This is a genomic window from Microbulbifer sp. CNSA002, assembly GCF_047324085.1.
GTDB lineage: Bacteria > Pseudomonadota > Gammaproteobacteria > Pseudomonadales > Cellvibrionaceae > Microbulbifer.
Genome location: NZ_CP172449.1, coordinates 3,934,033 through 3,991,703 on the forward strand (window position 1 = coordinate 3,934,033; position 57,671 = coordinate 3,991,703).

The 57,671-nt window shown below is 49.2% G+C and carries 50 protein-coding genes (2 of these 50 only partly in view); 20 read left to right on the forward strand and 30 right to left on the reverse strand.

Going from position 1 to position 57,671, the window contains the following annotated elements; all coding sequences use genetic code 11:
* From ACG1BZ_RS17505 to ACG1BZ_RS17515, 3 genes are all read right to left on the reverse strand, one after another.
* A protein-coding gene (locus tag ACG1BZ_RS17505; RefSeq protein WP_413662944.1) for a hypothetical protein crosses the window boundary here: on the reverse strand, positions 1-231 show its 5' portion. It extends 183 nt beyond the left edge of the window; the window shows 231 of its 414 coding nt (coding positions 1-231); it begins with the start codon at positions 229-231; its stop codon lies beyond the left edge, outside the window.
* Between the two features lie 489 nt (positions 232-720).
* Entirely contained in the window at positions 721-1,134 is a 414-nt protein-coding gene (locus ACG1BZ_RS17510) for a hypothetical protein (RefSeq protein ID WP_413662945.1), read from the reverse strand.
* A 465-nt stretch (positions 1,135-1,599) separates the two neighbouring features.
* Positions 1,600-2,502 (reverse strand): hypothetical protein, encoded by a 903-nt coding sequence (locus ACG1BZ_RS17515; RefSeq protein WP_413662946.1) that lies wholly within the window; start codon positions 2,500-2,502, stop codon positions 1,600-1,602.
* A 336-nt stretch (positions 2,503-2,838) separates the two neighbouring features.
* Between ACG1BZ_RS17515 and ACG1BZ_RS17520 the strand changes: the two genes are divergently transcribed.
* Complete coding sequence (locus tag ACG1BZ_RS17520; RefSeq protein WP_413662947.1) at positions 2,839-3,918, forward strand: integron integrase; 1,080 nt, start codon at positions 2,839-2,841, stop codon at positions 3,916-3,918.
* 59 nt (positions 3,919-3,977) lie between these two features.
* On the opposite strand, the gene aroC is transcribed toward ACG1BZ_RS17520, so the two are convergent.
* Together aroC and prmB are read right to left on the reverse strand one after the other, a co-directional pair.
* Complete coding sequence (gene aroC / locus ACG1BZ_RS17525) at positions 3,978-5,054, reverse strand: chorismate synthase (protein WP_413662948.1); 1,077 nt, start codon at positions 5,052-5,054, stop codon at positions 3,978-3,980.
* A 173-nt stretch (positions 5,055-5,227) separates the two neighbouring features.
* Positions 5,228-6,151 (reverse strand): 50S ribosomal protein L3 N(5)-glutamine methyltransferase, encoded by a 924-nt coding sequence (gene prmB / locus ACG1BZ_RS17530; RefSeq protein ID WP_413662949.1) that lies wholly within the window; start codon positions 6,149-6,151, stop codon positions 5,228-5,230.
* Between the two features lie 342 nt (positions 6,152-6,493).
* Between prmB and folE the strand changes: the two genes are divergently transcribed.
* Both folE and ACG1BZ_RS17540 read left to right on the forward strand, forming a co-directional pair.
* Positions 6,494-7,036, forward strand: a complete 543-nt coding sequence (gene folE, locus ACG1BZ_RS17535; RefSeq protein ID WP_282933775.1) for a GTP cyclohydrolase I FolE — start codon at positions 6,494-6,496, stop codon at positions 7,034-7,036.
* A 54-nt stretch (positions 7,037-7,090) separates the two neighbouring features.
* Positions 7,091-7,435, forward strand: a complete 345-nt coding sequence (locus tag ACG1BZ_RS17540; protein ID WP_282933776.1) for a 5-carboxymethyl-2-hydroxymuconate Delta-isomerase — start codon at positions 7,091-7,093, stop codon at positions 7,433-7,435.
* Here the strand turns inward: ACG1BZ_RS17540 and ACG1BZ_RS17545 are convergent.
* The 7 genes from ACG1BZ_RS17545 to ACG1BZ_RS17575 all read right to left on the reverse strand — a co-directional run bounded on the left by ACG1BZ_RS17545 (position 7,432) and on the right by ACG1BZ_RS17575 (position 14,850).
* The gene (locus ACG1BZ_RS17545; RefSeq protein WP_413662950.1) at positions 7,432-8,310 is read right to left on the reverse strand and encodes an alpha/beta fold hydrolase; all 879 of its coding nucleotides are present in this window, start codon (positions 8,308-8,310) and stop codon (positions 7,432-7,434) included. The genes ACG1BZ_RS17540 and ACG1BZ_RS17545 overlap by 4 nt on opposite strands.
* A 121-nt stretch (positions 8,311-8,431) precedes the next feature.
* Positions 8,432-8,884 (reverse strand): phosphohistidine phosphatase SixA, encoded by a 453-nt coding sequence (sixA, locus tag ACG1BZ_RS17550; RefSeq protein WP_413662951.1) that lies wholly within the window; start codon positions 8,882-8,884, stop codon positions 8,432-8,434.
* A 125-nt stretch (positions 8,885-9,009) separates the two neighbouring features.
* Positions 9,010-9,492: a DUF4389 domain-containing protein gene (locus ACG1BZ_RS17555; RefSeq protein WP_413662952.1), complete on the reverse strand. Its 483-nt coding sequence runs from the start codon at positions 9,490-9,492 to the stop codon at positions 9,010-9,012.
* A 13-nt stretch (positions 9,493-9,505) separates the two neighbouring features.
* Positions 9,506-10,537 (reverse strand): NAD(P)H-dependent glycerol-3-phosphate dehydrogenase, encoded by a 1,032-nt coding sequence (locus ACG1BZ_RS17560; RefSeq protein WP_413662953.1) that lies wholly within the window; start codon positions 10,535-10,537, stop codon positions 9,506-9,508.
* Positions 10,538-10,783: 246 nt separating this feature from the next.
* Positions 10,784-12,703 carry a molecular chaperone HtpG gene (gene htpG / locus ACG1BZ_RS17565; protein ID WP_413662954.1) on the reverse strand — a complete coding sequence of 640 codons (1,920 nt, stop codon included), beginning with the start codon at positions 12,701-12,703 and terminating at the stop codon, positions 10,784-10,786.
* Positions 12,704-12,803: 100 nt separating this feature from the next.
* A complete protein-coding gene (locus tag ACG1BZ_RS17570; protein ID WP_413662955.1) occupies positions 12,804-14,006 on the reverse strand; it encodes a serine hydrolase domain-containing protein in 1,203 nt (400 codons plus the stop codon).
* 241 nt (positions 14,007-14,247) lie between these two features.
* Positions 14,248-14,850, reverse strand: coding sequence for a peroxiredoxin (locus tag ACG1BZ_RS17575; RefSeq protein ID WP_143730920.1), 603 nt, complete (start codon positions 14,848-14,850; stop codon positions 14,248-14,250).
* A gap of 314 nt (positions 14,851-15,164) precedes the next feature.
* On the opposite strand from ACG1BZ_RS17575, the gene ACG1BZ_RS17580 reads away from it, so the two are divergent.
* Both ACG1BZ_RS17580 and bfr read left to right on the forward strand, forming a co-directional pair.
* The gene (locus ACG1BZ_RS17580) at positions 15,165-15,395 is read left to right on the forward strand and encodes a bacterioferritin-associated ferredoxin (protein WP_413662956.1); all 231 of its coding nucleotides are present in this window, start codon (positions 15,165-15,167) and stop codon (positions 15,393-15,395) included.
* 1,145 nt (positions 15,396-16,540) lie between these two features.
* Positions 16,541-17,032, forward strand: coding sequence for a bacterioferritin (bfr, locus tag ACG1BZ_RS17585; protein ID WP_020412720.1), 492 nt, complete (start codon positions 16,541-16,543; stop codon positions 17,030-17,032).
* A 111-nt stretch (positions 17,033-17,143) separates the two neighbouring features.
* Here bfr and grxD read toward each other — a convergent pair whose 3' ends face one another.
* On the reverse strand, positions 17,144-17,476 hold the full coding sequence (gene grxD, locus ACG1BZ_RS17590) for a Grx4 family monothiol glutaredoxin (protein WP_282933784.1): 333 nt from the start codon (positions 17,474-17,476) through the stop codon (positions 17,144-17,146).
* 317 nt (positions 17,477-17,793) lie between these two features.
* On the opposite strand from grxD, the gene ACG1BZ_RS17595 reads away from it, so the two are divergent.
* The 5 genes from ACG1BZ_RS17595 (at position 17,794) to ACG1BZ_RS17615 (ending at position 26,016) form a co-directional block, all read left to right on the forward strand.
* Positions 17,794-18,978: an acetylornithine transaminase gene (locus tag ACG1BZ_RS17595; protein WP_413662957.1), complete on the forward strand. Its 1,185-nt coding sequence runs from the start codon at positions 17,794-17,796 to the stop codon at positions 18,976-18,978.
* A 22-nt stretch (positions 18,979-19,000) separates the two neighbouring features.
* The gene (gene argF, locus ACG1BZ_RS17600; RefSeq protein ID WP_282933786.1) at positions 19,001-19,915 is read left to right on the forward strand and encodes an ornithine carbamoyltransferase; all 915 of its coding nucleotides are present in this window, start codon (positions 19,001-19,003) and stop codon (positions 19,913-19,915) included.
* Between the two features lie 807 nt (positions 19,916-20,722).
* Positions 20,723-23,662, forward strand: coding sequence for a ribonucleoside-diphosphate reductase subunit alpha (locus tag ACG1BZ_RS17605; RefSeq protein WP_413662958.1), 2,940 nt, complete (start codon positions 20,723-20,725; stop codon positions 23,660-23,662).
* Positions 23,663-24,072: 410 nt separating this feature from the next.
* Positions 24,073-25,317: a ribonucleotide-diphosphate reductase subunit beta gene (locus ACG1BZ_RS17610; protein ID WP_108734126.1), complete on the forward strand. Its 1,245-nt coding sequence runs from the start codon at positions 24,073-24,075 to the stop codon at positions 25,315-25,317.
* A 312-nt stretch (positions 25,318-25,629) separates the two neighbouring features.
* Positions 25,630-26,016, forward strand: coding sequence for a DUF2750 domain-containing protein (locus ACG1BZ_RS17615; RefSeq protein ID WP_413662959.1), 387 nt, complete (start codon positions 25,630-25,632; stop codon positions 26,014-26,016).
* Positions 26,017-26,167: 151 nt separating this feature from the next.
* Here the strand turns inward: ACG1BZ_RS17615 and ACG1BZ_RS17620 are convergent, their stop codons facing one another.
* Positions 26,168-26,611 (reverse strand): hypothetical protein, encoded by a 444-nt coding sequence (locus ACG1BZ_RS17620; RefSeq protein ID WP_413662960.1) that lies wholly within the window; start codon positions 26,609-26,611, stop codon positions 26,168-26,170.
* 93 nt (positions 26,612-26,704) lie between these two features.
* Positions 26,705-27,235 carry a redoxin domain-containing protein gene (locus ACG1BZ_RS17625; RefSeq protein WP_413662961.1) on the reverse strand — a complete coding sequence of 177 codons (531 nt, stop codon included), beginning with the start codon at positions 27,233-27,235 and terminating at the stop codon, positions 26,705-26,707.
* Positions 27,236-27,307: 72 nt separating this feature from the next.
* Here ACG1BZ_RS17625 and ACG1BZ_RS17630 point away from each other — a divergent pair, with 72 nt between their 5' ends.
* Complete coding sequence (locus ACG1BZ_RS17630; protein ID WP_413662962.1) at positions 27,308-28,246, forward strand: alpha/beta hydrolase; 939 nt, start codon at positions 27,308-27,310, stop codon at positions 28,244-28,246.
* A gap of 86 nt (positions 28,247-28,332) precedes the next feature.
* Here ACG1BZ_RS17630 and ACG1BZ_RS17635 read toward each other — a convergent pair whose 3' ends face one another.
* On the reverse strand, positions 28,333-29,550 hold the full coding sequence (locus ACG1BZ_RS17635; protein WP_413662963.1) for a hypothetical protein: 1,218 nt from the start codon (positions 29,548-29,550) through the stop codon (positions 28,333-28,335).
* A 639-nt stretch (positions 29,551-30,189) separates the two neighbouring features.
* On the opposite strand from ACG1BZ_RS17635, the gene ACG1BZ_RS17640 reads away from it, so the two are divergent.
* Positions 30,190-30,798, forward strand: a complete 609-nt coding sequence (locus ACG1BZ_RS17640; RefSeq protein ID WP_413662964.1) for a class I SAM-dependent methyltransferase — start codon at positions 30,190-30,192, stop codon at positions 30,796-30,798.
* A 137-nt stretch (positions 30,799-30,935) separates the two neighbouring features.
* On the opposite strand, the gene ACG1BZ_RS17645 is transcribed toward ACG1BZ_RS17640, so the two are convergent.
* Positions 30,936-33,158 (reverse strand): hypothetical protein, encoded by a 2,223-nt coding sequence (locus ACG1BZ_RS17645; RefSeq protein WP_413662965.1) that lies wholly within the window; start codon positions 33,156-33,158, stop codon positions 30,936-30,938.
* Positions 33,159-33,531: 373 nt separating this feature from the next.
* On the opposite strand from ACG1BZ_RS17645, the gene ACG1BZ_RS17650 reads away from it, so the two are divergent.
* A complete protein-coding gene (locus ACG1BZ_RS17650; protein WP_413662966.1) occupies positions 33,532-34,320 on the forward strand; it encodes an SIMPL domain-containing protein in 789 nt (262 codons plus the stop codon).
* 68 nt (positions 34,321-34,388) lie between these two features.
* Here ACG1BZ_RS17650 and ACG1BZ_RS17655 read toward each other — a convergent pair whose 3' ends face one another.
* The 3 genes from ACG1BZ_RS17655 to ACG1BZ_RS17665 form a co-directional block, all read right to left on the reverse strand.
* Positions 34,389-35,057: a DNA-3-methyladenine glycosylase I gene (locus ACG1BZ_RS17655; RefSeq protein ID WP_413662967.1), complete on the reverse strand. Its 669-nt coding sequence runs from the start codon at positions 35,055-35,057 to the stop codon at positions 34,389-34,391.
* Between the two features lie 305 nt (positions 35,058-35,362).
* A complete protein-coding gene (locus tag ACG1BZ_RS17660; RefSeq protein ID WP_413662968.1) occupies positions 35,363-37,546 on the reverse strand; it encodes a S9 family peptidase in 2,184 nt (727 codons plus the stop codon).
* Positions 37,547-37,706: 160 nt separating this feature from the next.
* Positions 37,707-39,086, reverse strand: coding sequence for an SLC13 family permease (locus ACG1BZ_RS17665; RefSeq protein WP_413662969.1), 1,380 nt, complete (start codon positions 39,084-39,086; stop codon positions 37,707-37,709).
* A 431-nt stretch (positions 39,087-39,517) separates the two neighbouring features.
* Here ACG1BZ_RS17665 and ACG1BZ_RS17670 point away from each other — a divergent pair, with 431 nt between their 5' ends.
* From ACG1BZ_RS17670 to ACG1BZ_RS17680, 3 genes are all read left to right on the forward strand, one after another.
* Positions 39,518-40,195, forward strand: coding sequence for an outer membrane beta-barrel protein (locus ACG1BZ_RS17670; RefSeq protein WP_413662970.1), 678 nt, complete (start codon positions 39,518-39,520; stop codon positions 40,193-40,195).
* A gap of 192 nt (positions 40,196-40,387) precedes the next feature.
* Positions 40,388-40,984 carry an SLATT domain-containing protein gene (locus ACG1BZ_RS17675; protein WP_413662971.1) on the forward strand — a complete coding sequence of 199 codons (597 nt, stop codon included), beginning with the start codon at positions 40,388-40,390 and terminating at the stop codon, positions 40,982-40,984.
* 74 nt (positions 40,985-41,058) lie between these two features.
* On the forward strand, positions 41,059-41,559 hold the full coding sequence (locus tag ACG1BZ_RS17680; RefSeq protein ID WP_413662972.1) for a TrmH family RNA methyltransferase: 501 nt from the start codon (positions 41,059-41,061) through the stop codon (positions 41,557-41,559).
* Here ACG1BZ_RS17680 and ACG1BZ_RS17685 read toward each other — a convergent pair.
* The 3 genes from ACG1BZ_RS17685 to purL all read right to left on the reverse strand — a co-directional run bounded on the left by ACG1BZ_RS17685 (position 41,556) and on the right by purL (position 47,227).
* A complete protein-coding gene (locus ACG1BZ_RS17685) occupies positions 41,556-42,440 on the reverse strand; it encodes an aldo/keto reductase (RefSeq protein ID WP_413662973.1) in 885 nt (294 codons plus the stop codon). The genes ACG1BZ_RS17680 and ACG1BZ_RS17685 overlap by 4 nt on opposite strands.
* 203 nt (positions 42,441-42,643) lie before the next feature.
* Complete coding sequence (locus tag ACG1BZ_RS17690; RefSeq protein WP_282933807.1) at positions 42,644-42,967, reverse strand: TfoX/Sxy family protein; 324 nt, start codon at positions 42,965-42,967, stop codon at positions 42,644-42,646.
* 393 nt (positions 42,968-43,360) lie between these two features.
* A complete protein-coding gene (gene purL, locus ACG1BZ_RS17695; RefSeq protein WP_413662974.1) occupies positions 43,361-47,227 on the reverse strand; it encodes a phosphoribosylformylglycinamidine synthase in 3,867 nt (1,288 codons plus the stop codon).
* A 413-nt stretch (positions 47,228-47,640) separates the two neighbouring features.
* Here purL and mltF point away from each other — a divergent pair, with 413 nt between their 5' ends.
* Together mltF and ACG1BZ_RS17705 are read left to right on the forward strand one after the other, a co-directional pair.
* The gene (gene mltF / locus ACG1BZ_RS17700; protein WP_413662975.1) at positions 47,641-49,119 is read left to right on the forward strand and encodes a membrane-bound lytic murein transglycosylase MltF; all 1,479 of its coding nucleotides are present in this window, start codon (positions 47,641-47,643) and stop codon (positions 49,117-49,119) included.
* Between the two features lie 94 nt (positions 49,120-49,213).
* Positions 49,214-49,618, forward strand: a complete 405-nt coding sequence (locus ACG1BZ_RS17705) for a hypothetical protein (RefSeq protein ID WP_413662976.1) — start codon at positions 49,214-49,216, stop codon at positions 49,616-49,618.
* Between the two features lie 25 nt (positions 49,619-49,643).
* Here the strand turns inward: ACG1BZ_RS17705 and ACG1BZ_RS17710 are convergent, their stop codons facing one another.
* Genes ACG1BZ_RS17710 through mtnP form a run of 6 tightly spaced genes read right to left on the reverse strand, consistent with a single transcriptional unit; the run spans position 49,644 to position 55,015 of the window.
* A complete protein-coding gene (locus tag ACG1BZ_RS17710; protein ID WP_413662977.1) occupies positions 49,644-50,297 on the reverse strand; it encodes a TIGR04282 family arsenosugar biosynthesis glycosyltransferase in 654 nt (217 codons plus the stop codon).
* Positions 50,290-50,964: a TIGR04283 family arsenosugar biosynthesis glycosyltransferase gene (locus ACG1BZ_RS17715; protein WP_413662978.1), complete on the reverse strand. Its 675-nt coding sequence runs from the start codon at positions 50,962-50,964 to the stop codon at positions 50,290-50,292. Before ACG1BZ_RS17715 ends, ACG1BZ_RS17710 begins: the two co-directional genes overlap by 8 nt.
* Positions 50,964-52,439: a dihydrolipoyl dehydrogenase family protein gene (locus ACG1BZ_RS17720; RefSeq protein WP_413662979.1), complete on the reverse strand. Its 1,476-nt coding sequence runs from the start codon at positions 52,437-52,439 to the stop codon at positions 50,964-50,966. Before ACG1BZ_RS17720 ends, ACG1BZ_RS17715 begins: the two co-directional genes overlap by 1 nt.
* 7 nt (positions 52,440-52,446) lie before the next feature.
* Positions 52,447-53,130, reverse strand: a complete 684-nt coding sequence (locus tag ACG1BZ_RS17725; RefSeq protein WP_413662980.1) for a TVP38/TMEM64 family protein — start codon at positions 53,128-53,130, stop codon at positions 52,447-52,449.
* 32 nt (positions 53,131-53,162) lie between these two features.
* A complete protein-coding gene (gene arsS / locus ACG1BZ_RS17730) occupies positions 53,163-54,110 on the reverse strand; it encodes an arsenosugar biosynthesis radical SAM (seleno)protein ArsS (RefSeq protein ID WP_413662981.1) in 948 nt (315 codons plus the stop codon).
* A 5-nt stretch (positions 54,111-54,115) separates the two neighbouring features.
* Entirely contained in the window at positions 54,116-55,015 is a 900-nt protein-coding gene (gene mtnP / locus ACG1BZ_RS17735; protein ID WP_413662982.1) for an S-methyl-5'-thioadenosine phosphorylase, read from the reverse strand.
* Positions 55,016-55,270: 255 nt separating this feature from the next.
* Here mtnP and ACG1BZ_RS17740 point away from each other — a divergent pair, with 255 nt between their 5' ends.
* Both ACG1BZ_RS17740 and ACG1BZ_RS17745 read left to right on the forward strand, forming a co-directional pair.
* On the forward strand, positions 55,271-55,837 hold the full coding sequence (locus ACG1BZ_RS17740) for a DUF2239 family protein (protein WP_413662983.1): 567 nt from the start codon (positions 55,271-55,273) through the stop codon (positions 55,835-55,837).
* Positions 55,838-55,849: 12 nt separating this feature from the next.
* The gene (locus ACG1BZ_RS17745; RefSeq protein ID WP_413662984.1) at positions 55,850-57,235 is read left to right on the forward strand and encodes an MATE family efflux transporter; all 1,386 of its coding nucleotides are present in this window, start codon (positions 55,850-55,852) and stop codon (positions 57,233-57,235) included.
* A gap of 114 nt (positions 57,236-57,349) precedes the next feature.
* Here the strand turns inward: ACG1BZ_RS17745 and ACG1BZ_RS17750 are convergent, their stop codons facing one another.
* Positions 57,350-57,671 carry the end of a M12 family metallopeptidase gene (locus ACG1BZ_RS17750; protein WP_413662985.1) on the reverse strand. 398 nt of this gene lie beyond the right edge of the window, so 322 of the gene's 720 nt are visible here — the last part of the coding sequence; its start codon lies off the right edge, out of view; its stop codon occupies positions 57,350-57,352.

Genomic DNA, 57,671 nt, shown 5'->3' on the forward strand with positions numbered 1-57,671 from the left:
AGCCTCATTATGCATTCCTGTAAAGTGAATATCGTCAATGACCCCCTCATAAGTCTTGCTAGGTACTTTGCCACTATAAATATTGTCCCACCATTCGGGAGAACCATATAAACCATAAACACCTTTCAGTCCCAGGTGAGGCTTACTACTATCGAGAGACAGTTTCTGTGCCTTTTCAACTCGTGAAGGATCATCTTCATGCTCAATTTCTAGTGAGAATATTTTCTTCATGGCTACTTCTGCCTAACGTTGCCAGCAAGGGCAGCCGAAGCGGAGCGTAGGCTGTCCAGCCCAGCCTCCGGCTGGGCGATCTTGCCTGGCCTGGTTAAATTTTATGTCCATTGAGGCCACCCCAGCGATTTAAGCCATATTAAAAAACTGATACAGCTCAGATATGGTAAACATTTGTACAGTCTGAATCGCTGCTTGCGATACCACAGAAATAAAATAGCCAAATACGTCGCAGTAAAACCGGCAACTACATGGAGAGCTAGCCTTGCTACGTCACGAGACTCGTTTGAATGGACAAAGCCCATCTCAATGACATACCAGTTTACCCACATAGCCGATAACCATGGCAAAAGTGAAATCACAATGAGAGAGTTATCAATACGGCTCACTTGGAGATTGCCCTTAGAAATTTAACGCCTGTCTCACAGGCATTTTTAAGTTTGTGAAGCGAAGCGGAGCAAGCTTACAAATGTCCTGTGCAGCCACTTGTTAGGCATGTTCGACCTCAATTTGCCATACAAACTCATGATCTCTTCCTTTCTTTAAAACCTCAACAAATGTTGTCACCTTCAGACGCTTGCCAACCTTGTAGTGTTTCATGTTTCTACGTCGATTCGCGACACAGGTATAAGAATAACTACCGCCATTATCTAGTGCTAGAGTAAAACCTTCTGCTTCATTATGCATACCTGTAAAATGAATATCTTTGATAATCCCTTGGTAAACCTTGCTGGGTACTTTACCGCTATAGATTTTTTCCCTCCATTCAGATGAGCCATATAGGCCATAAACTCCCTTTAACCCTAGGTGAGGTTTGCTTTTATCGAGAGATAGTTTCTGAGCTTGCTCAACTTGCCCAGGATGGTCTTCATGCTCAACTTCAAGGGAATAAATTTTTTTCATAGTTTAGATGCCTAACGCCGCTAGCAAGGGCAGCCGAAGCAACGCGTAGGCTGTCCAGCCCAGCCCCGTAGGGGTTGGGCGAGCTTGCCTAGCCTGGTTATGGTTGGCGCGCTCGGGACCGACTACTAGCACTTTGCCAGCCATAGTTTGGCTGGCCGCTGCCCAACATTTACGAGGAAAGAATACCGCACTTTCCCCAACCAATTCCTATCTTACTGGCACTCCACGAAATTGCACCGAACTACCTCTTTTTACAACACCCGAGCGAACACTCTAGGAGCGAAACTGCTTGAATAGCAATCATTAAAATTGCTCAACACCGGATGCTATTTAGTGGCACTAAACCTTCAGTTACCACGAAAAATCAATAAAACCGACCGCCACAATAACGCCTGGTTCAGCCGCGCCTCCGACGGCGGCGGTCGGGTGGAGGGGCGAAGCCCCGGAACGAACTGGAACCATTTGTTATAAGCGGTTTGTTACGAACTTCATTTTTAAGTTGCCAATTTGTTTGTGTTTTTTATTTAACATTAATCTTACATCATCCCAATCTGTTAAGACGGCAACCCTTTCTATAATGTCACTGATTGGTTCTGCTTCTTTTAATTTAAAGGCTGACAAACCAACCTTTAGACCATCGGACTCTTTAACGTACTTTTCTATAGAAAGATCAATTGTATTTCTAGATTGATTACTAACCTCCTCAATTAGTCCTACTATTTTCGAATGAATAATGCTTAACGAACCAACATAACCTCTAGCAGCAAGTAGCAAGTCATATTTCTCTGGCATTTCATTCAATGTTGATTTTTTGAACTTTTTGTTTTTTGATAGCTCTATCTTACTTACAAATATCTGTGTTTTAAGTTCAATTCTACTTTCTTCTTCATCAGTCCACTTAAAAGGGTAACTTGTTGAATGAACGGCTAAACCGTTATGCTGGACATGATTCCTAAGTGCTTCCATCAGCCTGTATTCAAATGAAGCATCATATTCTTCATTGAAGTATGATTGAGCTTCTTTAAATTTATCTTCAACTCCACTGAATATACTCTTTACATGAGAAGGAACCTGATCTACATAAAGCTTTGTAGAAGTTAACAAATTTACGATTCGCCTATTTGTTGAAATTCTGTTTTGGAAAAACTCTATATGATTAGATGGAGATGAAACTAATGAGTCGGCAGATATAGAAAGAATTTCTTTTTCCAAGTCCAAATAATTTGATAATAAGATTTCAAATTTTTCAGCAATTGATAAAGCATAATTCAGAGTTTCTCTTGATAATTTGATTTTGTGAAATTCCTCTGAACTAATATCTAGTTCAGGATATTTACCAAGAGCTTGTATTTTAAGAATATATTTCATAAATGATGATGCTTGTTGAGCTTATAACAGTTAATTCAAAAGAAGCATCTTTATATCATCCTTCTATATAATTCCACTCACTTCTTTCAAGATAACCTCAAAAATCCAATAATATCAAAAAGTTAAGAAATTTGGCATATTTCTCTACAGGTAGATATATAGCAGGCGCTATATATCTACCTGCTTTTTCTGCTCTTTATAACATTACCAACCCTGTAAAAATCAAAGAGATAGATCGTCACCTCCAGAAATAGGAGAAGCTTCTCTTGAATTCTGATATTGACAGCAGGACAAAAGAGCAAATACTGTATATAAAAACAGTCTAAGGGCAATATCATGGACGACATTCGCCACAAAATCCCAGGTAAGCCTGAACGATTTATGGACAATCTGCGATTTCATATTCGAAAGCAAGGACTATCGTACCGAACAGAGCAAACTTACACCCATTGGGTTAAACGTTTCATTCATTTCAATAAAAAGAAGCACCCTGCCGATATGGGATCTGTTGAGATTGAGACATTTCTTTCTCACCTTGCAGTTCAAGGTCTTTGCTCAGCAAATACACAGCGAATAGCTCTGAACGCTCTGATATATCTGTACAAGAGATTCTTTGGTAGAGATATTCAGGCTCTGGACTTTAAACTGGCAAAACAACAGAAGTACTTGCCTGTGGTTTATAGCCGTAGAGAAATATCAGCAATTTTGGATTGTTTGGAAGGCACCTACAGATTACAGGTTGAACTAATGTACGTTAGTGGTCTTCGCAGTGCCGAACTGCTTTCTTTACGCATAAAGGATATAGACTTCGACAGCAATAATATTTTTGTTCGAGGTGGTAAGGGGGATAAGGACCGCACTACGATATTACCTAATGGGTTAATTGTGCAGTTACATAGGCAGGTGGAGACTGTTTCCCTATTACACCAACAAGATCTTTTGGCTGGTTCTGGTTCGGTTTATTTACCTAACGCTTTGGAAAGAAAGTATCCAAGTGCAAGCCGACAACTCGCTTGGCAATACCTTTTCCCTTCCAGCACCATAGGCCAATGTCCTCGCTCCGGTGAAAACAGAAGGCACCATATGCACGCAACAACTTTAGCGCGCCAGGTTCGTATAGCTGTCAAACTAGCGGGAATCAACAAACCGGCGCGTTGCCATGCATTTCGCCATAGCTTCGCGACCCACTTGCTCGAAGCGGGTTATGACTTGCGTACGATTCAAGAGCTGCTAGGGCATTCGGATGTTAGTACTACTGAAATTTATACCCATGTCGTAAATCGGGGAAATAAAGGCGTTTTAAGCCCTTCAGACCGACTGCGCAACATTAATAAAATTGAGGAGGCTGGAGCTAACTATTTTGTTGGGAGCAAGGTGGGGGAAGCCCAGGGGCTTGGCTTATTGGCTGCATCTTAGTAGCGAAGAGATTGGATACCGGGCTTTCGCCGGTATCCAATAGAAAAAAGCCGATCGAATTATCCCGGTGTTACATCTCCGTTTTGCGCGCGGTGGCGCAGTGCGTGATCGATCAGAACCAGGGCCATCATGGCTTCGGCGATAGGCGTTGCTCGAATACCAACACAGGGGTCGTGGCGGCCTTTGGTAACGACTTCAATGGGATTGCCGGAGCGGTCAACGCTGCGGCCGGGAATGCGCAAACTGGAAGTCGGCTTCAGGGCGATATGGGCAATGACATCCTGCCCACTGGAAATACCACCCAAGACACCCCCAGCATTATTCGACAGGAACCCCTCTTCCGGAGTGATTTCATCTCGGTGCTCAGTGCCCTTCTGCTCCACGCTGTCAAAGCCAGCTCCAATTTCCACGCCTTTTACCGCGTTAATACTCATTAAGCCGTGGGCCAGATCTGCATCCAGGCGATCAAAAATAGGTTCACCCAGTCCGGCTGGGACGCCGCTGGCGTGTACTGAGATACGCGCACCGATGGAGTTCCCCTCTTTGATCAGCTCCTGCATATAGGTCTCCATTTCGGGGACCCGATCGGCATCCGGGCAAAAGAAGGGGTTTTGTTCTACCTGATCCCAATCCAGTTTTTGTACTTTAATCGGGCCCAATTGCGAGAGATAACCGCGCACTTCAATGCCGTATTTTTGTTTCAGCCATTTTTTGGCGATGGCCCCGGCGGCAACCCGCATGGCAGTTTCACGGGCGGAGGATCGGCCACCCCCACGGTAGTCGCGGATGCCGTATTTTTGCCAATAGGTGAAATCGGCATGGGCTGGCCTTACCTGTTCAGCGATATTGCTGTAGTCCTTGGAGCGCTGGTCGGTATTTTCAATCAACAGGCCAATAGGCGTGCCGGTGGTTTTTCCCTCGAAAACACCGGAAAGGATTTTTACCTGGTCGGGCTCGCGGCGCTGGGTGGTATAACGGGAAGTGCCGGGCTTACGGCGGTCCAGCTCTCGCTGAATTTCTTCTTCACTGATCTCCAGACCCGGAGGGCATCCATCGACGATACAGCCGAGCGCGGGGCCGTGGCTTTCGCCAAAGGTGGTGACACAAAACAGCTTGCCAAAGGTATTGCCCGACATAGACGACTTTTCCAGCTAGTAGGTAGTAAAACAGGATGGCCCACAATAGGGGCGCGCATTATAAATGATCTGCCCGCCTCAGTGCGCAGACTGGGGCAAAAAGCACAAGTGTCCGCAGAACCGGGCTTGTACCCATAACCCGGCAACCGAGATTGCCGGGGAGGCAAAAGGAATTATTCCTTTTCGAAGTAGGGTTGATAGGCGAGTAGTTCTTCCCGGCTGATGGCAAAAACACCGTGGCCGCCATCCTCAAACTCGGGCCACATAAACGGCACCTCCGGGAAGGCTTTTTCCAGGGCTTCCCAGCTATTGCCCACTTCGCAGATCAACAGCCCGTCGGGCTGTAAGTGGTTGGCAGCCTCGCGCAGCAAGCGGCGGGTAAAATCGAGACCGTCATCGCCAGAGCCCAGGGCTATATCCGGCTCAGCGTGGTATTCCTTGGGCATTTCAGCTAAATCGCGGGCATCGACATAGGGCGGGTTGCACACGATCAACTCATAACTCATACCGTGCAGGCCGGAAAATAGGTCCGACTGAACTGCGCGCACGCGTTCGTTCAACTCGTGACGATTGATATTGATCTGTGCCACTTCGATCGCGTCCTCGGAAATATCGCTCACATCGACACGCGCTTCCGGGAAGGCCTCGGCACAGGCGATACCGATACAACCGCTACCACAGCAGAGATCCAGAATCGCCAGGGGCTCAACATTGAGCCAGGGCTGGAAGTTGTGGCGAATCAGCTCGCCAATCGGTGAACGGGGTACCAGTACCCGCTCGTCCACATAAAATGTCATATCGCAAAAATGCGCTTCCTTAGTCAGGTACGCCGCCGGTACCCGCTCGCTAAAGCGCCGCTCCAGGATAGTGAGTACGTCGCGGCGCTCCTCCATGGTCAAACGGGCCTGGAGTATCTCCGGCTTACTGTAAGGGGGGAGATGCAGGGCGTGGGTTACCAGTAAAACGGCCTCGTCCCAGGCATTGTCGGTGCCATGGCCGTAGTAGAGGTCGGCCTCATTGAATCGGCTGGTCCCCCAGCGGATATAGTCCAAAACAGTGGTCAGTTCGTGGAGGCTTGTTTCACGCCTTTCTATCATCAATCTATCCTTAAGTGCTTTGTATCTCGTCGGGGCCCACTGTCACTAGCGGGTGCCCTCTGTTGCTGCTGCAGAGGGGCCAATCAATGCCCGGGGAGTGTAGTTTGCTCACACCAAATAAGCGACGAGTAAGGTTAAGTGGCCATTTTACAGCTGCTACCTAAAGACCCTAAGCCATTTTTCCGCCCTACTTCGCTCCGCCCTGCTAACAAAATAGCCTTCGCCAGTGGTCGTCAAATAACAGCTAACAAGCTCCTCGGGCCGCGAGGATCTTTACTCTCGGGTTACAAACGCTTAGGGTAGCGCACCCGCCCTTCGGGCTGAGATGTTGGAAAGAGCAGCATGAACGAACATTACGCGCGAATTATTGAAGCAATCGGCGAAGATCCGCAACGCCCTGGGCTCAAAGACACCCCGGAGCGCGCCGCCAAAGCCATGGAATACCTGACCCGCGGCTATAAACAGACCGTGGAAGATGTAGTCAACGACGCGCTCTTCCCGTCCGACTGCAGCGAAATGGTGTTGGTTAAGGATATCGAACTCTACTCCCTGTGTGAGCACCACCTGCTGCCGTTTATCGGCCGCGCCCACGTAGCCTATATTCCCAATGGCAAGGTCGTTGGCCTGTCCAAGGTAGCACGCATTGTGGATATGTTTGCGCGCCGCCTGCAGATCCAGGAGCAGCTGACCGTAGAGATCGCCGAGACCCTGCAAAACGTTACCGGTGCTGCCGGTGTCGGCGTGATCATCGAAGCCAAGCATATGTGCATGATGATGCGCGGTGTGGAAAAACAGAACTCTGTGATGAAGACTTCGGCTATGCTCGGTACTTTCCGCAGCAACCAGGCCACCCGCAACGAGTTCCTCTCCCTGCTGCGCCAGTAAACGCCACAGGTACCCAGCGGCCGCCAGGGCCGCTTTGACCGAGGAGTGACCGCTATGCCTCACCTGATCATAGAGTATGCGAAAAATCTGGAAGAGAAGATTTCTGTCGCTGCACTGGTCAGCTCGGCTCAGGAGGCGATGCACCGTTCCGGTTTGTTCGCCTCCCACAATATCAAGACCCGCGCCAAGTCCTACGATCAGTTTATTGCTGGGGACAATGGCAACAGCTTTATCCACGCAGAGATCCGCTTGCTTGAAGGGCGCTCTACGCGGGAAAGGGAGGCATTGAGCTCGGCTGTTTTTAACAGCCTGTGCCAATTTGCCGAAGGAGTTCCCGCAGTCTCGGTAGAGGTGCGGGAGATGGATGCCAGCTGCTATTCCAAGCGGGTTCCCTTCTAAGCGGTTTCACCGCGCAAGAAAGGCCCAAACCACTCTGCAATCGCCCGGGCACCACTCTCCTCCAGGTGCAAGTGGTGGCTTCCGGGAATCTCACGTGCCTCAATACCCGGAAACTCTTGCAGTACAGGGCGCAGGCGCTTGAGCATATCTGCGATACCGTCTTCAGCTAGAACCAGCTGCACCGGCATCTTCAATCGGGATAAGTAAGCTTTAATCTGTGGCTCATTGAGCTTGGCTGTGGAAGCCGCCATCAGCCGGGGATCATTACTCCACATATAGCCACCCTCCACTTCCCGGGTGCCCCGCTCGGTCAATACCTGCGCAGCCCACTCAGTTAGCGGAAACATGCCATTTTTGCGCGCTTCGACCGCCTCTTCGAAGGTACCGTAAACCCGCAGCTTGCGCGTGCCGTAACGGGCTCTCTGGGCAATGGCCTTGGCCAGGTTCTCCGGAGCTTTTTCATCTTCGGTGGAGGGAGGTACCAGGCCATCGATCAGTGCCAGGCGCTTTACCCGATCGGGAAAAGCACCAGCGGTTATCACCCCAGCGATAGCACCTCGGGAGTGCGCCACAATGGAGAACTTGCGCCAGCCGAGCGCGTGCACCGCCCCCAAAATATCTTCCGCCTCTTCCCAGATGTTGTAGTTGGCATCGAGTGAGCGGTGATAGCTGCGTCCGTGGCCCGGCATATCTATCGCTACCAGGTTAATTCCGCTCAGCAGGGGAGCCAGCCGACTGAAGGTGGCACAGTTATCCAACCAGCCGTGAAGAGCAATTACCGGCTCTCCCTCCGGGTCGCCCCACTGACGTGCAGCAATCGACTTGTGATCAAACTCAAGGGTGATTTCACGGGGAGTGATTTGATTTATCGCCAAAGTGATATCCACCGGATAGTGACTAAAACAGGTGGTGAAATGGTGCGGCCCACCAACAACATCCGCAATGACAGTTGTGATCAGCGCAATAGGGATTTACTGGCAGACACGACCGGAAAAATTACTCTGCGTGCTGCAACCACTCCAGGTCAGCGCAGCCATTAGCCCATACATCCGCACTGACACAGGCGAGGCTGGAAGTGCCCATCGGGTGTTCATTAACGCTGCCACAGAGGCCATTGAGCAGGCTGCCCACCAAAGGCTGGTGGCTAACCAGCAGAAGCGGAAAGGTATCCTGGGTTTGCAAATGGTCGAGCAGTTGCTGTGGGTGGGTATTGCCGATCAGCAGCGGTTCGGTAATAACGGGCAATCCCAGTTGAGCAGCAGCAATCTCAGCGGTTTCCTGGGTGCGTACAAATGGGCTGGCCCAAATTGCCTTTACCGCCGCCAGTTCCTCGGCGCGCTTTTTACAAACCTGTGCAACCTGCCTGCGCCCGCGCTCTGTCAGGGCTCTCTCTGCATCATTGGCGAGCATGGGCTCGGCTTTACCGTGACGCAAAATAAACAGCTGCATGGGGCTTCCTCAAGGGTAGGTTGTGACTTTGTTGATATCTGCGGGAATATTCGTAGGGAGGGCAGCGGATATTTATCCGGTGCCCACGGATAAGGCACCGGATAAATTAGCGATAGGAAAAGCGATCAGTTCTTGTCGACAGGTTTGTCGGCGTCGTCGGCACTTTCCTCAACCAGCTCGGGCTTTTCGCTGCTCTCAGGCTCGGAGCTACCCAGGATAATGGCATCCTCGGCTTCGTCTTCAGCCTTTTCCTTTTCACGCTTTACTTCCGTAGAAACCACTTCTGCAGAAACATCTTCGGCGCCCTCGTAACCGGACAAATCCTCTACTTCAGATTCAGGCCACTCGGCAAACGGGAAAGGTTTTTCGTCGGAGTTGTAGATCAGGAACTGGATCGCCTGGTAAACATAGGAGGCGAGCTGATCGCCAAAGCGACGCAGATTATCGTTGGATTTCCCGCTGATAATCGAAAACAGGAATTGCAGTATCACTACCGCCATCAGTAACCACGCGGCAACCTGAAGGCACACTGCAAACAGCACCATATAGATAAGGCGCACCCACTGGTTGCCGGAAGTAAGATTGCGCTTTAGATCGTCATTTTTCATATGAGGCTTCCATTTAAGGCTTGGCCGAGTAGGCCACATCAAAAGTTTGTGCGCCCGACATCAAATTGCGAATCACCTCAGGAATCGGCCGCTGTTCAAATAATATGGCGTGAATCGCGGAAACCAAGGGCATGTAGACACCCATTTCGTCAGCTTTCTGTTTAATCAGACGAACCGTATTCACACCTTCGGCCACCTGACCGATTTCTGCGACAGCCTGATCGAGCGGCTTGCCTTTACCGACCATATACCCCACCCGATAATTTCGGCTGAGGTCTGAGGAACAGGTCAGAATCAAGTCGCCAACACCGGCGAGGCCGATAAACGTCATGGGATCGGCACCCATCGCTTCGGCAAAACGCATCATTTCTGCCAGGGAGCGAGTAATCAATAAACTGATGGTATTTTGCCCGCGCTCCAGTGCCGCAGCCATACCAGTGATGATCGCGTAGATATTTTTTAGCGCACCGGCAAGCTCTACTCCAAACACATCACTACTGGAATAAACCCGAAAAGTCTCCGAGTGCAGTGCCGATTGAATCGCTTTGCAAAGTGCCTCGTCTTCACTGGCCACCACCGTTGCAGTGTAGTGCCCCGCAACAATTTCTTTTGCAAAATTTGGTCCGCTCAAGACCCCGACACGCATGTCGGTGGTTTCCTCGCGCAGGATATCGCTCATTAAGTGGAAGTTGTCGTGCTCGATTCCCTTAGTGGTGGAGATCAGCATGGTGCCCGGCGCCAACAACGGGGCTACTTTTTTTACCACCTCGCGAAAGGATTTACTGGGTATCGCGACAAAAACGATACTGCAACCATCGACCGCTTGCTCCAGGTCGCTGGTAAGTTGTAATTCCGGGTGCAGCGGCACGCCGGGCAGGTATTTATGGTTTTCTCGAGTGTCGCGACACTCAGCCGCCGTCTCCGCGTTGCGCATCCACTGGCGGGTGTCGTGGCCGTTGCCCGCCACAATGTTAGCAATCGCGGTTCCGAAACTGCCGCCGCCCAATACGGCAATAGCGAGGGGGTTGGAAGTTTCTTTTTGCATTGTCACACCGATAAAGCTTCTTATAAGACTTGCGGATTATAGAGGCATGACCCGCTGAGCCCAATGGGGTCAATTTGTTTTAAACTTCTGCCAATTGTGCGAAACGGCACAGTAAATAGCAAAAACGGCCCTCTGCCTTGACCAACCGATAAAACACCGCTCGATCCGGCAGGGGCCGCTTCTGGGACCAGCAAAGTCTAAAACAACTCCGCTGGCCATCGCTTAGCACTAATTAATAGCGCTGACTTAGCCGTGCATTTCCAGCAACAGCGTGTTCAGGCGGCGCACATAATCCGCCGGATCTGCCAACTGGTTACCAGCGGCCAGGTTAGCCTGGTCCATCAGGATATTGGTGAGATCCGCAAAGCGATCTTCATCCGCCTCCTGGTCCAGACGCTGTACCAGTGGGTGGGACGGATTGATTTCAAAGATCGGCTTCGCATCTGGCAGGGCCTGGCCGGCCTGTTCCAGGATGCGGCGCATTTGCGGGCCCATATCCTGTTCGCTCACCACCAGACACGCTGGGGAGTCCACCAGGCGAGTGGTTGCGCGTACGGATTCAACGCGACCTTCCAGAACTTCCTGTACCCGCTCAACCAGGGCACCGGACCCCTGCTCAACTTTTTCGCGCTCAGCCTTGTCCTCATCGCTCTCGGCTTCACCCAGATCCAGCGCACCTTTGGCCACGTCCTGGAACTGCTTGCCGTCGAACTCGTTCATATGGCCCACGAACCACTCGTCCACCTGATCGGTGAGCAGCAGCACTTCGATACCCTTCTTGCGGAATACTTCCAGGTAGGGGCTGGACTTGGCCGTAGCGAAGTTGTCGGCACACACGTAGTAGATCGCCTTTTGGCCATCCTTCATGCGACCCACATAATCTTCCAGGGATTGATCCTGCTTCTCGGTATCGGTATGGGTGCTGGCAAAGCGCAACAGCTTGGCAATTTTCTCTTTGTTGGAGAAATCTTCAGCCGGACCTTCTTTCAATACATTGCCGAACAGATCCCAGAACTTCTGGTACTCATCGCCATCTTTCTTCGCCAATTTATCCAGCATATCCAGAACACGCTTGGTCAGCGCACTCTTGATCGCATCGGTATTGCGATCTTTTTGCAGGATTTCACGGGATACGTTCAGCGGCAGGTCGTTGGAGTCCAGAACACCCTTCACGAAACGCAGGTACAGCGGCAGGAACTGCTCCGCATCGTCCATGATAAAAGTGCGCTGTACATACAGCTTGAGGCCGCGAGCGGCATCACGCTGGTACAGATCAAACGGTGCGCGCGCAGGGATGTATAGCAGGCTGGTGTAATCCTGTTTACCCTCTACGCGGTTGTGGCTCCAGGTTAAGGGATCGTCGAAATCGTGGGAGATATGCTTGTAGAACTCCTTGTACTCCTCAGATTTCACATCGGAGCGGGGACGAGTCCACAGGGCCTGGGCAGCGTTTACTGCTTCAAACTCAGGCGCCTTTTCTTCTTTCGGCTCTTCGCCCTCTTCCGCCGCCGGCATTTCCTCTTTCAGCATTTCCACCGGAATGGCGATGTGATCGGAGTACTTTTTAATGATGGAGCGCAGGCGCCAGCTATCGGCAAACTCTTTCGCTTCTTCTTTCAGGTGCAGAACCACCCGGGTACCGCGCTGGGGCCATTCAACAGTCTCTACGGAGTATTCCGCTTCACCGTGACACTCCCAGTGCACACCCTGATCGGAATTCAAACCGGCGCGACGGGTGAATACGTCCACTTTGTCAGCGACGATAAAGGCGGAGTAAAAGCCCACACCGAACTGGCCGATCAGGTGCGCATCTTTCTTCTGGTCTCCGGTCAGCTGCTGCATAAATGCAGAGGTGCCGGAGCGAGCGATAGTACCGAGGTTTTCGATAACTTCATCGCGGCTCATACCAATACCGTTATCGGTAATGGTGAGCGTGCCCTCTTCCTTGTCAAACTCGATGCGAATACGCAGGTCTGCATCTTCGCCAAGTAACTCAGGCTTGGACAGCGATTCAAAACGCAGCTTGTCGGCGGCATCAGAAGCGTTGGATACCAGCTCGCGCAGGAAAATCTCCTTGTTGGAGTAAAGCGAGTGGATCATCAGGTGCAGTAGCTGCTTGGCTTCCGTCTGGAATCCATGGCTCTCTTTTTGGGCCTCAACGGTCATCTATTCGGTCTCCCCGTACACGTCAATCGGAACAGGGAGCAAATATTGGGATCAGCCAGCAGGTTTCAAGGGGGGAAGGACAATCACTTACCAGTGGAGATCAGCGATCTCCACTGGTTTGAGCGGTAGCAAGGTTACCTTTACCGGTAATATCGATTACGAAATTGGCAGTGAGATCTGAGATCACACGGGACTCCGCATTCATCAGAATAGCGATACCCACTTTCAACTTTTCCGAGTAGGCAACCGCCGCACGGAAGCCCGCAACCCAACCGCCGTGGTAAATAATACGATCGTCACCAATGGTATAGAGGCGCCAGCCCAGACCATAGCCCGCGTGAGACAGGTAATCTCTCCAGATACGATGGCGCATATGGCGCTGGGTAGCGACTCGCTCAGTAGTCATATCGGCGATCACTTCCGGTGACAGTACCTTCGGGTAGTAGCCCATCTGCGCTTTCAGCCACTGGGCCATATCGGAGATACTGGCATTCACTCCCGCCGCCGGTGCAGCAAAGTAGTATTCCTTCTCCACTTTTACCGGGCGCCAGCCGCTGCCTGTCTGAATATGGGGTGCCGCACGGTTGTCGGAGGCCATAAAGCTCTCCCAGCCGACCGATGCGTTCTGCATTTTCAGCGGGACAAAAATTCGCTTTTTCAGCTGGCTGGCAAAGGAGACCCCCGTCGCCTCAAAAATCACATCCTCAATCAGGCTGAACAACACATTCTGGTAGCCGTAGCATTTTCCCGGCGTGCAGCGCGGATCGATATTGGCAAACTTGGGCAATATCTTGCTGAGAGGCTTGTTGTCCTCAAGGTAGTTGTCGTAGGCGTTTGGGGTCAGGCCCGAGGAATGGCTGAGCAAGTGTTCCACCTGAAGCTGGCGAGACAGCGAGGGCGTCTTAAAGCTCAGGTCCGGCACATAGTTGACCACCTTGTCATCCCATTTGAAGCGATCTTCATGCTCCAACATAGTGGCCATACTGGCAGCGAAGGTCTTGGATACCGAGGCCAGACGGAACACCGTATCCTGATCCACCTTGCCGGATTTACCCCTGACCCTGACGCCATAGGTGTCCATCGCGACCACCCGGTTGCCATCCACGATGACATAGGCGCCGCCGGGTATAGATTTACCCGCCATCATCTGTTTGAAGTATCGGCCAAACTGTTTGGCCCTGTCGTCTATATCAGCCGCTTGCGCAGGCAGGGACAGACTCCCCAGAATCACCAGGAAGAGAAAAAAACGTGCCATAGAGGCGCGCATGACGTAGACGATATTTGAAAGAATTGCAGGTCTCATAAGCAAATCGAGCCGCCAAAGCAATCCGGTAGTTGCAGATAAGACTAGCAGCCAGCGGGCAAAAACTCTATTTAGGCGCCACGCAGGACTGACTGCTGAATTCTAGTCTGCACTTTTCTCCGGCGCGGGGACGGCCATGCCAATCAGCGCAGGTCAGCGCAACAAGGCTTGTACAAACAAAAAAACCGCCTTGCGGCGGTTCTTCTTTTTGGGGTCCGGAGACCCCAGCGCAAAAAGCGTCTTACAGCTTCTCAGCGTTCTCGCTCAGGTAAGCCGCTACACCTTCAGGAGAAGCGTTCATACCTTTGTCGCCTTCCTGCCAGCCGGCGGGGCAAACTTCACCGTGCTCCTGGTGGAACGCCAGAGCGTCAACCATGCGCAGCATTTCGTCAACGTTACGGCCCAGCGGCAGATCGTTAACTACCTGGTGACGTACATTGCCTTCTTCGTCGATCAGGAAGGAACCGCGGAAAGCAACACCAGCGTCAGCTTCTACGTCGTACGCCTGGCAGATTTCGTGCTTAACGTCTGCAACCAGGGTGTACTTAACCGGGCCGATACCACCGTCGTTGACGGAGGTGTTACGCCATGCGTTGTGAGAGAACTGGGAATCGATGGATACACCGATTACCTCAACACCGCGCTTTTCAAACTCAGCGAAACGGTGGTCGAAAGCGATCAGCTCAGAAGGACATACGAAGGTGAAGTCCAGCGGGTAGAAGAAAACTACAGCCTTCTTACCTTTGATTGCTTCTTTCAGGTTAAAAGTATCGACGATCTCGCCGTTACCCAATACCGCTGCAGCGGTGAAATCCGGAGCCGGCTTGCCTACCAGAACTGCCATGAAAACCTCCTCAATCCAATGATGGGTTGTTGATGATACGTAGGGTGTTCAATTTATGAGCAACAGCTATAAATCGAATGGGAATTAATAGTGGGCCGCTATGATACACACCCACTTATTTCAGGCCCATAAATTTTTTAAATCAGGCTGATAGCAGAACGGCTATGCGTGAACTAACACCCAAAATAGGATGACCTACCCGCAAAAATGTACAAATAGCAAACAAAGAGGGTAAAATGCGACCATTCCGGAATCTTATTGACACTCATTCTCAATTGCAATAGGATTCCTACCTGACTACTATTGAGTAAGAGTTGAACAGAGCCACCGCCATGTATGTATGTATTTGTAAGGGCATAACTGACCGCCAGATTAAAGAGGCGATCTATGATGGCTCCACTTCGGTGAAGGCGTTGAGACGCCAGCTGGGCGTTTCTTCTCAATGTGGACGCTGTGCCGAGCAGACCAAGGAGATCATCGACGAGACCATGAGCGGTGGGATGGTGTCCTCTGCCAACAACGGCCTCTTCTACTCCGCCAGCTGACCGTCCAATATGGCCACCCTCCTCTGGTGGCCTCTACCACTTTTATCTACCCAGCCCTCCAGCTCTTCGTAAAACCTTAAAAACCTGTATAAGACTCCCATCCAAGTCGAACTAGCGTGCCTCCACTGTCTTTATCTCCGCTCTCAACCTGAACACATATCGGCCAACCTTGGGCAGCTATAAATCTCAACCTGCAAACGCGTCTCCCGGCTTCAAATGCTCGCCAAACTCTAGCCCTCCGATTTACTGACCCCTCCGGCCTCACTGCAATACCCCTTGGATCGGAAAAGTTGGATATTGAGAAAATCTGTTTTAGAAAGCCTCTAAACAACTCCGTGATATTTTTGGTTTTTACAGCACAGAGCGTAAATCGCTATGAAAGCCTGTAGGGTCGGCCCTGTTAGACAAGGCACTCGCAGCGACGCACCTAAAATCTGCTGACTTCAGGAGCCCGAAAGTATTACGGATTTATTCAGACACCGCTTTGTTAACCCCTTCGTAATCCACGTGACATTCGACAGTGGTCAACATCAATTCAGGGCATGAGTCCATCAACAAAATATCAACTCAATCACTTTTATATTCCAGGTAACCATTCAATGAGTCGGTCAGATGGCAAACTATCAAAAGGTGGGATCATTTAATTTAGAAAAAAATTAATTATTCAAGCGCCATTCGAATACTAGAAAAGGTTTTGGCTCAACTTATAACTGCAAGCGTTTCACCCGTATATATAAATAAGAAGCATTATTAATACCAAACATGAAAACATTAACCTCAACTAAAATGCACAAACCACCAATAACAAGGGTTAATATTCAAAATAAATGACTTATTGTTGTATTGCTCACACAACCTAAATGATAATTATTTTCGTTGCCATTTTCGGCTAAATTTGCGTTAAAACCCTTGTTTTTCCTGCATTCCGCAAGAAAAATTATTTCTTGACTTGCCGCAAATCGCAACGCAAACTCAGCCCCGATTGCAACTTAAACCCTAAAATAAAATTAGGTAAATCAGGCAGCCGCAGACTTTAGTGACTAATAAACTTTAGTAACTAAAAATATCAACTAATCTCTAGCGACTAACAAATAGGAACTCTCTGCAAACCTTATTGAGTTGGCAGGGCTTCAGGAGCACAGGCTATGAAAGGCGACCCCAAGGTAATTGAGCATTTAAACAAAGTACTGGGTAATGAACTGGTAGCTATTAACCAGTATTTCCTACACGCCCGCATGTACGACAACTGGGGTTTAAAAGAGCTGGGCAAACAGGAATATCACGAATCCATCGATGAAATGAAGCACGCCGATTGGCTGATCGAGCGCATTCTTTTCCTCGAAGGTATTCCCAACCTGCAGCACCTGGGCAAACTTCTGATCGGCGAAAATACCGAAGAGATGCTCAAGTGCGACCTGAAAATTGAATCCAAGGCCATTCCCGACTTGCGTGAAGCCATCGCCTATTGCGAGTCCGTTCGGGATTACGGCAGTCGTGAATTGCTGGAGAAAATCCTCGAGTCTGAGGAAGAGCATGTAGATTGGCTGGAAACCCAGCTGGAGCTGATCGACAAAGTTGGCATTCAAAACTACCTGCAAACTCAAATGGAAACTGCAGCCGGCCACTCTGGCAAGTAGTTTAAGCCCTCTCACAGGCATAAAAAAACCGCAGCTTCCGCTGCGGTTTTTTTTGTTTCTACATTATGCCTACCATCTATAGCAGCAGACATATTGGAGCAAAAGCGGAAATTAATCCTCGCCTTCGCTCTCCGCTGATGCCTCATCAATCAAGGTTTTCAGCTCACCGTTCTCATGCATTTCCATAATGATGTCACAGCCACCGATCAGCTCGCCCTTAACCCACAGCTGGGGGAAGGTCGGCCAGTTCGCATACTTAGGCAGCTCAGCGCGGATGTCCGGGTTAGCCAGAATATCAACGTAGGCAAAGCGCTTACCGCAAGCCATCATCGCCTGGGAGGCCCGCATGGAAAAGCCGCACTGGGGGGCATTAGGGCTACCTTTCATATAAAGCAGAATGGTGTTATCAGCGATCTGCTGCTTGATGTTCTCCAGTGTATCCATAAGCGTGAAAAACCTCAGGTGGTCGAAGCAAAAAGTAAGTGTACAGGCACCATACCATCATCTGGTATAGCGCGCCGGCATTCATTGTACCCCAGTGGGGCCGGCAATAAGTACACCATCCCCTCGATGAAAGCAAAAACCGCAGATCTGCAACACCGGATACCATGTTGAAAATTCAGCCAGCCAGATAGCACACAGCTTATAAAGGCTGTGTTACCATTGCCGCAATCGATATAAAGTGCAGATTAGAAAGCTTAAACAGAATTTTCTGCGGAAAATAGATAGTTCAAATAGTCAATATTTAAGGAGATGCCCCGGTGGCCACCCCGACACTCATGCAAAACTATGGCGATCGAACCCTCACACTGGTGCGGGGTGAAGGCAATTATGTATGGGATGATCAGGGCCGACGATACCTGGATGCAATCTCTGGAATCGCCGTCTGCGGCCTTGGCCACTGCCACCCCAAAGTGACCCTGGCCCTGCACGAGCAGATTCGGACCCTGTTACATGTATCCAATCTCTACAATATCCCTGCGCAGGAGAAACTGGCAGACAAGCTGGTACAGCTATCCGGTATGGACAATGTGTTTTTCTCCAATTCTGGAGCTGAGGCCAATGAAGCAGCGATTAAATTAGCGCGGCGGCTAGGCAATAGCCGCAATATTGAGACCCCTCAAATCCTGGTAATGGAAAGCGCTTTCCACGGCCGCACCCTGGCTACCCTGACAGCAACCGGCAATGAAAAAATCCAAGAGGGCTTCGGTCCTCTGCCCGAGGGTTTCTTGCGTGTGCCGTTTAACGATACCGCAGCCATCGAAAAGCTCGCAGGTGAGCGCAACGATATTGTCGCAGTGCTGGTTGAGCCGGTTCAGGGAGAGGGCGGTGTACGCGTGCCCACTTCCAACTACCTGGGGCAATTGCGCGAAATCTGCGATCAACATAACTGGCTCCTGATGCTGGATGAAGTGCAAACCGGAAACGGCCGTAGCGGCAAAATGTTTGCCTACCAGCATGCGGACATATTGCCCGACGTAGTGACCACTGCCAAAGGACTGGGTAACGGTGTCCCTATCGGAGCCTGCCTGGCCAGGGGAATTGCCGCACAATTATTTTCTGCGGGCACCCACGGCTCCACTTTTGGAGGCAACCCTCTAGCCTGCAGTGCCGCACTGGCAGTGATCGATACGCTGGAAAGTGAATGGTTGTTAGAGCGCGCCGAGGCATTGGGACAACGCCTGCTGCATCAACTCAAACAACAGTTATCCGATTGCGATCAGGTCAAAGAGGTACGGGGCTTGGGGCTGATGATCGGAATAGAATTGCAGCAGCCCTGTGCCAAACTGGTGGACATAGCCCGCGAGCGCGGATTGCTGATTAATGTTACCGCCGGCAATGTAGTGCGCCTGCTCCCCCCACTCACACTCAGCGACGACGAGTGCCATCAATTGGCAAACGATGTCAGCTCACTGATTCACCAGTTTGCACTGCAAGCAGTCTGATGCAAAAAAAGGAGAACAGCTTATGGCGATCAGACATTTTCTCACCCTGACAGACTTGTCTTCGGAAGAGCTCAAGCAAATTATTGAGCGCGCGATCGAACTCAAAACACTGCGCACTCAAGGAATAAATACTGACCTTTTTCGCGGCAAAGTGCTGGGGATGATTTTTGAAAAATCCTCTACTCGTACCCGTGTTTCATTTGAGGCCGGTATGGCACAGATGGGAGGCAGCGCCCTCTTCCTATCTCCCCGCGATACTCAGTTAGGCCGCGGGGAGCCCGTTGAAGACAGCGCCCGAGTAATTTCCAGCATGGTGGATATGGTGATGATTCGCACCTTTGGCCACCAGGTACTGGAGCGCTTCTCAGAATATTCAAAGGTACCGGTGATTAATGCCCTCTCCGATAGCTACCACCCCTGCCAGCTACTCGCAGATATCCAAACCTTTGTGGAGCACCGCGGCAGCCCTGAAGGCAAGGTGGTCGCCTGGGTCGGCGACGGCAACAATATGTGTCACTCCTATATTAATGCTGCCCGCCTGTGCAATTTTGAGCTTCGCATAGCCTGCCCGCCCGGCTACGAGCCCAACGCCAATATCCTCGCTTCGGCAAGTGATCGGGTCACCGTAGTACACGACCCGGTGGAGGCTGTTAAAGGGGCCGATTGGGTGGCCACCGATGTGTGGGCTTCCATGGGACAGGAAACTGAACAACAGATCCGCCTGAAAGCCTTTGAGAACTTCCTCGTGGACCACGAGCTGATGAGCCATGCCAATAGCGATGCCATCTTTATGCACTGCTTGCCCGCCCACCGTGGAGAGGAGGTGAGTGCCGAACTTTTAGAGGATGGCAACATCTCGGTGGTATGGGATGAGGCTGAAAACCGCCTTCACGCGCAAAAAGCCCTGATGGAATTCCTCCAAGACCACAGTCGATAAACCCTAAAAGGGTACAGCCACTCCTGCGGTTGTACCCTGCTACCTGTACTCACTCCCCTGCGCCTCTCCTCCCGACAACGTATAAAAGATGCGATTGGCGACAAAAAATCCAAGAGATCGCTAAATTTAGCAATCGGCGCCAACGACTAATTTACAGCCAGCCAAGATGTCAGAATTAAATAAGCGTCAGTAAATTGAGCAATTGAGTACCACTTTGCTCAAAGAGCAGCCATTTGCAAATGGTTATTGCCGTTGTTAATTTACAGCGCTCTAGCTATTAAAAAAAATTGTAAGACACTGTACCCAGCGTTCTTTCCCGGCACCCACTCCTTTGCAGCCCAGGGCTGGCGGGCTCTGCCGCGAAAGTGGCTACTGACTCAGCACCTCTACCCACAATTTATCCACAAACAACTACATAGTTATTCGCCTTGAACTGACCCGCCTACCGCATTATCTTGTAGCGCACTCGAGGCCGACCCCCTATATATTGGGGTAGAGGCTCAAGAGCACCCCCATTATGTGGGGCAAATTCCGGCGCACCACCACACTTTTTGGCGGTGGGCGTCAGGCGCTGCTTTTTTCAAAGCAGAATCAGAGGTAAGCGGGCGGAATGGAATTTCCGCCACAGGCAGCAGCTGGCAAACCTTTTCAGATAGCCGGTAACAAGCCGCCTGTTTCCAGTGTCCACAGCTGTGGATAAACACTGGCAAAGCGAAGGACACGCTCCGCCATGCCACACAGTCATGTGGCCGCCGTTCTTTTGAACGCACGCGGACAGACAACAGAACAAACCTTTCGGAGATTTACATGCACACAGAGACAGGGCGCTCTCAAGCCGTGCCTGCGGAAAAATCAGGCACCTCCAGCGACCAGGCGACTGGCGGCACGACTCTGGCCGCTACTGCACCGGGCCAGATCCGCGTAATCAAGCGCAATGGCACCGTTGTACCCTACGACGACAGCAAAATTGCCGTCGCCGTCACTAAAGCCTTCCTCGCTGTTGAAGGCGGCACCGCCGCTGCTTCCAGCCGTGTCCACGAGCAAGTTGAAGAACTGGTCAGCCAGATCAGTGCCACTTTCAAACGCCGCATGCCCTCTGGCGGCACTATCCACATTGAAGAGATCCAGGACCAGGTAGAACTGGCCCTGATGCGCGCCGGTGAACAAAAGGTTGCCCGCGACTACGTACTCTACCGCGAAGAACACGCCCGCCTGCGCGCAGAGAAAGAAAAAACTGCTCAAATTGCCGAGCAAGCCGTCGATGCCCACCCCAGCATCCGTGTAAAGCAGGACGATGGCAGCCTTGCACCTCTGGATATGGAGCGCCTGCGCACCGTTGTCAAAGAAGCCTGTGAAGGCCTGAAAGATGTCGACAGCGCGGCAATTCTTAACGAAGCCCTGAAAAACCTGTACGACGGTGTTTCCGAAAACGATATCAATACCGCGCTGGTAATCACTGCGCGCACCTTGGTTGAGCAGGAGCCCAATTACACCTTCGCTACCGCCAGCCTGCTGCTGGACAAGCTGCGCTCCGAAGCGCTGCGCTTCCTCGGTGTTGCCGAGCGCGCCACCCAGCACGAGATGGAAAAGCTGTACGCCTCTACCCTGCCCACTTACGTGAAAAAGGGTATCGAGCTGGACCTGCTGGACCCGGCACTGGCCACCTTCGACCTGGAAAAACTCGGCGAAGCTCTAAAAGGCGAGCGCGATCACCAGTTCACTTATCTGGGCCTGCAGACTCTGTACGACCGCTACTTCCTGCACAGCGACGATATTCGTTTCGAGCTGCCGCAGATCTTCTTTATGCGCGTCGCCATGGGCCTCAGCATCAATGAAGAGAACAAAAACGAGCGCGCGGTAGAGTTCTACAACCTGTTGAGCTCTTTCGACTACATGAGTTCCACCCCGACCCTGTTCAACGCCGGCACCCTGCGCCCGCAGCTGTCCTCCTGCTACCTGACCACGGTACCGGACGACCTGCACGGCATTTACGGCGCGATCCGCGATAACGCCATGCTGTCCAAGTGGGCAGGCGGTCTCGGCAATGACTGGACGCCGGTGCGCTCCCTGGGTTCCTATATCAAAGGCACCAACGGCAAGTCCCAAGGTGTTGTGCCCTTCCTGAAAGTGGCCAATGACACCGCAGTAGCCGTCAACCAGGGCGGTAAGCGCAAAGGCGCTGTCTGTGCCTACCTGGAAACCTGGCACTTGGATATCGAGGAATTCCTTGAGCTGCGCAAAAACACTGGTGACGACCGCCGCCGCACCCACGATATGAACACCGCCAACTGGGTCCCCGACCTGTTTATGAAGCGCGTGTTCGAAGACAAAGAGTGGACCCTTTTCTCCCCGGCCGATTGCCCGGACCTGCACGACCTGTTCGGCACCGCATTCGAAGAGCGCTACAACCACTACGAGCAACTGGCTGCCGAAGGCAAGCTGCGTCTGTTCAAGAAGATCCGCGCCCTCGACCTGTGGCGCAAGATGCTGGGCATGCTGTTCGAAACCGGCCACCCCTGGATCACCTTTAAAGACAGCTGCAACCTGCGCAGCCCGCAGCAACATGCCGGTGTGGTTCACAGCTCCAACCTGTGCACCGAGATCACTCTCAACACCAAGGCCGATGACGAAATCGCCGTGTGTAACCTGGGCTCCGTCAACCTGGCCCAACACATTGGTGAGAACGGTGAACTCGACCGCACCAAGCTGGCCAATACCGTAAAAACTGCGGTGCGTATGCTCGATAACGTTATCGACATCAACTACTACGCAGTTGAAAGTGCGCGTCAGTCCAACATGCGTCACCGCCCTGTGGGCATGGGCCTGATGGGCTTCCAGGATGCGCTGTACAAGGCCGGTATCGCCTACGCCAGCGACGAAGCCGTCGCCTTTGCCGACAACACCATGGAAGCGATCAGCTTCGAAGCCATCTCCGCTTCCAGCGACCTGGCTGCCGAGCGCGGCAAGTACCAGACCTACGAAGGCTCCCTGTGGAGCAAAGGTGTTCTGCCGCTGGATTCCATCCAGATCCTGGCTGAACAGCGCGGCCAGCAGTTTATCGAACAGGACACCAGCTCCACTCTGGACTGGGATGGCCTGCGCGAGAAAGTAAAAGCCCAAGGTATGCGCAACTCCAACGTGATGGCGATCGCTCCTACTGCGACCATTGCCAATATCACCGGAGTTTCCCAGTCGATCGAACCGACCTACCAAAACCTGTATGTGAAATCGAACCTGTCCGGCGAATTCACCGTAGTAAACCCCTACCTGGTACACGATCTGAAAGATCGCGGCCTGTGGGATCAGGTCATGGTTAACGACCTGAAATACTATGAAGGTTCTGTACAGAAAATCGATCGCGTACCGGAAGACCTGAAAGCGAAATACCGCACCGCGTTTGAAGTGGAACCGCGCTGGATCGTGGACGCTGCCAGCCGTCGCCAGAAGTGGATCGACCAAGCCCAGTCTCTGAACCTGTATATTGCCGGCGCCGACGGCAAGAAGCTGGACCTGACCTATCGCATGGCTTGGTTCCGCGGCCTGAAAACCACTTACTACCTGCGCGCACTGGCTGCCACTACCACAGAGAAATCTACGGTAAATAGCGGCACCCTGAACGCGGTAAGTGCACACGGCGGTAGCAACGGAGTGGCTGCGGCAGCACCTGCTGAGCAATCTGCACCTGCACCGGCCGCAGTGCCTCAAGCCTGCTCACTGGACGACCCGGATTGCGAGGCCTGCCAGTAAAATTTAAGCCCCTTTTTTATAGGGGCTGCACTGACTCTCGGGGGAGAGCGTCGTAACCGCAAGTGCGGGCATGACCATGCGCAGCGACCCCGGTCCACCCATTATTTTAATAGTGGGTAATACCATAGGGACCGGGGATCGGCTGCGGCTTATTTCCCGAGAAAACCCAGTGCAATTGCCAGCGAAAATTCAGTGCAAATAAATGCACAAAAGCGCAGCAAAAATTGATCTGGCACAGGATTTTCTGTGCCCAGGCGAGTTAAAAATACGAGCCTGTAATGAATTATTGCCGGTAAAAAAATCACCGGTATGTCATCCCTGGTTACACACAATTAGTGAGTAATACACCAGGAAGATTTAAGAATTTTTTATCGAACTTTCGATAGTGAGACCGATCAAAAGGGCCAACTATGCTGAGCTGGGACGACATCGACACCAAGCCCCAACAACCTGAAAAAGCAACCGAACCGCGACCGACGCCGGAGGCCCAGGCAAAATCCGTGCAGGAGCCCAGCGCTTCCTACACAGCCGCTCCGGCGTCGCCTGCGGCCCAAAGCGGCTCCACTGCCGTTGATGCCGCCCGTGCCGCAGTTGCTAATATGGACCCGGCTCCCGGCCTGGAAGAACTGGAAATGGGTGCGGCCCGTATCCAGGTAGATGAAAAGCGCATTATTAATTGCCGCGCTGACCTCAACCAGTTGGTTCCCTTTAAATACGACTGGGCCTGGCAAAAATACCTGGATGGCTGCGCCAACCACTGGATGCCCCAGGAAATCAACATGAACAAAGACGTGTCCATGTGGAAAGACCCCAACGGTCTGACCGAGGACGAGCGTCGCATCGTGGAATACTCCCTGGGCTATTTCTCCACCGCAGACTCCCTGGTTGCTAACAACCTGGTATTGGCGATCTACCGCCATATCACCAACCCTGAGTGCCGCCAGTACCTGCTGCGCCAGTCTTTTGAAGAAGCCATTCACACCCACGCCTACCAGTACTGTGTAGAATCCCTGGGTATGGACGAAGGTGAAGTCTTCAATATGTACCGCGAAGTGCCTGCGGTTGCCAAAAAAGCGGCCTGGAGCCTATCCCACACCCAGGCCATCGGTGATCCCAACTTCAAAACCGGCACCGTTGAATCCGACCAGGAGCTGCTGCGCAACCTGATCGCCTTCTACGCTGTCACTGAAGGTATCTTCTTCTACTGTGGCTTCAGCCAGATCCTGTCCATGGGTCGCCGCAACAAAATGACCGGTGTTGCCGAGCAGTTCCAGTACATACTGCGCGACGAGTCTATGCACCTGAACTTCGGCATTGACGTCATCAACCAGATTAAGCTGGAAAACCCACACTTGTGGACAGCGGAATTCCAGCAGGAAGTCACTCAGATGATTCTCGAGGGTATGGAGCTTGAAGTAGCCTATGCCCGCGACACTATGCCCCGCGGCGTACTCGGCATGAATGCGAATATGATGGAGGAGTACCTCCAGTTTATCGCCAACCGCCGCCTTAGCCAGCTGGGCCTGAAAGAGCAGTTCCCTGGCGCTCAGAACCCATTCCCGTGGATGTCTGAAATTATGGATCTGCGCAAAGAGAAAAACTTCTTTGAAACCCGCGTTATCGAATACCAAACCGGCGGCGCACTGCAGTGGTAAGCGCTTCCTGGTTAGCGAATTACTAAAAAGGAGAAAGTAGTCGCTCACAGGAAGAGAAGTATTGAAAACGGGCTTAATGCCCGTTTTTTTTATTTTGAGCATTCCAGTTTCCTCTTCACTCTAACCATAGACTTAAGTTCTATAGAAACTCTTTCTCTCCCCCTGCCGCTGACCATCTCGGCAAAGCATTTGGATAGCGGCTTGTATTCGCGCATAATGCCCCGCATTAGTTGGTATAACAACTATGCCTCTAGATGAGCAGGCCTTCAGTTATCCCTACTCGCCTATTACCTAGCTACAATGAATTGATATATGAGCACCCCAGATTTAAGTGAAATAACTAATCTCAGCTGTGAAGATCGCTACGAGTATTTTCTGAGCATAGCCGGAGAAGAGCGGGAGATCTGGATACTGATCGATAGCCAAAATTGCTTTCTTAAAATACACACCGATGAAGATGGTGGCTTTGAATATCTGCCAGTATGGCCAAGCGCTGAATTTGCCCAAGCCTATGCTGAAAATGAAGCAGACCTCACGCCTAAAAGTATTCCCTTACCACAGTTTTTAAAGAAGTGGCTTTCTGGCTTAAGAAATGACGGCATTGAAATTGGTGTGTTTCCTGCGCCGGACAAAAGTGTATGGATTACTAACTCAGAGGAGTTAGAGACCGATCTACGGGAAGAGCTGAACAACTTCTAATAGGCTACTCACGTTGAAGCTACCGCTTCAAAAATCCGACAGAAAAAGTTCAGCTCTATTGAATAAAAATAAGATAACAGGGTAAACACCTGTTATCTTACTTGGGTAATGTACAATTACAGATTCGCCGCCTGATATTTATATATACCATTCACTTGAGGCGTTGCAATGAAAACCAGGAATAAAATAAGTTTCGACGCCACCAAAAACTATAAGGAAGAGAAAGATATAAAGCCGGTCTTGCCCGCTTATAGCAGCGCAGTCGCCAGTGCAAAGCATTCGGAAAAGAAAAGCAAATAGTATCCGGCTGCATAACTTTCACGTCATCTAAATCTCCCCATAAGTCGATATCCGAACTCAAAGCAAAATCCAAAATTCTTCCTCTAGAGAGCAGGTAGATATTAACTCCCTGATCCAGAGACCACCAATCATGTAGGATAACTAACACTTTATCGAGAAATTGGTATTGAGCAACAATCTCTCTACCATAAACGGGTATAGCTCTTTGGTTGGAGCCATCAATTAATACGACTTTACTATTATCAATTGGATTAAGCTTGAAGTTATTCACCTCAGAGAGAAAAGCGTTCGTCACTACCCTACCCCCTTAAATTCCAGACCTCTAACTTTACTACAAACTTATAAACCAAAATATAGTTCCTTGAATTAGCAAGGTATTTAAAAAATCTTAATATGTTCCCCTAATTGGGTAATGGTTATCAGGATTTCGGATAAACTCGATACCCACCAATAGCGTTTGCAAGTCAGGCCTCGCAAAAGGTGCATTGGAAATGTCGACTATTTGCAGCCTTCCAGATTCGTTGATGACAAAAACACCCGGTTCAGCAAAGGGCCTATCTGTTTCTTCAGGAGAGCGGGGTTTTGAAATATAGAGCCCAAGCTGCTGCATTTGGGGTATTGATAAACCGTAACCGATAGTAAATCCCGGCTGGATTGTTTCCATATGCAGAGAAGCTTTTTCCTCTGTATCGGCAGAGACAGCGGCCACATCAATACCCTCCGCGTGATAGCGGGGTAGTAACACACTCAATACACGCAAATACTTGGTACAAAGAGGGCAGTGCTTACCTCGGTAAACGACTACCATCTGCCAAAGGAAACTACCTTCGGGCTTCCCCAGTACCAACTCACCTCCACCAAGTCGCTTTACTTCTATTGCAGGAAAATCGATACCAGCAGCAAGCTTTATATTGCTCATTAGCACCCCACTTGAGAATATAAGAAGAGACTTAGTCAACCAATGAATCCCACCGTTAGTATAGGAGACTCGATGAAAAAGCCCCTTATTCGTTTTCTATCAACGCTATTAGCAGCCGGACTGCTAAGTGGCTGCCCTGCTAACCACCAAAGTAACTCTTCTCCTGAAAGTCATTCCCAGCCTCTTGAGTTTTTGCCTGCCCTGAAAGGGGACTACTTTAAGCTGGATTCAGCGATTATTGGGCGCCCCTACCATATCTATACTCGCCTGCCTGAGGGCTATAATCCAAACGAGGATACAACTTACCCGGTCATCTATCTCCTTGATGGGGATTCCCTGTTCCCAATTTTGGCTACTAATCACCTGTTTATGCATTACGATGATTACGCCCCCGAGGCGATTATCGTTGGTATTGCTTACGGCTCATTTAAACCTGAGATCAATCATCGCAGTTTTGACTTTTCACTACCCAGTGACACTGACACTGACACTGACACTGACACTGACACACTTAAGTATGGCGGTGCACCGCAGTTTCTCAACTTTCTAGAGCAGGAGCTCTTGCCAGCAGTTGAAAGCCGCTACGCGGTAAACCCTCGACAACGGGTTCTCTTCGGCCAAAGTCGAGGGGGATATTTTGTGCTGTACACTGCCTTTACTAAGCCCGACTTATTTCGAGGCTTGATAGCTAGTAACGCCACCTTTCTTCCACAACAGGAGTTTTTCCATAGGGAACCTGTACAAGCAACAAGAGAAGATCTGACTCTGGCAGTAACCAGTGGCTCCAAAGACATGCCAAACCTACGCAATAATGCACTCTCCTGGCATAAGCACTGGAAAGAACGAGGGAACACTCCCTGGCGCATTGCATTTACAACGATTCCAGGCGGTACCCATGCGGCAAATAGTACTGACAGTTACCGTTTCGGAATCCATGAGATTTTTGCGGAAGAGATCGAAATATCTCGTATGAAGGCAGAGAACAATTTGCAAGAGGTAGAGGATCACTAGAGCTAAAAATTAATAGAAGTAAATATATGATTCCCGCAAACTAAAAAGCCCGCTTAAAAGCGGGCTTTTTTAAAACGATGAGTTAATTACTCTGTACAGGCAGCAATACGACCAGCCGTATTTTTACCGGCACCACAGTTCAGGCCATCGGGGATACCGGTGTAGTCTGGGGCCATAATACCGCCGTTACGCTGAGCGTCATGATCGGTATAAATGCTCGCCAGGTTATAGGAACGCGCTGTCCCCTTATTGTCATTATCGCAGGAGAAGATAGCGCTTCCGTAAGCAATACCCAAGAAGGTCTTGTATTCCTTCAGATTTGACCACAAGTTGCGCTTAGCAGAACCAGAGCAGTTCATCTGGGAAGCCAGATTGATATAACCATCGTCCTCACCGCCCAACAGCAAAGAGCTAGCACTCTCAATACCTGGGAAACCGGCGTAGCCTCCAATGGTATAAACCGGTGCAGCCAGGTTGGTGCCGACATAGTTGCGTACAGCATAGACATCATTGGTTTGCAGGTAACGTACTGCTGCGCACTCACGACCGATAAACCAATCGTTGATCAAATCTTCGATCCAGCTACCGTTACACAGTCGATCAACCCCTTCAGTACCGGTGATTGCACCACCAGTAGTAAAGATTGCCGCGATACCGCTAATGGCAGTATCAAAGTCCACTTCAACTGCGTAGCTATCATTCAGGCCTGCGACATTAACGGTTTCGGTTTTCTTCTTACAGCTTTTCCAGAACCAGGAGCCAGTACAAACCTTCGAGGTTTCGGTCACAGTATTGGAATCCAGCTGGTTGTAAGCACGGTTATAGTAAGGGGACCCCGGTACGGCATTGCCCGCGAGGTACATCATCTGGGTGGCGCCCTGACTGTGGGCGATCACGTAGAAAGTATCATCGGCAGCACACTGGTTTTCATGCTCATAATCATCGCCTTCGCCATTGCGAATAGCGATTATCTGCCGAGCGATTTCACCCGCGGTGCCGTCATGCCAGTAGGGCATCTCGCCCTCATCGGTGGAGTTGTAACCAACCACACCGTAATTGCCGCCATTTACGCGTAATTGTTCAATAAAGTCACTACCCGCGTATTCATCGAAGTAGGCCTCACTCCAATAATCTAAAGCCGGCTGCTCAAGATTACCCTGGGAGTTAGTACGCTGCTTGATATGGCCCTCAGTACCATGGCCATGAACCAGGATGTAGCAGTTATCCGCACTTGCAGAGGCTGATCCCAAAAGCCCCGCTAATAGTAAAGAGAAGCTCGCACCCAATCGTTGATAAAGTGTCATTGTGATGTCCTTTTATTTTTGCTCGGGCTTGGTCCCAATTTTTTAAATTGTCTTTTTATGTTGCCGAGACTGTTTTATGGCTTGCGAAAGGTATCCGGTTAATAAGTGCCAAGAATATGACTAATAGCGCCAAATAGAATCTTAGGGCGACAAGCAATATGACTTTTCAGTCATAAAGAAATGGAGGTTTAGATGAATGTGACATAGTTTGCAAAAACTAAGAACCGCGACTTCGCTCTAGGTCACAGTATTGATGAAGCTAAAGGTGAGTGAGCACTTCCAAAAAACTTTTGGAGCAAGCTATCTTTTCGAAGAAATAACTTACGTAAAGAAAAGGTTGAAATCGTTTAACTTTTGATCAACCCCTATCGTAGCACACAAGTATCGTAGCCACTTTTCTATCGATATACCTATGACACGTTATGCACCCTTTCCATAAAAAATTGTGGCACTAAATTAAAACATGCAGCAAGAATTACAAGGTATAAATATATGAGCACCTCTACGGAGATAATTTTTAGAGTCTAACGACTCGGGAAATATACTACATATACTTAAAATCAAAAGGTAATCATCTAGTAGTAGGTTATCCACCGATCGAATGCATACTCATTGAACATCTACGATAGGAAGGGAAAAATGATAGAGCCAAAAAGGTTTTGGGATAAAACTGCAGCGCGCTATGCCAAAAGCCCTATAAAAGATTTAAAAAGTTACAAGAGAAAACTGGCTATAACACAAGAATATTTGCAGGCAGACTGGTCTGTATTGGAATTCGGATGCGGTACCGGTAGCACCGCCATTCATCACTCATCCTATGTAAACAGTATAACTGCCACTGATATTTCCGAGAAGATGCTGGATATTGCCAAGCAAAAAGTAAAAAGTGCCGCTATTAAAAATATAAGTTTTCAACAAGGCACCTTAGGTTCACTAAAATTCGAACCAGATAGTTTTAACGCCATCTTAGGGTTAAATATATTGCACCTTATCGAGGATATAGATGGTGCTATCGCGCGAGTTTACAATTTATTAAAACCCGGGGGCATATTTGTATCAAGCACTGTATTAATTAAGAAAAGCAATTGGCGATTCTTGATCCCAGTGATGCAACGCATAAACCTGGCCCCTTATGTCCACAAAATCGACAGGCAGGAGCTTTTAGACAAGCTTACACGAGTTGGTTTTCTTATTGATCAGGAGTGGCAGCCTAGTAAAGAATCAATTTTTTTGATAGCAAAAAAGTAAGTTCTTTATTCCCCATATACGTGGCCATATTTCAGAAATCAGGACGAATTCCAGTAAAAAAAATAGTAGGGAGGTAAGGGGGAGCCCCCTTACCAAATTTATCTCCCAGTATCATTACAACAGTTCAGGAGAAAAAATTAATTAACGCTATTTGAGTGGTAAATCATAGCCTGCCAAACATTTTGCTGACCGCTCACATAGTTGTCATAGGTGGGGTTTTTAATATAAGTCCAAGCCACTTTTCCATCGCCTAAGTACATAGGTTCATCCAAACCACCCCATCCATAATTAGGTAACTCGATTGGCCCTTCAAGTACGTTTAGATCTGCATCGACTTCCATTACATAAAAGGCTTTTGGCACTAATAATCTTTTAGAGCCGCTGTCGGCATAAATACGGTTATAGGCCAGGTTATCAGAAATACACTGGAACTTTGCATACCCAAATAAGTAACGTCCATTTTTTAAATCAATAAGTTGTGGATCACTAATTTGGCAATCATCATCCTCAACCAACCAATTAAAACCCTGGCCTTCCATACTACCGGTAGAGCTGACTTTGGCGATACCAATACGGGTTAAAGAGCTGGAGTCTAATGCATCACCGGAATAAAGTCCCTGCCTTGTTATTGTGGAGAAACTATCGTCATCTTCCCAATAGTTATAACTCATGTAGGACAGGAAACAGTTTGTGGTGTCGTAATCTGCACAATCATCATCAAACGGGCCTTCCCCAGATGGATCAATACCGACTTCGTCCTGAAGAAAGCGGTCCATATCCGCATATTCAATATATTTAGGCGAGACAATCAAAGAAAGGTTCGTATTGGCATCCACTGGTACAACAGTATGACCGCCACCATTTGATACCATCGCAGACGTTGATGGTACGAAGTGATTAAAGCGCCCTTCTGTAGACGAACTGGAAGTTTCCATTTTCACTGCAATGGTTCCGAGTTGCCCATGAGTGCTACCTATCCAGTCGTTCCAATCACTGGTACAAATTGCACCAAACATCTCATTGTCTGGATTATAGAATGAGCGAATGTTTACTACATGACCATCGCCGCAGGCCCAATACCAACCGCGATTATCTGAGCTGCTCATATCCAGGGACCAATTATTACGGTCAATAACCGTTAAGCCTGCCGAATAGTGAGAACTCCCATTTCCATCAAATACCCGTGCAGAAACTGAGAAACCATAGCTACTACGACCCTGGCTGTCATCCTCAACATAAATCAGCTCTTGTGCGCCAAGATGAGTTCCGCCGTGCATTTTATTTACTACGTAAGCATCAGGAACTTCACTTAAAGGCTGATTTTCCCACTCTAGCAGCCAAATCTGCTCGTTATAGCTGTAACTGGCATCTCGAATGTGCTGCAGTAAATCGTCATAGTCGCCAGAGGAAAGACTGGAAATAATATACTCCATCTCCTCTTGCATATCGGACCCTTTAATAGTAGTAAAGGATGGCGAATCCCCAAAATCAGTATCTGGAAAGTTTGCCTCCAAACCAGCAAGAAAATCGTCAAACGTCAGCGTAGGGTGATCAGTAAAGAAGTCGATATATTTACCGTGGTTGGTCGCAACCAGAAGACCAATTTCATTCGCAATACGGGATTCAATGGTGTCAATGTTATCTTCCATTTTCATCCACGTTGAACCGTATTGTTCAACAAGGTCAGCTTCAACCTCATAACGCTCATTGGCTTGATAATCTGTATTGCATAGAACTGCTACTGTGGAGCAATCAGAGCTTACAGCCACACCGTGGGATTCATAACACTGATTTAACAGCGTTGCATTACCCGTTGGCTCAAAACTGGAAGTATCTGGATCATACTGTAGCTCATAAACAGAACCGTGAGTTGTATCCGCAGCAGTGTCCCCCTCTGACAAAGTAGTGGAAACAAACATTCTCGGAGTATCGGTATCTGTTGCACAGGTCGCAGTATAACTACGAATCGGGATATCAATATCCTCTTCATCCTGCTCCCCGTCAGTGCGCGCTATATAGTGCGCCATCTGGTAAACCTCACGGGCATTGTTCATACCTTCTGGCAACGTTACGTCAATGGCAGTCAAAGAGGCGAAGCCTAAATCTGTATGCTCTACGTCCCCCACTACAACTGTAGTGCCCACATTATCCGAGATCGGATTATCATCGCTGCCGGACGAACCCTGATCGCTACCACTACCGCTACCGCTACCGCTACCGCCACTATTATTACCACTACCGCTACTATCTGAAGAGGGGTTATCCGAATCCGAAGAGGAGCTCCCTCCACCACCTCCACACGCGGCCAGCAATGCCGTCAAAGAAAGCGCTATTAACTTCTTATTTATCAGTAAACCCATCAGCTCTGCCCAACTCGTATGTCACTAAGATAATTTGTTATTGCTTGCTGTCATCCATTGAATTTTTATCCTCAATAGATGACCAAGTGCGCACTTTAAAGTGATGCAATCGATTGTCTGTGAACTGGTTTTAGAACCTGGCTGAGACCGATAAGTGGTAATTTTGCAGCGATAAACGGTACTAAAATACCAAAGCAGTAATAGTCGTATCATGAATGGTAATTGGGCGATACTTTACGAATATACAACTACAATGAACGGTTTCAGCTGCAACAATTGGATAGAAACTAGGAAAGCCGATATAGTGCTATTGATCGGCAATAAGCCAGTTTCCTGATAGATTGTCATTTATTCACAGCTTGGAAGTGTCAATATGAAAAGACTTGCTCTTTTAGCTTCGCTAATCATTCCCAGCCTTTCAATGGCAACTCCGGAGATTAAAGGCTCCCCCCAGGACTTACGCGACCTAATTTACCCAATATCAAGAGTTGTGACTCTCCACGGCAGTGCAAAAGAAACGGCTTATTCAGACCAAGCTATAATCAATATTATTGTCACCACTGAAGAGCCTCTCCTATCAGACGCCATTGCCAGTAATAGTTCTTTGCGTGAACAATTAACCGAGAGCTTAATAAAGGCTGGCATAGACCGAGCTAAGATTAAAAATTCAAAATTTTCATCTTCCCCACAATTTGGTTGGCTAGGCAAAAATCCTTCTAGCTATAAAGTTATTAACAGGGTCGCAATAACTATTAACAAGGAGGGACATTTACAGTCTATCGCAAGGCTAACCGATGAAAATAAAGAAATAGAAATAGTGAGTACTTCTTTTGAGCATTCAGAAGTATCTGAATATACAAAAAAGGTCCGATCTAAGGCACTAGCCAAAATCATGGAACAAAAAGCTGACTATGAGAGAACCCTGAGTATTCAGTTAACACCAGTTAATGTCCGTACAAATAATATCGGCTATCATGGGACAGCGGGAGCTGGAGCAATAGAAGAGGTTATCGTTACTGCATCCAGAACTCGAAACAGTAAATTTGAAGATAGCTTTTCAGAAGCATATATAGAAACAGAGGTTAGTTCCTTCGACGAAGTTCAGTATGAGGCTTCGTTGTCCGTGGACTTTCAGGTTGTGCCGTCAGCTACAACCGATTAACTTTCGATCAAGCATTCAGGTTGGTAGGAGTGAAATAGATACTTCTACCAACTAAATACCCCAGTTGTTTAACCTACCGAAAGTGATAATATCTGACTAATCTCATTCAAACTACGATTTGACTGGGACTGCCAAGTTTCGATGGCTGCTTTTAGTGCAGCCCAGTCTTTCTTGGAGGAGGGAGACTTGTCGACAACCCCTTCTCGGATTAAGGCTCGAATGGTATCACTTGCAAAAACCAAAGTATCAACTCCCATTCGTCTTAGAAATACTTGGGCAGTCTTACCGCCGAGTCGATCACCACCTTTACGCAAGTACAGAAGATTCTCAATATAGTTGTCTGTATTCCAGCTAGAGAAATACGCTCCCAAATTTCCATGCTCATTAGATAAATGCCAAAAGAAGTCTGCATTTCTCTGAATGGAGCGAGTTTTAGTCCAGTGCTTGATCATACCTTCCTGCCGCATTAGGTCATCTAACGCCTCTTCCGGTAAGTAACGACAGAACGAAACATCAAAGCCATAAAAGATCTTCTCTATATCCGGCCACTTTTTTTCAACAACCTTCCAACTAAAACCGGCTTGAAAAACAGCCCGAGATGCCGATGACAACCACTGACTATCATGTATCTCTCTCAAGAGCTGCGCAGGCTTTGGCTTCACCAGCTTCGACTGAAGTCCATCTAATCCTCCAAATCGATCAATCACAGGTGCCTCAATGGCGGCGAACTCACGCATAATTCAGACCTTCCAGTAAATCTATCTCCATTCTACGCCTATAAATAGAAATTCAAAGTATTTGGATTTTTAGCGGAATACTAACAAGGTGGTGCGCGTTTATCCTACCCAAACAACGCAAAAAGCCAACTGACTCTAGAAGTTAATATTTCAGAAAGCTGAAAAACAAAAGGACATTTTAACTTCCCCAACAAATAAAGGGGAGCTTGCTCCCCTTTATTTACATGATACTTAAGTAGAGATATAAAGAATAATTAGTTCCCCATAATCAGACCTATATCTCTAAAATAAGCATAACATATTTATTACTTAACCTTCTTATCAGTTTCTCCATTTTTGTATCCAAGTAAATCGAGGTAAAATGCATACTGTAAAGCGGTCTCCTTATAACGACGGAAACGACCCGAAGAGCCACCGTGACCTGCTTCCATATTGGTATTGAATAACAACTGATTTTCATCGGTCTTCAATTCGCGTAACTTTGCCACCCATTTCATTGGCTCAAAGTATTGCACCTGGGAATCATGTAGCCCAGTGGTTACCAACATATTGGGGTAATCCTGAGCTTTCACCTGGTCATAGGGAGAATAGGAAAGCATATATTCATAACTATCCTTATTATTAGGATTGCCCCACTCATCATACTCATTAACAGTCAGGGGAATTGACTCATCAAGCATGGTAGTTACCACATCAACAAATGGCACCGCCGCAGTAACTCCCCGGTACAAATCCGGCTCCATATTGACTACCGCCCCCATCAACAGCCCCCCAGCACTACCACCTGAAGCAAAGATTTTATCAGGGGCGCCATATTTTAATTTTCCCAACGCCTTAGTAACGTCGATGAAATCAGTGAAAGTATTCTTTTTATTGAACATCTTTCCATCTTCGTACCAGGCACGCCCCAGTTTTTGGCCGCCACGAATATGGGCAATAGCAAATACAAAACCTCGGTCAAGCAAGGACACCACTGAAGAGCGGAACCAGGGGTCTACGGTACTACCGTATGAGCCATAGGCATATTGCAGTAATGGATTAGAGCCATCTTTCTTAAATTTATCTTTACGATAAACCAAAGATACCGGCACCTTAACGCCATCTCGTGCCGCTACCAGGATACCCTCGCTCTGATAGTGCTCTGGGTCAAAACCACCCAGAACTTTGTCTTGCTTAAGCAATTCCAAATCGCCACTATCCAACTTGGCTTCATAAACACTATTTGGTGTCGTTAAACTCGAATAAGATACTCGAACACTCTCTGAGTCCAAGTTTGGGTTTGAACTCAAGCCCAGCCTGTATACTGGATCATTAAACCCGACTTGAAGGTCCTTATTATTCTCTAAATTAATAATTCGGAGACCCGTTTGCCCCGCTTTTCGTTCTATTACTGCCAGATGATGATCAAATAAAGTGAAATCTTCCAACAAAACTTTACTACTATGAGGTATGACTTCCTGCCAATTAGACTTATCTGTTGCGTCGTCCATGGCAACCTTCATAAGGCGGAAGTTTTCAGCTTGCCAGTTGGTCATGATATAAAAATCATTCCCTAACTTTAGCGCTGAATACTCGTGATCCTCTTCCCGGGGATATAAGGGAGCAAAATCGGCAAGAGGGGTGTTTGCGTCCAGGATTGACTGGCCACTGCTAGTTGTAGAACTATGGTGAATGCGTATCAGCTCTCCATCCCGGGATTTGGAAATCCACGTATAGAAAGCCTTATCCATCTCTTCGTAAACAACAACATCTTCACTCTGTGGCGTGCCCAACTTATGGCGCATTACTTGATAGCCGAGCAGAGTTTGATGGTCTTTATTGATATAGAAGACAGTCTGGTTATCGTTTGCCCAAACCGCAACTGGTGAAGCATTTTCCAATTTATCTGGCAGCATCTCACCGGTCTTTAAGTCCTTGAAGCGAATCGTGTAAACACGACGTCCAACGCTATCTTCAGGATATGCTACTAATTGATTACTGGGAGAAACGGCCAGGCGCCCTACACTAAAGTAGCCGTGGCCTTCAGCCAGCGCATTCACATCCAGCATAACCTCTTCAGGTGCTTCCTGGGTACCTTTACGCCGCGCGTGGATCGCGTATTCTTTCTCGGGAAGATAGCGGCTGTAATACCAATAACCATTATAGTAAACGGGAACCGTTGATTTATCTTTCTCCAGACGGCCAGTCATTTCCTCAAAGAGTAATTCCTGTAACTCTTTGGTGTGGTGCATTACCGAATCGGTATAAGCATTTTCTGCTTCGAGATGAGCAATAACATCTGACGCTTTTCGTTCATCATCGCGCATCCAATAGTAATTATCGATACGCTCATGACCATGCATAACCATTTTATAAGGCACTTTCTTGGCTACAGGAGCGGAAGCCTGCTCGCTAAACAAGGTTTTGTCCTCTGCTACTTGGTTATTTTCTGTCTCGCCACACCCTACTAAACCAAGGGTGAGCAACAGTGTTGCTGTGGTTTTATTCATAGAACTCTATCTCTCCTACCTATTTTTCTTTGTTCCATTGATATTTTATTGTCTGAATTTGATCCTCAGAGACTCAATCAGCGTGTGAATTCCAATGCCCAACCTTTAAATACATATTCTAACAACTATTTAAGCTCTACTTTGATGGCCTTGGCGAACACTAACCAGCCAGAATCAACCAACTCATCCCCGCTATTATCAGCGATGCCGTCACACTGAGTATCGCGCCCTCTCGAACCATATCCTGTATACGTACTTTACCGGTTCCATACGCAATCGCATTAGGCGCTGTAGCGACAGGCAGCATAAATGCGCAACTGGCACTCATCGCCGCAGGTATCATCAGCACCATGGGCTCAAAACCCGCTGAAGTGGCGGCTACAGCTAAAATTGGCATAAGTAGAGTTGCCGTAGCTGTATTGCTGGTTATCTCTGTCAAGAAGGTCACACTAAGGCATAGAATTACCAACAACAACCACAGTGGCATCGCCGTCAGGAAAGAAAGACCGTTGCCGAGCATATCGCTCAGTCCGGAACTGGAGAAACCTTTTGCTAGCGCTATACCACCGGCAAACAGTAATAGCATTCCCCAGGGGATCGTCTCTGCGGTCTGCCAATCGAGCAGCCGCCCTCCCTTACCGTTAGGCACTAGAAACATAGCGACAACGGCTGCTAGAGCCACGGTTCCGTCACCGGCAGCATCAATACCTATCAATTCGCTCCAACCGCCAAACGGTGCATTGCGAGTAACCCATAGGAGAATTGCCACACCGAAAACCATTAAGGTTCGCTTTTCCTCTTGCCTCCACTCTCCCACTTGAGGGGGCTCAATGTCATTTTTCAGATGCACATGACGGGTCAGCCAGAGGGCCATTATAGGCAGTGTCACCAAAGCAACTGGGACTCCTATTTTCATCCAGCCCAGGAAGCTAAACTCTCGTCCGGTTACTTCCTCGTATATTCCCATAAAAATAACATTGGGCGGCGTGCCCAGAGGAGTACCTACCCCACCCAGACTTGCGGCATAGGCAATACCCAGGATCAGGGCAATACTTAAGCGCTCATTGTCGATCTTACTGAGAATTGCCAGGGCTATAGGCAGCATCATCAATGTGGTAGCAGTGTTGGAAATCCACATGCTCAGGAAGCCTGCTGCCAGCATAAATCCGAGCACCAGCCTGCGGCCACTGGAGACGCCCACAATACGCAACATATACAGGGCAAGGCGCTCGTGGGCCCCACTTTTCTCCAGGGCCTTGGACAAAATAAAGGCCCCCATCAGCAACAGAATGACATGACTTCCCAAGGAAGCTGCCACCTCCCGATGGTCCGCTACTCCAAATAGAGGCAAGAGGACAAAAGGCACCAGTGACGTTGCGGGGATTGGCAGAGCCTCCGTTATCCACCAGATCACTGTTAACAAGGTAATTGCAGCAGTTACTGCCGGTAGATACTGCATCCCCAACGCTGATAAAAAGAAATAGAAGGCCACAGCAAAAAGAGGCCCCAAAACTATAAAGCGCTGCCGCGCGATTGACATACCTGCCCCCAACTACTCAAGGGTTGATTTTTATAAGTTTATATTTCCTGAGATTCTGGATTCAGGCCAGTAAAGGCAGCTGTTAACGCATCTCAGGCAGGCATACAAAATACAAGAAAGTAGACGGTCTGCGCAGTACTTCAGAGGAAGAAATTCTACAAGCGTCTAGGAGCAACATGGAGTAAACACAACTGCTTGATTTTCACTCGCAGTATTAACCTTCGCGTTGTAGTGTAAGCAAGTAACCACTTATTGAGTAGAGCCCATCAAATAAGAAAATCTATCAGCGGACACTTTTAGAAAAATAGGTAAAAATATACAATAATGACATTCCATTATTTTTAGCTTTTTAGTCCGCACTAAATAGATGCTCAGCCATCCTAAAGTGAGGGCTAGTATAAAAAACAACCAGTTAGTATATGAGGTACCCCTTGAAACGCACCGCTATCGCCGCTGTTATCGCGTTATTCAGTTCCAGTATTTACGCCGAAGAACAGCCTTTCTATCTGAAGGCTTCTCTGGGTTTCACACAGTTCGACTCCTCCGATAACGCCTATGTGACCAAGGAAGACTTAGACTCTACTGGTTATGGATTTACTCTTGGGTATCGCATCAATAAGTATATTGCTATTGAAGCAGGAATGACTGATCTGGGTAGCACAGAGCAGCAATCTAGATATGAACTGCACGATGAAGGTGATTATGACATTGATGGCTATAAATATATCGTAGATGTTTCTTCTACTAGCCACGCTAAAACCGAGTATAAATCGTACAGCCTCGGCACTGCATTTACAGCACAATTGCACAGACACCTAAGCGCAAGCGCCAGATTTGGAGTCCACCAATGGCGCAAAACCTCTGGTGGCACAGCTAGTTACGCCTATTCCGGCAGCTGGTACTCCCCAAGTGGAGAACTCCTGGAGTCAGAAAGCGTCTCTTGGTCTGGAGATTGGGATGCTGAGAAAGAGAGCAGCAGTAATCCCTACTATGGTGCAGAGATATCCTGGTCTACTGGCACTTGGGATATTGGCCTTGAGCACACCATCTTTGAAATAGAAGATGAGAAAGCTAACTTCACTGCACTGGGAATCATTTACAGCTTCTAATTCCTGTAAAGCATTTGGCCTCGGGAGGAGGTGAGTACCCACATACCTCCTCCCAAGGCTTAAAACGGAACATCTAGAGCCACCCCCGTAGTCCAAACTTTCGAATCTGGTCATCTCCCCTGTACATCTCGCTGGCATCCGTCAAACTATCGCCCACAATAGCTAGAAGTAGAATGAGGGCGGAAAGGAATCATGAGCACTATACCCAATACCGTGGAAGTCCTGGAGAAGCTCCGCTGGAATGCTCACCTGTGCAAACACAGCCACTTTCGAGCCTCTATGAAGGGGCGCAATTTGCATGTACTTTGCGGGGTGCCCATCGTTGTCGTCAACTTATTCCTCGGTTCGCTTTTCTTCTCCTTGATCAATGCGGAGCTGCCTGATTGGACCAAGTGGAGTGGTGCGGCTCTGGCCCTGCTGGCCGCGCTATTGGGCGGTGTGCAGACTTTCTTCAATTTTAAAAAGAACTATGAGGGACACCGGCAGGTAGGCAACGAGTACCTTGCAATCGCCAGGGAGTGCGAGCGGCTGATCGCCCTTTACTTCGACGATATCCTGGATCTTGAACATCTATCCAAGAAGATCTCAGAACTGAATACACGCTACAGCGAAATCAACCAGCGAGCGGAAGAGTTTATTGTGTCAGATAAGGTATACAGGCAAGCGGTGCATATCCAGAATCAAAAGGCCAACCGAGAGCCCTCTCTGGTAGAGCAGATGCGTAATCGCCAGGCCGCTGCGCAAAGAGTCGCCGAGGAGGCTCTCGAAATCGCAGAGAGCAGCCACTAACTCCCCCATCAATACCGCAGTACTTTCCTGGGGAAGTGGTAACTTCCCCACTTCCTATAGTAACAAACCGAAAAATGCAGACAGATCACAGTAGTCATCAACCCAGCACAGACACTTACCCATTATGCTATTTAGCCACCGATATCGGTACACCGAGCAATGTCGGCGGCCTATTTCGTATCGCCGATGCACTCGGCGTAGAGAAAATTTATTTAACCGGTGAAAGCCTGGTTCCACCTAATTCCAAAATTCGAAAAGTTTCCAGGTCTACAGAAAAGTACGTTCCCTACGAATATCACTCATCTGCAGCCAATATCGCACAAACCTTAAAAAATAAGGGCTATCAATTAATTTGCCTGGAAATTGCCTCAAATAGCGTCGAACTCAAAGATACTCCTGTTTCCAACGGGGATAAAATATGTTTGGTATTGGGTTCTGAAAAAGATGGGGTCAACCCTGAACTTCTGGAACTGGCAGATGCTGTGGTACACATACCTATGCAGGGTATCAATTCCTCAATGAATGTTACTTCCGCCTGCGCTATAGCGACCTATGCTTTGTTGGAAAAAATTTAATCGGGCACTTTGACCATTATATTTTTCTTATTAACATAATCGGGATCACCGCCCAACCTTTTATTGCAGTTCAATCCATTAATTGCCTGGATCTCCGCATTGCTCAAATTAAAATCAGATAATAAGAAGTTATTGCGTATGTGATCCAGGCTTTCCGCCTTGGGAATAACTATGCGATGCTGCTGGATATTCCACTTAAGGATAACCTGCCCCGAAGTCACCCCGTGATTTTTCGCAATGTCCACAATTACTGGATCTATGAGAGGTTTTTCATGAGCCTCGACACCGCTCCATGTAGATCCCGACCCCAAAGGAGACCAGCTGCAAATCGCAATTTTATGAAACTGGCAATAATCTACTAAAGGCTGCTGAGTGAAATAGGGGTGCAGTTCAATTTGATTACAAACAGGGCGCACTTCCGAGAAAGTCGCCAGTTGTTCAATATCAGGTTTACGAAAGTTTGACACCCCCAGGGCCCGCACTTTTTTCTGCTGGTAAAGCGCCTCCATTGCACCCCAGGTCTCCCGGGTATAGGCCGGCATAGGCCAATGGATCAGATATAGGTCCAGGTATTCCAGCTGCAAGCGCTCCAGGCTACGGGCAAATGCATCGTGAGTTTTATTGGTTCCCTGCTCCGTATCCCAAACTTTACTGGTAATAAAAAGCTCTTCCCTCGCTAGGCCGGATTCTTTGATCGCTCTTCCCAGAGCTCGCTCATTTCCATAGACCGATCCTGTGTCAAAATGACGATATCCCACAGACATGGCTTTCAAAATAACTTCTGTTACATACTCATCATCCTGCTGCCAGCTGCCAATCGCAGCCATTCCCATGCCGAGCTGAGGTATCTCTACACCGTTATTCAATTCGAGAAAATACATAATCAATATCCTTTCAGACTACTGAGCGGTAAATCAGCAAGGACCAAGAGGGAATAGAACCGGGGTCACGTTTATTTCGCTGAGTGTAGGCCGTACAGAAGTCAACGCGTAGAAAACAGCGAACTCACGCCAACTCCTGACTGCTAATCACTCACCATGCAATAAAAAGAAACTAATTTGCTAAGTTCAGTGAATATAAGCGATTATTTTGGAGGAAGTGAGCCCGCAAATACCGCTCCACGACTGACCCAGTTATCCAAATCCTCTGCGACAGCATCTTCTTCCACATACACCATGCCTTTTAAGGGGCGCCCGGTGTAATCCATAGGCCGGGTATAGCGTTCGGCCAACGCAGTTTGATACTCATCAGGCCCAACCCGGACCATCAACTCTTCTCCAACAACCCCACAGGCCATATTGCCATTCAACATAAAAGCGAGACCTCCAAACATCTGCTTTTCACTGAGGCCTTCATTTCCCTGAAGTAATTTGCGCACTTTTTCAGCCAGAGTTTCGCTGTACGCCATAGTTTTCTCCTTAATCACTTTTACTAGGCAGGAATACCCCCTCAGAAACTGCTTTTTTCTGAAAAGGTTAAAAACGATGAAATTTGAAAAGAATCGAGCGGAATTAAATGTGAACCCTAATCCCAACAAGACATTGGATGGAGCAATGAGCAAGTAAACTGCAAATACAACAGATAACTGCACCATAGCAAAAACGTTATTTCGAATAATCGTTTAAGTATAGCAGTAGCTGAAGTTTCTACTTTAAGGAAGGGAAAAAATACGCCAAGAAATGAAAGGGCTGAAAATATTACAGAAATATTTCTATTTTTACTAAAGATTGTGGTGACCTGAAACGGCCACCACAATCTTTACGCGTACCTCGGCAGGCAAAAACCGAGGGAATGACTTGTCTTAGTCGACAAACACCCGCGCGTTGCGGAACAAGCGCATCCAGCCGGAATCTTCTTTCCACTCATCTGGATGCCAGCTATTGCTGACAGCTCGAGCAACACGCTCAGGATGCGGCATCATAATAGTCACGCGGCCATCCTCAGAACTCAGGGAGGTAATACCATTGACCGAGCCGTTGGGGTTGGCCGGATAAGTTTGGGTAATTTCCCCTTTGTTATTTAGGTAGCGCATCGCGATAGTGCCGGAAGCTTCACACTTCTCCAGCGCCTGCTGGTCAGCAAACTCCACTCGCCCCTCACCATGAGCAACGGCAACCGGCATGTAAGTACCCGCCATACCTTTAAACAACACGGAAGGTGAGTCTTCAATGCCTACCAGTGCGAAGCGCGCTTCATACTGCTCAGAGAGGTTGCGCACAAAGCGCGGCCAGTGATCCGCACCTGGAATCAGCTCTTTGATCACTGAGAACATCTGGCAACCGTTACACACCCCCAAGCCGAAGGTATCGTTGCGATTGAAGAAGCCCTCAAACTGATCGCGGGCACGATCGTTAAACAGGATGGTTTTAGCCCACCCCTCACCGGCACCCAGTACATCGCCGTAAGAGAAGCCACCACAGCCCACCAAACCTTTGAACTCATCCAAGGCTACACGGCCAGACAGGATGTCACTCATATGTACGTCGACAGCGTTAAAGCCAGCGCGGTGGAAAGAGTGCGCCATTTCCACTTGGCTATTCACGCCCTGCTCTCGCAGTACAGCAACTTTCGGGCGAACACCTTTAACGATATAAGGTGCGCTGATATCGTCGTTGATATCGAAAGTGAGGTTTACTGTCAGGCCCGGGTCTTCTTTGGCAATGGCAGCGAATTCCTGCTCGGCACACTCGGCGTTATCACGCAGGGACTGGATACGGAAGCTGGTTTCCGACCAGATCTGCTGCAATTCAGCACGGGAGCGCTTGAAGATTTCAACACCGTTATTGGTGATGCACAGGTGTTCGTTATTGTTCAGGTAACCGATCTTGTGGGTGGGTACACCCACAGCGGCAAAGCGCTGTACCAGCATATCCGCTTCACAGGCGGGAACCTGCAATACCGCACCCAACTCTTCACTGAACAGCGCCGCAATCGGGTCTTCACCCAATTCGTAGATTTCCACATCCATACCCACGCGGCCGGCAAAGCCCATTTCCGCCAGGGTTGTAAACAAACCGCCGTCAGCGCGGTCGTGGTAGGACATGATCAGGTCTTCATTCAGAGCCTGCTGTACCACCTCGAAGAAACCTTTCAGCTTCTTGGCATCGTCCAGGTCTGCGGGCTTGTCACCCAGCTCGTTGTAGACCTGCGCCAGACAGGAGCCGCCCAAGCGATTTTTGCCGGCACCCAGATCGATAAACAGTAACTCACTTTCACCTTTATCGGTGCGCAGCTGCGGTGTCACTGTCTTGCGGACATCAGTTACCGGAGCAAAGGCAGAAATTACCAGAGACAGCGGTGCAGTAACCGATTTCTGCTCGCCCTCTTCCTCCCAGGCAGTGCGCATAGACATGGAGTCTTTGCCCACCGGGATGGTAATGCCCAATTCAGGACACAACTCCATACCCACCGCTTCTACGGTTCGATAAAGTTTTTCCTCTTCACCCGGATGGCCCGCAGCGCACATCCAGTTGGCGGAGAGTTTGATATCGGATAGTTGCTTCACCGGGGTACAGGCGATATTGGTGATTGCCTCACCCACTGCCAGACGGCCCGAGGCCGGTGCATCCAGCAATGCCACCGGGGTGCGCTCACCCATAGACATGGCTTCGCCGGCGTAGCTGTCATAGGCAACGGTAGTTACCGCGCAATCGGCCACCGGCACCTGCCAGGGACCAACCATCTGGTCGCGGGAAACCTGACCGGTTACAGTGCGGTCACCGATAGTGATCAGGAAGCTCTTGCTAGCCACTGTGGGCAGGCGCAGCACCCGCTCAGCCGCTTCATTCAGGTCGATATCTACTGTGGAAAATGCCTTACTTTCCACCTGGCGAGTTTCTGCTTCACGGTGCATGCGCGGCGGCTTGCCGAACAACACCGACATCGGCAGGTCTACTGGCTTGGATTCGAATTGCTTGTCATTTAACAGCAGGTGCTTGTCTTCGGTAGCTTCACCGACAACGGCGTAAGGCGCGCGCTCACGCTCACAGATTTGCTCGAAGCGCTCCAGATCTTCCGGCATCACTGCCAGTACATAGCGCTCCTGGGACTCGTTACACCAAATTTCCAGCGGGCTCATACCCGGCTCATCACAGGGCACATTGCGCAGTTCAAAATTACCGCCGGTACCGCCATCTTTCACCAACTCGGGGAAAGCATTGGACAAACCGCCCGCACCCACATCGTGGATAAAGGCAATGGGGTTGCTTTCACCCAACTGCCAGCACTGGTCGATCACCTCTTGGCAGCGACGCTCGATTTCCGGATTTTGGCGCTGTACTGAAGCGAAATCCAGATCTTCAGAGCTGGAGCCGCTGGCCATACTGGAGGCTGCACCACCACCGAGGCCAATCAACATCGCCGGGCCACCCAGCACTACCAGTTTGGCGCCAGGGGAAAACTCGGGCTTGTCTACATGCTCTTCGCGGATATTGCCGTAACCACCAGCCAACATGATCGGCTTGTGATAGCCGCGACGCTCGCCATCGAAATTTTCTTCAAAGGTACGGAAGTAACCGCAGATATTCGGGCGGCCAAACTCATTGTTAAATGCTGCACCACCGATCGGGCCTTCGATCATAATATCCAGAGCGGTAACAATACGCTCAGGCTTGCCATAGTTGGCTTCCCAAGGCTGCTCCCAGCCGGGAATGCGCAAGTTGGAAACCGTAAAACCGGTCAGGCCCACTTTTGGTTTGGAGCCACGGCCAACTGCACCTTCATCACGAATTTCACCACCGGCCCCGGTACCAGCACCGGAGAAAGGAGCAATCGCGGTAGGGTGATTGTGGGTTTCCACTTTCATCAGCAGATGAATGGCTTCAGTGCTGAAACCGTATTCCTTGCTGTCAGGATCCGGGTAGAAACGCCCCGCTTCGCTACCAGTAACGACGGCTGCATTATCCGCATAGGCGGACAACACATTGTCACCACCCTTCTGGTACGTATTCTTAATCATGCCGAACAGGGAGTGCGGCATTTCTTCGCCGTCGATGGTCCAGGAGGCATTGAAGATCTTGTGGCGGCAGTGCTCGGAGTTTGCCTGGGCAAACATCATTAGCTCTACATCTGTGGGATTGCGCTCCAGCTCTTGGAAACTGGTGAGCAGGTAATCAATCTCATCTTCGGCCAAGGCCAAGCCCAAGGTGACATTGGCATCTTCCAGAGCTTCGCGACCGCCCTCGAGAATATCCACACCGCGCAACGGGCGCGGCGCTTCTTCCACAAATAATTGCTCAGCTTGAGCAAAATCGGTGAATACCGCTTCAACCATACGATCGTGTAAGCGGGAGGCCAGCACAAGGCGTTCAGCTTCAGTTAACTCGACACCAGTAACGTAGTAGGCAATGCCACGCTCCAGGCGATGAACTTTGTTCAGGCCAGTGTTATGCGCAATATCAGTAGCCTTGGAAGACCAGGGAGAAATTGTGCCCGGACGCGGCACTACCAGGATCAACTCGCCTTTCGGCTCGTGTTTTTCCTCGGTTGGGCCGTATTGGAGCAACCGCTCCAGCAGGGCCATCTCCTGGTTATCCAGTGAGTCGCTGTCTGCAAAGTGAACGAACTCAGCGTAGAGATCGTCGATGGTTGGTTGCAGCGCGCGCAGTTGATTGAGCAGGTTTTTATGGCGGAATTTCGACAGTGCAGGAGCACCACGCAGAACTAACATTGCGGGAGATAGCCTCTTGTCTAAATGAGAAAGATTGCGCGAATGGGATTTCGCACAAGGCCCCGGAAATTTGAGAGGCGCAATTGTACCTGAAGCATCGCTACTCCAACACACCCGCCCGACACTTGGGTACACATGAACTAATTAGTAACCTGAATGTTCAAAAGACCAGCAAGCTTGGCTGTAAATAAACCAACTTTGTATCAAAGTCAGGTTCACCTACCTAAGTCTGTAATGCTTTGCAAGCGCGCAGATCACAGTGTTCAAAAGACAAACTGGGCAGATTGTCGTCAAATAATGTAAAATTGGCGGACTGCGTCAAATTTTGCCCTCGTATTTGAGAGCGAAATCGACATACAGGGCCTTAGGCACAACAGCAAAAAAACCAACGGACTAGCTAAAGGGGACAGCCTATGATGATGAAAAGCCGTATGCTGCGCTACGTCCGCCGTGTGTGCAAAGGGATCGCCCTGTCCTGCTGCGCCTCCCTGCTGGTTGCCAGTAAAGCACCGAATACGCTCGAGCGTGTCAAAGCCACCGGTGAATTGGTTGTCCTGTCACAAAACGGCCCCACCACTTATTACGAAGACGCCTCCGGCAACCCGACAGGCTTTGAATACGGCATGCTGCGTGCATTTGCTGAAGAGCTGGGGGTGAAATTGGTAATTCGCGACGTGCACGATCTGGACGAAATGTTCGATCAGCTGCGCGACCCAGAGGGTGGCGCGCACTTCGCAGCTGCCGGCCTCACGGTAACTCCAGAGCGTCGCGAACAAGTCCGCTTTACCCCATCCTATTTTGAAATTCGCCAGCAGGTTATCTACCGAGTTGGCGAACAGCGGCCGCGCAAAACTAGCGATCTCGAAGGAAAAAAGGTCGCCGTCATTGCCGGTAGTGCTCACGCAGAAGAAATGAAGAAACTCTCCACCCGCTATACCGAGTTGGATTGGGAGGAAGTCTCCGACGTGGACGCCATGGAATTGGTGGAGATGGTGCAGGAAGGAAAATACAATTATGCAATTGTCGATTCCAACGCCTATGCAGTTCACCGCGGCCTTTACCCAAACACCGCGGTTGCGTTCAACCTCACCCAATTCCAACCGGTTTCCTGGGCCTTCCCACAAAGTGATGACGACAGCCTCTATCGCAGTGCGCGTCGCTTTATGTTGCGCGCCAATACCAATGGCATGATTGCCCAGTTGCGGGAAGAGTTTTTTGGCCACGTCAGCGACCTAAATGTGGGCGGCGCCAAGGCCTTTGCCAAGCGCAGCCGCGAGCGCCTGCCCCAGTGGCGCGGCACCATGCAAAAGGTTGCCGACCAATATGACCTCGACTGGCACTTACTCGCAGCCCTCAGCTACCAGGAATCCTATTGGAATCCGCGTGCCCGCTCTCGCACCGGTGTACGCGGCCTGATGATGCTCACCCTGAATACCGCAAAAGATCTCGGTGTAAACCGCCTAAACCCCGAAGAGAGCATTGAGGGTGGTGCCCGCTATATCGTACAAATCCGCAACAAACTGCCGGATCGCATTCGCGAACCCGACAGAACCTGGATGGCACTGGCTGCCTACAACGTAGGCTATGGCCACCTTGAGGATGCCCGGGTACTGACAGAACGAATGGGCGGCAATCCAGATCTTTGGCCCGATGTGCGCGAACACCTGCCCCTTCTGGCCAAGCGTCAGTATTACAAGACCACCAAACACGGCTATGCCCGAGGCTGGGAACCGGTGACTTATGTACAGAATATCCGCCACTATCAAGCCCTTCTGAGCTGGAGTAGCCGCATTGAGGAACAACGACTGGCCGCAGCCAATGATGAAAACGGCGGGATCCTTGCTGAGAACAGCGCAGTGAATTCCGAAGCCAGCGCCGCCCCCGCTCTCTAATCCCCCTCTAGGCCAGCTTAGCCTGGCCGAAGAAAGCCCCAAATATCTCCACCTTAATCTATATTCATCTGGTCCCGGTTGGAGTGCCTGAGCGATGGATAATCCAGATACGGTAAGAGAGATCGAGCAGTTTATTGACTACCTCGTGCAGGCCGGGGTGTACTGCAGAGAAGATGAACTGGAAAGTGTCTACCACCGGGAAATGCAGGTCTTCATACTAGACCCTTCGGACCGGGTCACAGTGGCAGACAAAACGGCCTTCATCAATATGTTTAAAGCCAAGCGTGACGCGGGTGAACTACCTCTCAACGACTGGAAAAAAATTCACCACATAGTGGCAAATGAAAACAGTGCTTTAGTAATCTTCTCGCGAAAAAACAATTTGGCTGGCCAGGAGCAACTGTTAAAACTGGCGATCGATTTGGTTCATGAAGATGGGCGTTGGCAGGTCACGCGGGAAGTTATATTCCTAGAGCCAGCACTTCCTGGTTCAAGCTAGAAATACTCCTTACTCTCGATTACTTTTAATCTGCTTCCCGAAAACCTGCCAGACGCCTCGAAAGAACTCCAGGTAAAAACTGCAAATCCTCAGGGTCATCAATATCCGCAAGCACATCCAATTGCTGACACTGCATATCACATTCCTGTAATCGCTCCAGGGTTTGCTGGGCAACGACTTCAGTACTCCAACATATATCTTCAAACAAGCGAGAATGCAGATACTTCAATCCCAACAGGGTGTAGCCACCATCATTTGCGGAGTACATAACGGAGTCTGTATGCACTAGCGCCACAGCTGCGGCTCGGAGTCTTTCTGCATTTAATGCCGGGCAATCTGTCCCCATCAAAAAGAACCCCTGGCCAGCGGCGTAAGAACTTTTCGCAGCCCGCCACAAGCGCTGACCGAGATCACCTTCTGACTGGCTGTAAAGCTTTACTCCCTGAGGCAATTTGAACTCCTGCCAGAAAGGATGCCGGGAGTTGGGCGCAGCATGCAGCTCGACAGGACCTAGATCCGCCTTCACCGCTTCTGCCAATGTATCCTGCAATAACTGTAATGCGAGAGCGGCTGCGCCCTTCTCTCCCAAAGTGGGAATTAGCCGAGTTTTTGCATACCCTGGCAACGGAGCCTTAGCCATCACTACAAGACGCATGGGCGGCAATAGAAAACTACTCATAGCGCTTTGCCAAACTCTCTGCTGATACGCCCCGCCAGTAATCAAAACGCAATCGCCACATCAATAAAATAGTTCTCAATACGCCGTACTTTTCCCAGCGACGCCCTGAGGTTTCTACTTTTTCCCGAGAACAATAGGGCCAGTAATAACTACGCAAACGACGACTCAGCTCAATATCTTCCATCAACGGCTGCGCAGGGAATCCACCGATAGCTTCGAACAAACCACGGCGCACAAAAATGGCCTGATCCCCTGTAGCAATACCACTAAAACGAGAGCGTAAATTAACCAAAGTCGCAATCAAGGGAAACCAAAAACTGTGTCCGACAATTTGAATATTAAAACGCCCCCAGTGGGCATTCTCCTTTTCGAGGTTTGTGATGGACTTGAGGGCATCTGCGGGTAGACGGCTATCGGCATGCAAAAACACTAACCACTGACCTTTAGCCATTAACGCACCAGCATTCATCTGAACCGCCCTACCCCGAGTGGCGTGGACCAGCTGCAAATCAGACTGCTCTAGAATCTCAACACTACCATCGGTACTGCCGCCGTCTACGACAATAACCTCACAATCTTCCTGCACGTTCAATTGCTGCAAGTGATCCAGTAAAGAGGCTATTTGTTCCTTTTCATTTAATAGAGGGACTATCACACTGAACTGCATTAGTTGCGCCTCCAGCGGTTAAAAACCTCTAAGAAACGTAAAATAGCTGCTGGTGTGTGAGCACGTTTCCAATTGCCCGCGACAAATTTATTGGCTTCACTCATAGTGGGATAGATATGAATCGTTGAGAGAATCTTATTCAATCCCAACCCATATTTCATCGCCAAAATAAACTCCGCAATTAATTCCGCTGCATTTTCTCCGACAATGGAAACACCGAGTATTTTATCTTTCCCCGGCACCGTGAGTACTTTCACAAAACCTCGGCGCGCACCATCGACAATCGCTCGATCTAAATGTTCGAGATCGTAGCGGGTTATCTCGTAATTAACATTCTGTTTACGAGCGGCCTCCTCAGAAAGGCCAACACTGGCCACCTCAGGATCAACAAATACAGCACTGGGAACTAATGAATAATCTACGGCAAATTTTTTGAGATCACCAAAAAGTGCATTCACCGCCGCATACCAGGCCTGGAGGGAGGCCATATGGGTAAATTGATAAGGTCCAGCAACATCTCCTGCAGCAAGAATATGGGGATAGGTTGTACGCAGGTATCCATCCAATTGAAGCCTGCCACTTTCCTGCAAGCCCAAGTTTTCAAGCCCAAGACCTGCCAATTTCGATTGTCTACCCAGCGCCAGAATTACTTCATCAAACTCCAACCTAACCTTATTGCCCTTATTCTGAACAATTAAGGTTCCACCGTTTCGTTCAGGACTACCCTCAAATTCAACGGCTTCATGATCTGTTAATATTTCTACACCATCGCGGGTGAGCGCCTCAGTTACGGCTGCGGATACTTCCGTATCAAGCTCCGGTAATATAGTGTTGGATCTCTCCACCAAGACGACTTGCGAACCGAGCCGGACCAATGCTTGTGCCAGCTCACAACCTATTGCCCCGCCACCTAATAACACCAGTCGGCGGGGCGGAGCTTGTAGCTGGGTAAAGCGATCCCACAAGGTATCGCTTGTGAGGTAATTCACTTGATCGAGTCCGGGAAACGGCGGGGCACTCGGCTCAGCGCCGGTAGCCAATACAATAGCTCTCGCCGTCAGTATTTGCTCTCCCCCATCGTTTAGACAGGTCTTCACCGTCCAGGGGTCTACCAACTCTGCGGTTCCCTGTAGTACTTCAACCCCAAGCTCGGTATAGCGCTCAACACTGTCGTTGGGTTCGATTGCTTGAATAGATTCTCTGACATGCTGTATAACCCGGGGAAAATCAATTACGGGCTCTTGAAGAATAACGCCAAACTCACTTGCACATCGCGCCCTATGGGCCTGCCGCGCGCACATAATCAATGCTTTGCTGGGTACACAGCCGGTATTGAGACAATCACCACCCATTTTACCCGCTTCGATCAGAGTAACTTTTGCTTTAACCGCTGCAGAGATATAAGCCGTGACCAAGCCCGCCGCACCACCACCAATAACAATTAAGTTACGATCAAATTTCTTAGGTTTCTGCATAAATCGATCACCCGGCCTGACGCCTGCGCTTAAGCCAGTTGAGCGCATATTTTGCAATTAAGGGAAACACACCCAATAGAACAAAAGACAATAACAGTGGCAAAGATAAAATATCCTTGAGATTTTCCACTCTCATCAACTGGGTGCCGGCATTTACATAAACTATCGTACCCGCCAGCATTCCGAGCTGACTAACCCAGTAGAAAGTCCAGGCTTTAATATGGGTGAGTCCCATCAGGATATTAATTAGGAAAAAGGGGAAAGCCGGCACCAATCGCAGCGCAAAAAGGTAAAATGCCCCCTCCCGCTCAATTCCCTTATTGACAACTTGAAGCCGCTCTGAGAAACGCCCCTGAATATAGTCCCGGAATAAATATCGAGCCATTAAAAAGGCCAGGGTAGCACCGATACTGGAAGCAAAAGAAACGATTACAGTACCCCAGAAAAGACCGAACAATGCACCGGCCGCAATAGTTAGAATTGCAGCCCCGGGAAGTGATAAGCCAGTCACCAAAATATAGAAGACCAGAAACAAAAACCCGACTAAAAGCGGCGACGACATCTGCCAACGTTTAAAGTCCTCCGCTCCATCCTTTAACTTTTCCAGGCTCAACCAATGGTGTAGATCAAGCAAGTAGAAAGCCACCACCAATACAACAATGGCGGCTACCAGCAGGATTTTTTTACTCATCGTTTTCAGGTTCCATCCGCCATAACAGAAAGCTAGAGAGCCCCACCACAACTACTTCCCTGCCCGGCTGTACAACCGTAACAGTGATCTGCAACGCAAATTGCCGATCCCTTTAGATCTATCTCGATTAAATCTCGCAAATGTAATCGGCCGGGAATAGGCATGTTGAGTTGTTGGTTAAAATCGCAATCAAATAGGTTTCCCTGCCAATCGACACTAACCAAGCTACGACACATAACATCAGCGAGATTATCCGCACTGTAACTGCCTTTAAGTAGCGCCATATAATCGTGAAACTGCCCCTTGGAAACTAACATGGAACCAAAACGCTTGATTGGCATATTGGCGAGAGCGAACAAATGATTAAATTTAATGGAGAAGTGGTTCGCCAACTCTCTTCGGTAGTCCGCCTCCAAAGCACTTTGCTCCGGGGGTAAAAAGGGTCCCTGGGGGTTATAGACCAAGTTGAGCTCTAAGCCACTGCCGGGCTTGCCATAGCCCAATGCATTTAATTTTTGTAGCGCCGCAATGCTCTTATCGAATACCCCTTTACCTCGTTGCTTATCGACATTATCGATTGAGTAACACGGCAGGGAGGCAACGACCTCAACCTGGTTTTCAGCGAGGAATTCAGCAGTATCTTCCTGGCCCGGCTCAAAAAGAACTGTCAGGTTACAGCGATCAATTACATGTACTCCGCGCTCTCGCGCCCCTCTTACAAGAGATCGAAAACCCCAGTGCAATTCCGGGGCCCCACCAGTCACATCTAGCACACGGGGTTTACGGACCGTAAGAACTTCCAATAACAGCGCCAAATTGTCGTCCGACATCATCTCGGTTCGATTAGGCCCAGCATTGACGTGGCAGTGTAAACAGCGCTGATTACAACGGTAGCCAATATTGACCTGCAAGGTCTCAATGGCCCCTCGGTGCAGGGAGGGGAAATCCGATAGCTCCAGCAGGGGTAAGGTCTCACGCATCGATATCACTGCTCCATTTCTTCAAGCTCTGGTTCTGTCGGAGCAAGCAGTGGTTTTATTACAGCTTGTGTTTCCTCAGGCATAGCTTCGAGGGGAGTCACCAGACCGCTCAACAGTGCTGTATGAGCGGAGGACTCCGGTTGCTCAGCCCCTAAAATACGTATGGTTTCCATCGCAATTTGCTGCGCGCGCGTGGCATTTTGCTGAAGATTCGCAATCGCTACCTCTGCGGTTACCGCCTCCTCACGAGGGTGCCAACAATCATAGTCAGTAGCCATAGCCAGCGTGGCGTAGGCAATTTGTGCCTCCCGGGCCAACTTGGCCTCAGGCATATTGGTCATGCCGATAACCGACGCCCCCATACTGCGATACCAGTGGGACTCGGCACGGGTGGAAAACTGTGGGCCCTCGATACAGATATAACTGCCGCCTCGGTGTAACTCAATTGGCTGCTCTGCCTGGGTCAGCGTGAAAGCACGCGCCAAACTATCAGCGACAGCAGAGCATACTGGATCGGCCATGGACACATGGGCAACCGCACCATCTCCAAAAAAGGTACTCTGCCGCCGGCGAGTCATATCAATGAACTGATCGGGGATTAACATATCCAGCGGCCGTACCTCTTCCTGTAGGGAGCCCACAGCCGAGAGAGACAGGATGTAGCGCACGCCGAGCTGGCGCAGGGCATGGATATTTGCCCGATAAGACACTTGGGAGGGAATCAGGTGATGATTACGACCATGACGGGCCAGGAAAGCTACTGATACACCTGCGAGCTTACCGCAGACAATGGCGTCCGAAGTCCTGCCAAAGGGAGTGTCGATATGGACCTCCTCCACCTCAGTCAGCCCCGGCATATCGTAAAGGCCACTTCCTCCAATCACCCCAATCAATGCCCTGGTCATATTCGCTCCTAAACAATTGGTTTTCGGCAGTATAGGAGTGCTCGCTGACCGTGTATATCACTCATAAATGAGCAGCTATTAACCACTGAGCGCCAGCAGGAAAGGCAGGCAAGCACAGCCAGAAAAATTCGTTCTTTACTAATGCCGCTTCGAATATCGCCATTCGGCAGAAAATTACACTTGCAGGTTAACTAACCGACGAACTATATTTACCCGGATAAAAATATTTAATCCGGGTAAATAAGGAGCAAAACTTTGAGCACCGACTATATCGCTATCGATCAGCAACAGATCATCGCCCGAGGGACACTGGAGGTCGTTATTCGCCAAGTGAAAAATATGGGTGCAAACCATGAACCCATTGTTTTTGAGGCCCAAAGCTGTAAACGGGTTGAAGTGGATTGGCATGGGGACACGGAGGAGGTGTTGGCAGTATCAGCTGTAGATACCGCGACTCACAAGGCCAAGCGCGGACGTCCCAAATTAGGAGTTATTCCCAGGGAGATTACCCTGCTTCCCCGCCACTGGGAGTGGCTGAGTCAGCAGCCCGGCGGTGCCTCCGTCACACTTCGTAAGCTGGTTGAGCAGGCACAAAAACAGGTTTCTCCTGAAGAGCGCATCACCCGCAAACAACAGGAACTGGATAAGTTCATGTTGTTAGTTGCAGGGGATACTCCAGGCTTCGAGGAAGCCAGTCGTGCTCTGTATAGGAATAGTAGGATCAGCTTTAAAAAAGCCATCCACTCATGGCCGAGTGATCTCAAAAAGCTAGTATTCAGTAAATTTGAAGAGATTGCAGAGATGCATAGCGGCAAACTTTAAAACGGACTTACTATGAGTGAACAACAAGACAATATATTTGTTAGTGGGGACTTGCTGCCGGTTTTCTTTAAAACGGCTGCGCCTATTATTCTAATAATGCTGGTAAACGGTTCTTTTACTTTATTGGATGCCTACTTCCTCGGGGAGTATGTAGGAGCCGAGGCACTAGCTGCAGTGACTTTGACCTTTCCAGTGTTTATGTTTCTGATAGCGCTTTCTTCATTGATTTCCAGTGGATATTCGAGTGTCCAGGCCAGATTACTTGGTGCAAGGGATATAGATAAAGCGAAGAAGGCCTTCTCTCAAGCCATTACACTAGCACTAATTGTTTGCATTTTATTAATATTGCTTTTTTTAGCAGGAGGCAAACAATTAACATTATTGATTGCCAATGGCTCGGTAGACCTTGCAGAGATGGGGTACACCTATTTAACAATATTGATATTTCTTTCACCGACGCTATTTATTTGCTCAGTGAATTCCGACACTTTACGATGCGAAGGGCGATTATATCTAATGGCCGTGGTTTCCCTATCATCGGTTATGCTCAACATTATTTTCAATTATATTTTTATCGCCCACCTGGATATGGGTGTGGCTGGCTCTGCCTATGGCACCGCCCTGGCACAGGCAATTGCCCTTCTGATAATTGCAGGCTACCGTCATTACGGCCAACCAGTGATTGATATGCAAATTATCCGACTCTCGATTAAACGGAATTTCTGGCCTGAGTACCTGTCTTTAGGCCTACCATCCAGCTTGAGCTACATCGGTGTATCACTCACATCTATCGCTGTAATTTTCAGTATCCAGGCCTGGAGCAGTACCAACTATGATACAACGGTGGGGGCCTACGGCATTACTACCCGAATCATGACCTTTATTTTCCTGCCCCTTCTCGGATTAAGCCAGGCATTTCAAACCCTCGTAGGCAGTAACTTCGGTGCTAAAAGCTGGTCCCGTGCCGACAGCAGTATCAATCTAGCTTTGACAATAGCCTTTTCTTATTGCCTGGTATTACAGCTTGGCGTGCTATTACTAAAAGACACTTTGGGAACCCTGTTCGTCAGCGACCCGCAAATTATTGCAGAGGTTGCACGTATCCTGCCGATGATGACGCTTGTCTACTTTTTGGCGGGACCATTGAAGATGATCAGCACATTTTTCCAGGCCATTGGTGACGCCAAACGTGCCGCTATTCTCGGGGTGACAAAAACCTATATTTTTGTACTGCCATTAATTTTGATTTTACCGTTGATGTTTGGTGAAGTGGGGATCTGGTATGCAGGACCAGTTGCAGAACTGATGCTGCTTATTTTAACAGTTTTTGTACTTTATCACCGTAGTCGCAACCAGGGGAATAAATATGGTTTATACACTTCCCGGGTATCTGCTTAAGTAAATTCTTTGCCGAAATTCGTGGCTGCTGATTACCTCGCTTAAAAATTCACTTAAGATTTATAAATTGAAGGGAGTCTTTGACTCCCTTTTTAGAGTTACGCCTCCCGCCCCTTAGCCCAAGGGGCCAGCAAAAGAATGGGGCAAGGTCTGACGATTGCCATCATAGAGATATGAAAGCATATCCAGATCCCCAGCACTGGGATTCCAGGTAGAACTATTCACCTGATTGGCCGATATTTTACAGCCTCCCTCACGAGTGTTTTTTACAATCCCCAGTGCCCTTGCCTGGTCGTCATACATCATGATGGAGTTTCCATCAAAAGCAGAATTGTGTGTTAAAAACCTGGTGAGGGTTTGCACCCGAGTTTGCTGCTGCAGGGAGTCAAGTGTGTTCTTCACTGACAGAGGGGCGTCGGCACGCATGTGTTCGTGG

Excerpts from the sequence above, each read along its gene's own strand:
- ACG1BZ_RS17510 (WP_413662945.1), bottom strand. The coding sequence starts at position 1,134 with ATGAAAAAAATTTATTCCCTTGAAGTTGAGCATGAAGACCATCCTGGG.
- ACG1BZ_RS17515 (WP_413662946.1), bottom strand. The coding sequence starts at position 2,502 with ATGAAATATATTCTTAAAATACAAGCTCTTGGTAAATATCCTGAACTA.
- ACG1BZ_RS17520 (WP_413662947.1), top strand. The coding sequence starts at position 2,839 with ATGGACGACATTCGCCACAAAATCCCAGGTAAGCCTGAACGATTTATG.
- aroC (WP_413662948.1), bottom strand. The coding sequence starts at position 5,054 with ATGTCGGGCAATACCTTTGGCAAGCTGTTTTGTGTCACCACCTTTGGC.
- prmB (WP_413662949.1), bottom strand. The coding sequence starts at position 6,151 with ATGATAGAAAGGCGTGAAACAAGCCTCCACGAACTGACCACTGTTTTG.
- folE (WP_282933775.1), top strand. The coding sequence starts at position 6,494 with ATGAACGAACATTACGCGCGAATTATTGAAGCAATCGGCGAAGATCCG.
- ACG1BZ_RS17540 (WP_282933776.1), top strand. The coding sequence starts at position 7,091 with ATGCCTCACCTGATCATAGAGTATGCGAAAAATCTGGAAGAGAAGATT.
- sixA (WP_413662951.1), bottom strand. The coding sequence starts at position 8,884 with ATGCAGCTGTTTATTTTGCGTCACGGTAAAGCCGAGCCCATGCTCGCC.
- ACG1BZ_RS17555 (WP_413662952.1), bottom strand. The coding sequence starts at position 9,492 with ATGAAAAATGACGATCTAAAGCGCAATCTTACTTCCGGCAACCAGTGG.
- ACG1BZ_RS17560 (WP_413662953.1), bottom strand. The coding sequence starts at position 10,537 with ATGCAAAAAGAAACTTCCAACCCCCTCGCTATTGCCGTATTGGGCGGC.
- htpG (WP_413662954.1), bottom strand. The coding sequence starts at position 12,703 with ATGACCGTTGAGGCCCAAAAAGAGAGCCATGGATTCCAGACGGAAGCC.
- ACG1BZ_RS17570 (WP_413662955.1), bottom strand. The coding sequence starts at position 14,006 with ATGAGACCTGCAATTCTTTCAAATATCGTCTACGTCATGCGCGCCTCT.
- ACG1BZ_RS17575 (WP_143730920.1), bottom strand. The coding sequence starts at position 14,850 with ATGGCAGTTCTGGTAGGCAAGCCGGCTCCGGATTTCACCGCTGCAGCG.
- bfr (WP_020412720.1), top strand. The coding sequence starts at position 16,541 with ATGAAAGGCGACCCCAAGGTAATTGAGCATTTAAACAAAGTACTGGGT.
- grxD (WP_282933784.1), bottom strand. The coding sequence starts at position 17,476 with ATGGATACACTGGAGAACATCAAGCAGCAGATCGCTGATAACACCATT.
- argF (WP_282933786.1), top strand. The coding sequence starts at position 19,001 with ATGGCGATCAGACATTTTCTCACCCTGACAGACTTGTCTTCGGAAGAG.
- ACG1BZ_RS17605 (WP_413662958.1), top strand. The coding sequence starts at position 20,723 with ATGCACACAGAGACAGGGCGCTCTCAAGCCGTGCCTGCGGAAAAATCA.
- ACG1BZ_RS17610 (WP_108734126.1), top strand. The coding sequence starts at position 24,073 with ATGCTGAGCTGGGACGACATCGACACCAAGCCCCAACAACCTGAAAAA.
- ACG1BZ_RS17615 (WP_413662959.1), top strand. The coding sequence starts at position 25,630 with ATGAGCACCCCAGATTTAAGTGAAATAACTAATCTCAGCTGTGAAGAT.
- ACG1BZ_RS17625 (WP_413662961.1), bottom strand. The coding sequence starts at position 27,235 with ATGAGCAATATAAAGCTTGCTGCTGGTATCGATTTTCCTGCAATAGAA.
- ACG1BZ_RS17630 (WP_413662962.1), top strand. The coding sequence starts at position 27,308 with ATGAAAAAGCCCCTTATTCGTTTTCTATCAACGCTATTAGCAGCCGGA.
- ACG1BZ_RS17635 (WP_413662963.1), bottom strand. The coding sequence starts at position 29,550 with ATGACACTTTATCAACGATTGGGTGCGAGCTTCTCTTTACTATTAGCG.
- ACG1BZ_RS17640 (WP_413662964.1), top strand. The coding sequence starts at position 30,190 with ATGATAGAGCCAAAAAGGTTTTGGGATAAAACTGCAGCGCGCTATGCC.
- ACG1BZ_RS17645 (WP_413662965.1), bottom strand. The coding sequence starts at position 33,158 with ATGGGTTTACTGATAAATAAGAAGTTAATAGCGCTTTCTTTGACGGCA.
- ACG1BZ_RS17650 (WP_413662966.1), top strand. The coding sequence starts at position 33,532 with ATGAAAAGACTTGCTCTTTTAGCTTCGCTAATCATTCCCAGCCTTTCA.
- ACG1BZ_RS17655 (WP_413662967.1), bottom strand. The coding sequence starts at position 35,057 with ATGCGTGAGTTCGCCGCCATTGAGGCACCTGTGATTGATCGATTTGGA.
- ACG1BZ_RS17660 (WP_413662968.1), bottom strand. The coding sequence starts at position 37,546 with ATGAATAAAACCACAGCAACACTGTTGCTCACCCTTGGTTTAGTAGGG.
- ACG1BZ_RS17665 (WP_413662969.1), bottom strand. The coding sequence starts at position 39,086 with ATGTCAATCGCGCGGCAGCGCTTTATAGTTTTGGGGCCTCTTTTTGCT.
- ACG1BZ_RS17675 (WP_413662971.1), top strand. The coding sequence starts at position 40,388 with ATGAGCACTATACCCAATACCGTGGAAGTCCTGGAGAAGCTCCGCTGG.
- ACG1BZ_RS17680 (WP_413662972.1), top strand. The coding sequence starts at position 41,059 with ATGCAGACAGATCACAGTAGTCATCAACCCAGCACAGACACTTACCCA.
- ACG1BZ_RS17685 (WP_413662973.1), bottom strand. The coding sequence starts at position 42,440 with ATGTATTTTCTCGAATTGAATAACGGTGTAGAGATACCTCAGCTCGGC.
- ACG1BZ_RS17690 (WP_282933807.1), bottom strand. The coding sequence starts at position 42,967 with ATGGCGTACAGCGAAACTCTGGCTGAAAAAGTGCGCAAATTACTTCAG.
- purL (WP_413662974.1), bottom strand. The coding sequence starts at position 47,227 with ATGTTAGTTCTGCGTGGTGCTCCTGCACTGTCGAAATTCCGCCATAAA.
- mltF (WP_413662975.1), top strand. The coding sequence starts at position 47,641 with ATGATGATGAAAAGCCGTATGCTGCGCTACGTCCGCCGTGTGTGCAAA.
- ACG1BZ_RS17705 (WP_413662976.1), top strand. The coding sequence starts at position 49,214 with ATGGATAATCCAGATACGGTAAGAGAGATCGAGCAGTTTATTGACTAC.
- ACG1BZ_RS17710 (WP_413662977.1), bottom strand. The coding sequence starts at position 50,297 with ATGAGTAGTTTTCTATTGCCGCCCATGCGTCTTGTAGTGATGGCTAAG.
- ACG1BZ_RS17715 (WP_413662978.1), bottom strand. The coding sequence starts at position 50,964 with ATGCAGTTCAGTGTGATAGTCCCTCTATTAAATGAAAAGGAACAAATA.
- ACG1BZ_RS17720 (WP_413662979.1), bottom strand. The coding sequence starts at position 52,439 with ATGCAGAAACCTAAGAAATTTGATCGTAACTTAATTGTTATTGGTGGT.
- ACG1BZ_RS17725 (WP_413662980.1), bottom strand. The coding sequence starts at position 53,130 with ATGAGTAAAAAAATCCTGCTGGTAGCCGCCATTGTTGTATTGGTGGTG.
- arsS (WP_413662981.1), bottom strand. The coding sequence starts at position 54,110 with ATGCGTGAGACCTTACCCCTGCTGGAGCTATCGGATTTCCCCTCCCTG.
- mtnP (WP_413662982.1), bottom strand. The coding sequence starts at position 55,015 with ATGACCAGGGCATTGATTGGGGTGATTGGAGGAAGTGGCCTTTACGAT.
- ACG1BZ_RS17745 (WP_413662984.1), top strand. The coding sequence starts at position 55,850 with ATGAGTGAACAACAAGACAATATATTTGTTAGTGGGGACTTGCTGCCG.